The 57,671-nt window shown below is 49.3% G+C and carries 54 protein-coding genes and 1 tRNA gene (1 of these 55 running past the window's edge); 28 read left to right on the top strand and 27 right to left on the bottom strand.

What is annotated here, in order from left to right; translation table 11 throughout:
- The 5 genes from D9738_RS21915 to trmL all read left to right on the top strand — a co-directional run.
- Positions 1-840 carry the 3' portion of a YadA-like family protein gene (locus D9738_RS21915; RefSeq protein WP_130261181.1) on the top strand. The gene continues 3,699 nt to the left of window position 1, outside the view, so only the last 840 of its 4,539 coding nucleotides appear in the window; its start codon lies beyond the left edge, outside the window; the stop codon is at positions 838-840.
- Between the two features lie 404 nt (positions 841-1,244).
- Positions 1,245-2,900 (top strand): L-lactate permease, encoded by a 1,656-nt coding sequence (gene lldP / locus D9738_RS21910; RefSeq protein ID WP_130261180.1) that lies wholly within the window; start codon positions 1,245-1,247, stop codon positions 2,898-2,900.
- Entirely contained in the window at positions 2,900-3,676 is a 777-nt protein-coding gene (gene lldR / locus D9738_RS21905) for a transcriptional regulator LldR (protein WP_130261179.1), read from the top strand. Before lldP ends, lldR begins: the two co-directional genes overlap by 1 nt.
- Positions 3,673-4,863 (top strand): quinone-dependent L-lactate dehydrogenase, encoded by a 1,191-nt coding sequence (gene lldD / locus D9738_RS21900; protein WP_130206682.1) that lies wholly within the window; start codon positions 3,673-3,675, stop codon positions 4,861-4,863. Before lldR ends, lldD begins: the two co-directional genes overlap by 4 nt.
- 167 nt (positions 4,864-5,030) lie before the next feature.
- Positions 5,031-5,504, top strand: coding sequence for a tRNA (uridine(34)/cytosine(34)/5-carboxymethylaminomethyluridine(34)-2'-O)-methyltransferase TrmL (trmL, locus tag D9738_RS21895; RefSeq protein WP_000932351.1), 474 nt, complete (start codon positions 5,031-5,033; stop codon positions 5,502-5,504).
- Positions 5,505-5,556: 52 nt separating this feature from the next.
- On the opposite strand, the gene cysE is transcribed toward trmL, so the two are convergent.
- The 5 genes from cysE to D9738_RS21870 form a co-directional block, all read right to left on the bottom strand.
- The gene (gene cysE, locus D9738_RS21890; protein ID WP_001277565.1) at positions 5,557-6,378 is read right to left on the bottom strand and encodes a serine O-acetyltransferase; all 822 of its coding nucleotides are present in this window, start codon (positions 6,376-6,378) and stop codon (positions 5,557-5,559) included.
- Positions 6,379-6,457: 79 nt separating this feature from the next.
- Positions 6,458-7,477, bottom strand: coding sequence for an NAD(P)H-dependent glycerol-3-phosphate dehydrogenase (gene gpsA / locus D9738_RS21885; protein WP_105289412.1), 1,020 nt, complete (start codon positions 7,475-7,477; stop codon positions 6,458-6,460).
- On the bottom strand, positions 7,477-7,944 hold the full coding sequence (secB, locus tag D9738_RS21880; protein WP_130206686.1) for a protein-export chaperone SecB: 468 nt from the start codon (positions 7,942-7,944) through the stop codon (positions 7,477-7,479). The genes gpsA and secB overlap by 1 nt, the downstream gene beginning before the upstream one ends.
- A 62-nt stretch (positions 7,945-8,006) precedes the next feature.
- On the bottom strand, positions 8,007-8,258 hold the full coding sequence (grxC, locus tag D9738_RS21875) for a glutaredoxin 3 (RefSeq protein WP_000024392.1): 252 nt from the start codon (positions 8,256-8,258) through the stop codon (positions 8,007-8,009).
- A 141-nt stretch (positions 8,259-8,399) separates the two neighbouring features.
- Entirely contained in the window at positions 8,400-8,831 is a 432-nt protein-coding gene (locus D9738_RS21870; protein WP_130261178.1) for a rhodanese-like domain-containing protein, read from the bottom strand.
- A gap of 245 nt (positions 8,832-9,076) precedes the next feature.
- On the opposite strand from D9738_RS21870, the gene gpmM reads away from it, so the two are divergent.
- From gpmM to D9738_RS21850, 3 genes are read left to right on the top strand one after another with little or no spacing between them, the layout of a single operon-like run.
- A complete protein-coding gene (gene gpmM / locus D9738_RS21860) occupies positions 9,077-10,621 on the top strand; it encodes a 2,3-bisphosphoglycerate-independent phosphoglycerate mutase (RefSeq protein ID WP_130261177.1) in 1,545 nt (514 codons plus the stop codon).
- A gap of 33 nt (positions 10,622-10,654) precedes the next feature.
- Positions 10,655-11,914 (top strand): murein hydrolase activator EnvC, encoded by a 1,260-nt coding sequence (gene envC / locus D9738_RS21855; protein WP_001626259.1) that lies wholly within the window; start codon positions 10,655-10,657, stop codon positions 11,912-11,914.
- Between the two features lie 3 nt (positions 11,915-11,917).
- A complete protein-coding gene (locus tag D9738_RS21850; RefSeq protein WP_130261176.1) occupies positions 11,918-12,877 on the top strand; it encodes a divergent polysaccharide deacetylase family protein in 960 nt (319 codons plus the stop codon).
- Here the strand turns inward: D9738_RS21850 and waaH are convergent.
- From waaH to kbl, 3 genes are all read right to left on the bottom strand, one after another.
- Complete coding sequence (waaH, locus tag D9738_RS21845; protein WP_130206691.1) at positions 12,864-13,898, bottom strand: UDP-glucuronate:LPS(HepIII) glycosyltransferase; 1,035 nt, start codon at positions 13,896-13,898, stop codon at positions 12,864-12,866. The genes D9738_RS21850 and waaH overlap by 14 nt on opposite strands.
- Before the next feature lie 413 nt (positions 13,899-14,311).
- Entirely contained in the window at positions 14,312-15,337 is a 1,026-nt protein-coding gene (tdh, locus tag D9738_RS21840) for an L-threonine 3-dehydrogenase (protein WP_130206693.1), read from the bottom strand.
- Positions 15,338-15,350: 13 nt separating this feature from the next.
- Positions 15,351-16,547 (bottom strand): glycine C-acetyltransferase, encoded by a 1,197-nt coding sequence (kbl, locus tag D9738_RS21835; protein WP_064526086.1) that lies wholly within the window; start codon positions 16,545-16,547, stop codon positions 15,351-15,353.
- A 213-nt stretch (positions 16,548-16,760) separates the two neighbouring features.
- Between kbl and rfaD the strand changes: the two genes are divergently transcribed.
- From rfaD to rfaL, 4 genes are all read left to right on the top strand, one after another.
- Entirely contained in the window at positions 16,761-17,741 is a 981-nt protein-coding gene (rfaD, locus tag D9738_RS21830; RefSeq protein ID WP_000587766.1) for an ADP-glyceromanno-heptose 6-epimerase, read from the top strand.
- A 79-nt stretch (positions 17,742-17,820) separates the two neighbouring features.
- A complete protein-coding gene (gene rfaF, locus D9738_RS21825; RefSeq protein ID WP_130206695.1) occupies positions 17,821-18,867 on the top strand; it encodes an ADP-heptose--LPS heptosyltransferase RfaF in 1,047 nt (348 codons plus the stop codon).
- 3 nt (positions 18,868-18,870) lie between these two features.
- Positions 18,871-19,827 carry a lipopolysaccharide heptosyltransferase RfaC gene (gene rfaC / locus D9738_RS21820; protein ID WP_130261175.1) on the top strand — a complete coding sequence of 319 codons (957 nt, stop codon included), beginning with the start codon at positions 18,871-18,873 and terminating at the stop codon, positions 19,825-19,827.
- Between the two features lie 38 nt (positions 19,828-19,865).
- A complete protein-coding gene (gene rfaL, locus D9738_RS21815; protein WP_130261174.1) occupies positions 19,866-21,083 on the top strand; it encodes an O-antigen ligase RfaL in 1,218 nt (405 codons plus the stop codon).
- A 52-nt stretch (positions 21,084-21,135) separates the two neighbouring features.
- On the opposite strand, the gene D9738_RS21810 is transcribed toward rfaL, so the two are convergent.
- The 10 genes from D9738_RS21810 to rfaQ form a co-directional block, all read right to left on the bottom strand.
- Positions 21,136-22,278 (bottom strand): lipopolysaccharide N-acetylglucosaminyltransferase, encoded by a 1,143-nt coding sequence (locus D9738_RS21810; protein WP_130261173.1) that lies wholly within the window; start codon positions 22,276-22,278, stop codon positions 21,136-21,138.
- Between the two features lie 87 nt (positions 22,279-22,365).
- Entirely contained in the window at positions 22,366-23,139 is a 774-nt protein-coding gene (waaZ, locus tag D9738_RS21805; RefSeq protein WP_130261172.1) for a 3-deoxy-D-manno-oct-2-ulosonate III transferase WaaZ, read from the bottom strand.
- A gap of 73 nt (positions 23,140-23,212) precedes the next feature.
- Positions 23,213-23,911, bottom strand: a complete 699-nt coding sequence (gene rfaY, locus D9738_RS21800; RefSeq protein WP_130261171.1) for a lipopolysaccharide core heptose(II) kinase RfaY — start codon at positions 23,909-23,911, stop codon at positions 23,213-23,215.
- 17 nt (positions 23,912-23,928) lie between these two features.
- Complete coding sequence (gene rfaJ, locus D9738_RS21795) at positions 23,929-24,945, bottom strand: lipopolysaccharide 1,2-glucosyltransferase RfaJ (protein WP_130261170.1); 1,017 nt, start codon at positions 24,943-24,945, stop codon at positions 23,929-23,931.
- A 39-nt stretch (positions 24,946-24,984) separates the two neighbouring features.
- A complete protein-coding gene (waaO, locus tag D9738_RS21790) occupies positions 24,985-26,004 on the bottom strand; it encodes a lipopolysaccharide 3-alpha-galactosyltransferase (RefSeq protein WP_130261169.1) in 1,020 nt (339 codons plus the stop codon).
- Complete coding sequence (gene waaB, locus D9738_RS21785) at positions 26,004-27,083, bottom strand: lipopolysaccharide 1,6-galactosyltransferase (protein ID WP_130261168.1); 1,080 nt, start codon at positions 27,081-27,083, stop codon at positions 26,004-26,006. Before waaB ends, waaO begins: the two co-directional genes overlap by 1 nt.
- A 43-nt stretch (positions 27,084-27,126) precedes the next feature.
- Positions 27,127-28,062: an LPS core biosynthesis protein RfaS gene (gene rfaS, locus D9738_RS21780; protein WP_130206715.1), complete on the bottom strand. Its 936-nt coding sequence runs from the start codon at positions 28,060-28,062 to the stop codon at positions 27,127-27,129.
- Positions 28,063-28,098: 36 nt separating this feature from the next.
- A complete protein-coding gene (gene rfaP / locus D9738_RS21775) occupies positions 28,099-28,896 on the bottom strand; it encodes a lipopolysaccharide core heptose(I) kinase RfaP (RefSeq protein ID WP_130206717.1) in 798 nt (265 codons plus the stop codon).
- On the bottom strand, positions 28,889-30,013 hold the full coding sequence (rfaG, locus tag D9738_RS21770; protein WP_130206719.1) for a lipopolysaccharide glucosyltransferase I: 1,125 nt from the start codon (positions 30,011-30,013) through the stop codon (positions 28,889-28,891). Before rfaG ends, rfaP begins: the two co-directional genes overlap by 8 nt.
- The gene (rfaQ, locus tag D9738_RS21765; protein WP_130261167.1) at positions 30,010-31,080 is read right to left on the bottom strand and encodes a lipopolysaccharide core heptosyltransferase RfaQ; all 1,071 of its coding nucleotides are present in this window, start codon (positions 31,078-31,080) and stop codon (positions 30,010-30,012) included. The genes rfaG and rfaQ overlap by 4 nt, the downstream gene beginning before the upstream one ends.
- Positions 31,081-31,485: 405 nt before the next feature.
- Between rfaQ and waaA the strand changes: the two genes are divergently transcribed.
- Positions 31,486-32,763 (top strand): lipid IV(A) 3-deoxy-D-manno-octulosonic acid transferase, encoded by a 1,278-nt coding sequence (gene waaA, locus D9738_RS21760; RefSeq protein WP_130261166.1) that lies wholly within the window; start codon positions 31,486-31,488, stop codon positions 32,761-32,763.
- 7 nt (positions 32,764-32,770) lie between these two features.
- Entirely contained in the window at positions 32,771-33,250 is a 480-nt protein-coding gene (gene coaD, locus D9738_RS21755; RefSeq protein WP_001171866.1) for a pantetheine-phosphate adenylyltransferase, read from the top strand.
- Positions 33,251-33,288: 38 nt separating this feature from the next.
- Here coaD and mutM read toward each other — a convergent pair whose 3' ends face one another.
- The 4 genes from mutM to radC form a co-directional block, all read right to left on the bottom strand.
- Complete coding sequence (gene mutM, locus D9738_RS21750; protein ID WP_130261165.1) at positions 33,289-34,098, bottom strand: bifunctional DNA-formamidopyrimidine glycosylase/DNA-(apurinic or apyrimidinic site) lyase; 810 nt, start codon at positions 34,096-34,098, stop codon at positions 33,289-33,291.
- Between the two features lie 97 nt (positions 34,099-34,195).
- Positions 34,196-34,363, bottom strand: coding sequence for a 50S ribosomal protein L33 (rpmG, locus tag D9738_RS21745; RefSeq protein ID WP_001051798.1), 168 nt, complete (start codon positions 34,361-34,363; stop codon positions 34,196-34,198).
- A gap of 20 nt (positions 34,364-34,383) precedes the next feature.
- Complete coding sequence (gene rpmB / locus D9738_RS21740; protein WP_000091955.1) at positions 34,384-34,620, bottom strand: 50S ribosomal protein L28; 237 nt, start codon at positions 34,618-34,620, stop codon at positions 34,384-34,386.
- A gap of 216 nt (positions 34,621-34,836) precedes the next feature.
- Positions 34,837-35,505 carry a DNA repair protein RadC gene (radC, locus tag D9738_RS21735; RefSeq protein ID WP_130261164.1) on the bottom strand — a complete coding sequence of 223 codons (669 nt, stop codon included), beginning with the start codon at positions 35,503-35,505 and terminating at the stop codon, positions 34,837-34,839.
- A 171-nt stretch (positions 35,506-35,676) separates the two neighbouring features.
- Between radC and coaBC the strand changes: the two genes are divergently transcribed.
- The 3 genes from coaBC to slmA all read left to right on the top strand — a co-directional run bounded on the left by coaBC (position 35,677) and on the right by slmA (position 38,036).
- Positions 35,677-36,897, top strand: coding sequence for a bifunctional phosphopantothenoylcysteine decarboxylase/phosphopantothenate--cysteine ligase CoaBC (gene coaBC, locus D9738_RS21730; protein WP_130215156.1), 1,221 nt, complete (start codon positions 35,677-35,679; stop codon positions 36,895-36,897).
- Positions 36,875-37,333, top strand: coding sequence for a dUTP diphosphatase (gene dut / locus D9738_RS21725; RefSeq protein WP_000976070.1), 459 nt, complete (start codon positions 36,875-36,877; stop codon positions 37,331-37,333). The genes coaBC and dut overlap by 23 nt, the downstream gene beginning before the upstream one ends.
- Positions 37,334-37,439: 106 nt before the next feature.
- A complete protein-coding gene (gene slmA / locus D9738_RS21720; protein WP_130206731.1) occupies positions 37,440-38,036 on the top strand; it encodes a nucleoid occlusion factor SlmA in 597 nt (198 codons plus the stop codon).
- A 45-nt stretch (positions 38,037-38,081) separates the two neighbouring features.
- Here slmA and D9738_RS21715 read toward each other — a convergent pair whose 3' ends face one another.
- The 3 genes from D9738_RS21715 to rph form a co-directional block, all read right to left on the bottom strand.
- A complete protein-coding gene (locus D9738_RS21715; protein WP_240780608.1) occupies positions 38,082-39,083 on the bottom strand; it encodes a reverse transcriptase family protein in 1,002 nt (333 codons plus the stop codon).
- A gap of 243 nt (positions 39,084-39,326) precedes the next feature.
- The gene (pyrE, locus tag D9738_RS21710) at positions 39,327-39,968 is read right to left on the bottom strand and encodes an orotate phosphoribosyltransferase (RefSeq protein WP_000806177.1); all 642 of its coding nucleotides are present in this window, start codon (positions 39,966-39,968) and stop codon (positions 39,327-39,329) included.
- Positions 39,969-40,033: 65 nt separating this feature from the next.
- Entirely contained in the window at positions 40,034-40,750 is a 717-nt protein-coding gene (gene rph, locus D9738_RS21705; protein ID WP_130206735.1) for a ribonuclease PH, read from the bottom strand.
- A 126-nt stretch (positions 40,751-40,876) separates the two neighbouring features.
- Between rph and D9738_RS21700 the strand changes: the two genes are divergently transcribed.
- Together D9738_RS21700 and D9738_RS21695 are read left to right on the top strand one after the other, a co-directional pair.
- Positions 40,877-41,740 carry a YicC/YloC family endoribonuclease gene (locus D9738_RS21700; RefSeq protein WP_000621326.1) on the top strand — a complete coding sequence of 288 codons (864 nt, stop codon included), beginning with the start codon at positions 40,877-40,879 and terminating at the stop codon, positions 41,738-41,740.
- A gap of 251 nt (positions 41,741-41,991) precedes the next feature.
- Positions 41,992-42,609, top strand: a complete 618-nt coding sequence (locus D9738_RS21695; RefSeq protein WP_064526048.1) for a trimeric intracellular cation channel family protein — start codon at positions 41,992-41,994, stop codon at positions 42,607-42,609.
- Here the strand turns inward: D9738_RS21695 and ligB are convergent.
- A complete protein-coding gene (gene ligB / locus D9738_RS21690; RefSeq protein ID WP_130261163.1) occupies positions 42,606-44,291 on the bottom strand; it encodes an NAD-dependent DNA ligase LigB in 1,686 nt (561 codons plus the stop codon). The genes D9738_RS21695 and ligB overlap by 4 nt on opposite strands.
- A gap of 258 nt (positions 44,292-44,549) precedes the next feature.
- On the opposite strand from ligB, the gene gmk reads away from it, so the two are divergent.
- Genes gmk through recG form a run of 5 tightly spaced genes read left to right on the top strand, consistent with a single transcriptional unit; the run spans position 44,550 to position 50,413 of the window.
- On the top strand, positions 44,550-45,173 hold the full coding sequence (gene gmk, locus D9738_RS21685) for a guanylate kinase (RefSeq protein WP_010344504.1): 624 nt from the start codon (positions 44,550-44,552) through the stop codon (positions 45,171-45,173).
- A 54-nt stretch (positions 45,174-45,227) separates the two neighbouring features.
- Positions 45,228-45,503, top strand: coding sequence for a DNA-directed RNA polymerase subunit omega (gene rpoZ, locus D9738_RS21680; RefSeq protein ID WP_000135058.1), 276 nt, complete (start codon positions 45,228-45,230; stop codon positions 45,501-45,503).
- A gap of 18 nt (positions 45,504-45,521) precedes the next feature.
- The gene (gene spoT, locus D9738_RS21675) at positions 45,522-47,630 is read left to right on the top strand and encodes a bifunctional GTP diphosphokinase/guanosine-3',5'-bis pyrophosphate 3'-pyrophosphohydrolase (RefSeq protein ID WP_130206741.1); all 2,109 of its coding nucleotides are present in this window, start codon (positions 45,522-45,524) and stop codon (positions 47,628-47,630) included.
- Between the two features lie 6 nt (positions 47,631-47,636).
- The gene (trmH, locus tag D9738_RS21670; RefSeq protein WP_130261162.1) at positions 47,637-48,326 is read left to right on the top strand and encodes a tRNA (guanosine(18)-2'-O)-methyltransferase TrmH; all 690 of its coding nucleotides are present in this window, start codon (positions 47,637-47,639) and stop codon (positions 48,324-48,326) included.
- Positions 48,327-48,331: 5 nt separating this feature from the next.
- The gene (gene recG, locus D9738_RS21665) at positions 48,332-50,413 is read left to right on the top strand and encodes an ATP-dependent DNA helicase RecG (protein WP_130261161.1); all 2,082 of its coding nucleotides are present in this window, start codon (positions 48,332-48,334) and stop codon (positions 50,411-50,413) included.
- A gap of 188 nt (positions 50,414-50,601) precedes the next feature.
- Here the strand turns inward: recG and gltS are convergent, their stop codons facing one another.
- Positions 50,602-51,807: a sodium/glutamate symporter gene (gene gltS, locus D9738_RS21660; protein ID WP_130206745.1), complete on the bottom strand. Its 1,206-nt coding sequence runs from the start codon at positions 51,805-51,807 to the stop codon at positions 50,602-50,604.
- Positions 51,808-52,086: 279 nt separating this feature from the next.
- Between gltS and xanP the strand changes: the two genes are divergently transcribed.
- The 4 genes from xanP (at position 52,087) to D9738_RS21640 (ending at position 57,490) form a co-directional block, all read left to right on the top strand.
- Complete coding sequence (gene xanP, locus D9738_RS21655) at positions 52,087-53,478, top strand: xanthine/proton symporter XanP (protein ID WP_130261160.1); 1,392 nt, start codon at positions 52,087-52,089, stop codon at positions 53,476-53,478.
- A gap of 121 nt (positions 53,479-53,599) precedes the next feature.
- A complete protein-coding gene (locus D9738_RS21650) occupies positions 53,600-55,309 on the top strand; it encodes an AsmA family protein (RefSeq protein WP_130261159.1) in 1,710 nt (569 codons plus the stop codon).
- 331 nt (positions 55,310-55,640) lie between these two features.
- Positions 55,641-55,735: transfer RNA gene (locus tag D9738_RS21645), tRNA-Sec, on the top strand.
- Positions 55,736-56,308: 573 nt separating this feature from the next.
- Positions 56,309-57,490: an integrase arm-type DNA-binding domain-containing protein gene (locus D9738_RS21640; RefSeq protein WP_130261158.1), complete on the top strand. Its 1,182-nt coding sequence runs from the start codon at positions 56,309-56,311 to the stop codon at positions 57,488-57,490.
- The last annotated feature ends 181 nt before the right edge of the window (positions 57,491-57,671 follow it).

The raw sequence follows: 57,671 nt of genomic DNA, 5'->3' as shown, positions 1-57,671 counted from the left end.
CAGTTGAAAGTAACAGACGCGCAGGTTTCCCAGAATACCCAGAGCATTACTAACCTGAACAATCAGGTCACTAATCTGGATACTCGCGTTACTAATATCGAAAACGGTATTGGCGACATCGTGACCACCGGTAGCACCAAGTACTTCAAGACCAATACCGATGGCGTCGATGCTAACGCGCAGGGTAAAGATAGCGTCGCAATTGGCTCTGGTTCCATTGCTGCCGCTGACAACAGCGTCGCACTGGGTACGGGTTCCGTGGCAAACGAGGAAAATACGATTTCCGTAGGTTCTTCCACTAATCAACGCCGTATTACTAACGTTGCCGCAGGTAAAAACGCGACTGACGCGGTTAACGTTGCGCAGTTGAAGTCTTCTGAAGCAGGCGGTGTGCGTTACGACACCAAAGCTGATGGTTCTATCGACTACAGCAACATCACCCTCGGTGGTGGCAACGGCGGTACGACTCGCATCAGCAACGTTTCCGCTGGCGTGAACAACAACGACGCGGTGAACTACGCGCAGTTGAAGCAAAGCGTGCAGGAAACGAAGCAATACACCGATCAGCGCATGGTTGAGATGGATAACAAACTGTCCAAAACTGAAAGCAAGCTGAGTGGTGGTATCGCTTCTGCAATGGCGATGACCGGCCTGCCGCAGGCTTACACTCCGGGTGCCAGCATGGCCTCTATTGGTGGCGGTACTTACAACGGTGAATCAGCTGTTGCTTTAGGTGTGTCGATGGTGAGCGCCAATGGTCGTTGGGTCTACAAATTACAAGGTAGTACCAATAGCCAGGGTGAATACTCCGCCGCACTCGGTGCCGGTATTCAGTGGTAATCATCCATTAACGAATGGGTAAACGCCAAATTGCCTGATGCGTTACGCGCATCAGGCCTACAGGGTGATTCTGCACATTCCTGTAGGCCGAATATTCCGGCAAGATAAGGCGCACCGGGTCAACAATCTAAGGGCAATTCTCTGATGAGGATTGCCCTTTTCTTTACCAGACATCTCCCTTCGCCAAAAAATTGGCCCTACCAATTCTTCGCTTATCTGACCTCTGGTTCACATTTTCCCAATTAAAACTCACATTAACGTTGCCAATAAATAACATTTAGTTAACCATTCATTGTCATTATCCCTACACAACAAAATTGGCAGTACCACTTTTACACAACGTGTGACACGGAGATGAGCAACAGACTCATTACACGATGTGCGTGGACTCCAGGAGACCTGCAATGAATCTCTGGCAACAAAACTATGATCCCGCCGGGAATATCTGGCTTTCCAGCCTGATAGCATCGCTTCCCATCCTGTTTTTCTTCTTTGCGCTGATTAAGCTCAAACTGAAAGGATACGTCGCCGCCACCTGGACGGTTGCCATCGCCCTGGCCGTGGCTTTGCTGTTCTATAAAATGCCGGTCGCCAACGCGCTGGCCTCGGTGGCTTATGGCTTCTTCTACGGTTTGTGGCCCATCGCGTGGATCATTATTGCGGCGGTGTTCGTCTATAAGATCTCGGTGAAAACCGGACAGTTTGACATTATCCGCTCGTCGATTCTTTCGATAACCCCAGACCAGCGTCTGCAAATGCTGATCGTCGGTTTCTGTTTCGGCGCATTTCTCGAAGGGGCTGCAGGCTTCGGCGCACCGGTGGCGATCACCGCCGCATTGCTGGTCGGCCTGGGCTTTAAACCTCTGTACGCCGCCGGACTGTGCCTGATTGTTAACACCGCGCCAGTGGCATTTGGTGCGATGGGTATTCCAATTCTGGTTGCCGGACAGGTAACGGGCATCGACAGCTTTGAGATCGGCCAGATGGTGGGTCGTCAGCTACCGTTTATGACCATTATCGTCCTGTTCTGGATCATGGCGATTATGGACGGCTGGCGCGGTATTAAAGAGACGTGGCCTGCGGTCGTGGTTGCAGGTGGTTCGTTTGCCATCGCACAGTATCTCAGCTCCAACTTCATTGGGCCGGAACTGCCGGACATTATCTCTTCGCTGGTATCGCTGCTCTGCCTGACACTGTTCCTCAAACGCTGGCAGCCAGTACGCGTTTTCCGCTTCGGCGATCTGGGTGCATCGCAGGTTGATATGACGCTGGCTCACACAGGTTACACGGCGGGTCAGGTGCTGCGTGCCTGGACACCGTTCCTGTTCCTGACCGCCACCGTAACACTTTGGAGTATCCCGCCATTTAAAGCTCTGTTCGCTTCGGGCGGCGCGCTGTATGAATGGGTGATCAACATTCCGGTACCGTATCTCGACAAACTGGTTGCACGTATGCCGCCGGTGGTCAGCGAGGCTACAGCCTACGCCGCCGTGTTTAAGTTTGACTGGTTCTCCGCCACTGGCACCGCCATTCTGTTTGCTGCGCTGCTCTCGGTTGTCTGGCTGAAGATGAAACCGTCTGACGCTCTCAGCACCTTCGGCAGCACGCTGAAAGAACTGGCGCTGCCCATCTACTCCATCGGTATGGTGCTGGCGTTCGCCTTTATCTCGAACTATTCCGGGCTGTCGTCAACACTGGCGCTGGCACTAGCGCACACCGGTCATGCATTCACCTTCTTCTCGCCGTTCCTCGGCTGGCTGGGGGTATTCCTGACCGGGTCGGATACGTCATCTAACGCTCTGTTTGCCGCTCTGCAAGCCACGGCCGCACAACAAATTGGCGTCTCTGACCTGTTGCTGGTTGCCGCCAATACCACCGGCGGTGTTACCGGGAAGATGATCTCCCCGCAATCCATCGCTATCGCCTGTGCGGCGGTAGGCCTGGTTGGCAAAGAGTCAGACCTGTTCCGCTTTACCGTCAAACACAGCCTGATATTCACCTGCATGGTCGGCGTGATCACCACGCTTCAGGCTTACGTCTTAACGTGGATGATTCCTTAATGATTGCTACACCCAGACGCCTGTCAGACGAGGTTGCCTCCCGTGTGCGGGCGCTGATTGATGAAAAACAGCTGGAGGCGGGCATGAAGTTGCCCGCTGAACGCCAACTGGCGATGCAACTCGGCGTGTCGCGTAATTCACTGCGCGAAGCGCTGGCAAAACTGGTGAGCGAAGGCGTACTTCTTAGTCGTCGCGGTGGTGGCACATTTGTGCGCTGGCGTCATGACGCGTGGTCGGAGCAAAACATCGTCCAGCCGCTGAAAACGCTGATGGCCGATGATCCGGATTACAGTTTCGATATTCTGGAAGCCCGCTACGCCATTGAAGCCAGCACCGCATGGCATGCAGCGATGCGCGCCACGCCTGGTGACAAAGAGAAAATTCAGCTTTGCTTTGAGGCAACGCTCAGCGAAGACCCGGACCTCGCCTCACAAGCGGACGTTCGTTTCCATCTGGCGATTGCCGAAGCCTCGCATAACATCGTGCTGCTACAAACCATGCGTGGTTTCTTTGATGTTCTGCAATCCTCGGTGATGCAAAGCCGTCAACGGATGTATCTCGTGCCGCCCGTTTTTTCACAACTGACCGAGCAGCATCAGGCAGTCATTGATGCCATTTTTGCCGGTGATGCCGACGGGGCGCGTAAAGCGATGATGGCGCATCTCAGTTTTGTCCACAGCACCATGAAAAGATTCGATGAAGATCAGGCGCGCCGTGCACGTATTACCCGCCTGCCCGGTGAGCATAATGAGCATTCGAGGGAGAAAAACGCATGATTATTTCTGCAGCCAGCGATTATCGCGCCGCAGCACAACGCATTCTGCCGCCGTTCCTGTTCCACTATATGGATGGCGGCGCATATTCTGAATATACCCTGCGTCGTAACATGGAAGATTTATCAGAAGTGGCGCTGCGCCAGCGCATTCTGAAAAACATGTCCGACTTAAGCCTGGAAACGACGCTGTTTAATGAGAAATTGTCGATGCCAGTAGCGCTGGCTCCTGTGGGCTTGTGCGGCATGTATGCGCGACGCGGCGAAGTTCAGGCCGCAAAAGCGGCGGATGCGCATGGCATTCCGTTTACTCTCTCAACGGTTTCCGTTTGCCCGATTGAGGAAGTCGCACCCGCCATCAAGCGCCCAATGTGGTTCCAGCTTTACGTACTGCGCGATCGCGGTTTTATGCGTAACGCACTGGAACGAGCAAAAGCCGCGGGGTGTTCGACGCTGGTTTTCACCGTGGATATGCCAACGCCGGGCGCACGCTACCGTGATGCGCATTCGGGTATGAGCGGCCCGAACGCCGCAATGCGCCGCTACTTGCAGGCGGTGACTCACCCACAATGGGCGTGGGATGTGGGCCTGAACGGTCGTCCACATGATTTAGGTAATATCTCGGCTTATCTCGGCAAACCGACCGGACTGGAAGATTACATCGGCTGGCTGGGGAATAACTTCGATCCGTCCATCTCCTGGAAAGACCTTGAGTGGATCCGCGATTTCTGGGATGGCCCGATGGTGATCAAAGGGATCCTCGACCCAGAAGATGCCCGTGATGCGGTACGTTTTGGCGCTGACGGGATTGTGGTTTCTAACCACGGCGGTCGTCAGTTAGATGGCGTGCTCTCTTCTGCCCGCGCACTGCCTGCCATTGCAGATGCAGTGAAAGGTGATATCGCCATTCTGGCAGATAGCGGCATTCGTAACGGGCTTGATGTCGTGCGTATGATTGCGCTCGGTGCCGATACCGTACTGCTGGGTCGTGCTTTCCTGTATGCGCTGGCAACAGCGGGCCAGGCGGGCGTGGCTAACCTGCTGAATCTGATTGAGAAAGAGATGAAAGTGGCGATGACGCTGACGGGCGCGAAATCGATCAGTGAAATTACGCAAGATTCGTTGGTGCAGGGGCTGGGTAAAGAGTTGCCTGCGGCGCTGGCCCCGATGGCGAAAGGGAATGCGGCATAGTCGTTTGAGCCCCCTAACCCTCTCCCTCAGGGAGCGGGGACCGAACGGCGTTGTTTGTGATTCCTCAGACTGAATTGCCTCTCTCGGATGCACAGTCCGGGGTGAGGGGAAAAGGCCGCACGGCTCACCAATTTTCTGCTATCCTGCCCCCGCACTAAGGGGGCAGTATGCTAAACATCGTACTTTACGAACCAGAAATTCCGCCAAATACTGGCAACATCATCCGTCTTTGCGCTAACACCGGCTTTCGTCTGCATATCATCGAACCAATGGGATTTGCCTGGGACGATAAGCGCCTACGCCGCGCAGGGCTGGACTACCACGAATTTACCGCCGTTACGCGTCATCATGACTACAGCGCGTTCCTCGAAGCAGAAAATCCCCAGCGCCTGTTTGCTCTCACTACAAAAGGTACGCCCGCACATAGCGCCGTAAGCTATCAGGATGGCGACTATCTGATGTTCGGCCCGGAAACACGCGGCCTGCCAGCGAGCATTCTTGATGCCCTGCCCGCTGAACAAAAAATTCGTATTCCAATGGTGCCGGACAGCCGCAGCATGAACCTGTCCAATGCCGTGTCGGTAGTGGTGTATGAAGCCTGGCGGCAGCTGGGGTATCCGGGAGCGGTGTTGAGAGATTAGTTACTGTATGCCGGATAGATGATTACATCGCATCCGGCACAATCACAGGACGTCAGATCCCATCCCCATACTCAAACGTATGGTTAATACCGTTGAAATGCTGATCCATATCCATTGATGGCTTATCGCTGTCTGGTTTACCGACAATGCGTGCCGGAACGCCAGCGGCAGTGGTATGCGGCGGCACCGGTTGCAGCACCACGGAACCTGCGCCAATCTTCGCGCCGCGCCCAACTTCAATATTGCCGAGAATTTTCGCGCCCGCGCCAATCATCACGCCTTCACGAATTTTCGGGTGACGGTCACCGCTGGTTTTCCCAGTACCGCCAAGGGTGACGGATTGCAGAATCGACACGTCGTTTTCAATCACCGCCGTTTCACCAACGACGATGCCCGTCGCGTGGTCGAGCATAATGCCACGGCCAATTTTTGCTGCCGGGTGAATATCAACCTGGAACGTCACAGAAACCTGGTTTTGCAGAAAAATAGCCAGTGCACGACGGCCCTGATTCCACAGCCAGTGACCGATGCGATAGGCCTGCAAGGCATGAAAACCTTTCAGGTATAACAATGGGGTTGAGTATTTATCGACTGCCGGGTCGCGGGTACGCACAGCCTGAATATCGCAGGCCGCAGAAGCGATCATTTCCGGGTCGGCGGCGTAGGCTTCTTCAACCACTTCGCGGATAGCAATGGCAGGCATGATTGGCGATGACAGCTTGTTCGCCAGCATGTAGCTCAGGGCACTGCCAAGGTTTTCGTGCTTGAGTAGCGTCGCGTGGTAAAAACTGGCCAGCATTGGCTCACAGTCCGCCAGCGTTCTGGCTTCAGCTTTAATATTGTTCCAGACAATTTCCAGTTCTTCACACGACATTGCTTACTCCACACGATGAGATAATGACCGGCCCGTTCTGCGCGGGCCGGGTCATAGCGGTAACAAAGGTTCCCTGGGTTTAGTGGCTGCTGCGCTCGTCCTTGCGTGCACGACCTAGTAAAGTCAATGCTGCCTCGCGCGCGTTTTTTCCGCAATATAATACTTGATAAATTTCCTCGGTTATTGGCATTTCAACGCCGAAGCGATGCGCCAACTCGCGGACTTCTTTCGTATTGCGGTAGCCTTCCACCACCTGACCAATCTTCTCCTGCGCGCTTTGTACATCCATGCCCTGACCGAGCATCATGCCAAAACGGCGGTTACGCGACTGGTTGTCGGTACAGGTAAGCACCAGATCGCCCAGCCCCGCCATGCCCATAAAGGTGGCAGGATCGGCACCCAGCGCCGCACCAAGACGCGACATTTCAGCCAGTCCACGGGTGATCAGCGCCGTACGCGCATTTGCGCCAAAACCGATACCGTCGGACATCCCCGCGCCAATGGCAATGACGTTTTTCACCGCGCCGCCAAGCTGCACGCCAATGAAATCCGGGTTGCTGTAAACGCGGAAACTTTTGCCACAGTGCAGCAACTGCTGGAGATCATCGGCGAAGGTCTGGTCGGTAGAGGCCAGCGAAATAGCCGTCGGTAAACCTGCCGCCAGTTCTTTCGCAAATGTTGGACCAGAGATAACCGCTAGCGGAATTTGATCGCCTAACGCCTCACGCGCCACGTCCTGTAACAGACGCCCGGTTTCCGCTTCCAGACCTTTAGTCGCCCACACCAGCCGCGCATCAGGACGCATCAGCGGTTTAATCTGGCGTAGCACTTCACCAAAGACATGGCTGGGTACGACGACGAGAATATTGCGGCTGGCTGCCAGCGCGGTGGCGAGATCGCTTTCAAGATGGAGCGTATCGGGAAAAGGCACATCGGGGAGAAACGCAGCGTTACAGCGGTCGCGTTCTAGCGTTGCGATATGTTGAGGGTCATGGCCCCAGAGGACAACCTCGTGGCCATTTCTTGCCAGGGTGATGGCAAGAGCGGTGCCGTACGAGCCGGCACCGATCACAGTCATTGAAGCATTACGTTGGTTCATCAGGCATCCTGATGTTCTTCAGTACCTTCGCCAGCCTGCTGCTGCAAATAGTTCATGAACAGCGCATCGAAGTTAACCGGCGCAAGGTTCAGTTGCGGGAATGTACCGCGGGATACCATGCTGGTGATGCATTCACGAGCATACGGGAACAGAATGTTCGGGCAGTATGCGCCCAGGCAATGTGCCAGCTGGGTGCCTTCAATACCCGCGATGGAGAAAATACCACCCTGCTGAACTTCACACAGGAACGCAGTTTCTTCGCCCAGAGATGCCGTTACGGTAACACGCAGTACCACTTCGTAAACGTCATCTGCCAGTTGAGAAGATGCCGTATCCAGATCAAGTTTAACTTCTGGCTGCCAATCTTTCTGGAAAACGTGCGGCGCGTTCGGCGCTTCGAAAGAAATATCCTTGGTATAAATACGTTGGATCTGGAAAGTCATTTCGGTGTTGTTTTGTTCTGACATGTGTAGAAAACCCTTAAGTGTTGTCCTTAAATACTGCGCAATGTAATGCCAACGTTCACACGTTATTTCAGCAGGGGATCCAGTCCACCACGTGCATCCAATGCATACAAGTCATCACAGCCGCCAATGTGCTGTGCGTCAATAAAAATCTGGGGAACCGTGGTGCGACCGCTGCGTTTGATCATCTCTTCACGCTTGGCGGCGTTGCCATCGATCGGCAGCTCCTGAAAACTCACGCCCTTGCTGCTCAGCAGTGCTTTTGCACGATGGCAATACGGGCAGGTTTCTTTGGTATAGATTTCAACATTGGCCATAACTTAGCTCCTGTTTTTTTACCCTGAAATTTCATGTTGCAGGGCGGCAGCAAAATGGAGTGTCCCCAGAAGCTTATAACAATAAGTCGCTGGGGGCATAATTGCAGCTAACGGCCTGCATCATGAAAGACGACAGGTAAATTATTTGCCGCGCACCAGAGGCAAGTTTTCGCCAGCCCAGCCAGCGACGCCTTCTTTCAGCACGAATACTTGCGCAAAACCAGCTTTCGTCAGCGCGCTTGCAGGCTCCTGGCACTGCATGCCAGAACCGTCTACCACGATAACCGGTTTGTCTTTGTGCTTCTCAAGCTCACCAACATTGTTGGCTTTGATTTCGCTCGGCAACAGATTGATAGAACCTGCGATATGGCCTTTACGGAAGTCATCACGCTGACGTAAATCCACAACCACAGCGTCTTCTTTGTTGATCAGACGCGTAGCTTCACCACGAGTAATCACCTTCACTTTCGAGGTCAGGCTCTTAAACGTAGTGACAAGAACCGCCACCAGTAACGCGATCCAGGCGATACTCAGTATGGGATGACGGCCAACAAATTGCATAATTTCTTGCATGGGGGGTAACAACTCCCGACGTAGTGATTAAAAAAACCAGGAAAGGAGTATACCTGCGCAGTGCGGCAAATACAGCCAGCGCGTTAACTGGAATGCAATTTTGCGGGGCGCTACGAAAAAAAAATCGCAAATCTGGCATCGGCTTGCCGCGAGCGGTCGTATATTTTGATCTTCAGAGGCTATTTTATCGATTCAGCTGTAGTAAAATTACGCAAATTTTGACTCTTGAGTATGAGGTTGTCGCAATGTTGGTTTCTAAAAAACCTATGGTACTGGTGATTCTGGATGGCTATGGCTATCGCGAAGAACAGCAGGATAACGCCATTTTTAGTGCTAAAACCCCGGTAATGGATGCACTGTGGGCCAATCGTCCGCATACCCTGATCGACGCTTCCGGTCTGGAAGTCGGTCTGCCTGACCGTCAGATGGGTAACTCCGAAGTAGGCCACGTTAACCTGGGTGCCGGCCGCATCGTGTATCAGGACCTGACTCGTCTGGACGTTGAAATCAAAGATCGCGCTTTCTTCGCTAACCCGGTACTGACTGGTGCGGTAGATAAAGCGAAAAACGCAGGCAAAGCAGTACACATTATGGGTCTGCTCTCCGCAGGCGGCGTACACAGCCACGAAGATCACATCATGGCGATGGTAGAACTGGCAGCTGAACGCGGTGCAGAAAAAATCTACCTGCACGCATTCCTTGACGGTCGCGACACTCCGCCGCGCAGTGCTGAATCTTCGCTGAAAAAATTCGAAGAGAAATTTGCCGCACTGGGCAAAGGTCGCGTAGCGTCCATCATTGGCCGTTACTACGCGATGGACCGCGACAACCGTTGGGATCGCGTTGAAAAAGCTTATAACCTGCTGACTCTGGCGCAGGGTGAATTCCAGGCCGATACCGCCGTTGCTGGTTTGCAGGCTGCTTATGCTCGCGACGAAAACGACGAGTTCGTGAAAGCGACCGTTATTCGTGCAGAAGGCCAGTCAGATGCAGCAATGGAAGACGGCGACGCGCTGATTTTCATGAACTTCCGTGCTGACCGTGCGCGTGAAATTACTCGTGCGTTCGTGAACGCTGATTTCGACGGCTTCGCGCGTAAGAAAGTGGTTAACGTCGATTTCGTGATGCTGACCGAATACGCTGCCGACATCAAAACCGCAGTGGCTTACCCACCGGCGTCTCTGGTTAACACCTTCGGCGAGTGGATGGCGAAAAACGACAAAACTCAGCTGCGTATTTCCGAAACTGAAAAATATGCTCACGTCACTTTCTTCTTTAACGGTGGTGTAGAAGAGTCGTTCAAAGGCGAAGACCGCATTCTGATCAACTCGCCGAAAGTCGCTACCTACGACCTGCAGCCGGAAATGAGCTCCGCAGAGCTGACCGAAAAACTGGTTGCGGCAATCAAGAGCGGCAAATACGACACCATTATCTGTAACTATCCGAACGGCGACATGGTAGGTCACACCGGAGTGATGGAAGCGGCGGTTAAAGCGGTAGAAGCGCTGGATCACTGTGTTGAAGAAGTGACAAAAGCCGTTGAGTCCGTGGGTGGACAACTGCTGATCACCGCTGACCACGGTAACGCTGAACAGATGCGCGATCCGGCAACGGGTCAGGCACACACAGCACACACCAACCTGCCAGTTCCGCTGATTTACGTTGGTGATAAGAACGTGAAAGCGGTTGAAGGCGGTAAGCTTTCTGACATCGCACCGACCATGTTGTCGCTGATGGGGATGGAAATCCCGCAAGAGATGACTGGTAAGCCGCTGTTCATCGTGGAATAATCCCTCCCCATGAGGGGAAAGGCGATTAATACCATGACACGGGCCACGAAACCGCGCAGGTTTGCAGTCAGGCCCATCATTTACGCCAGCGTTCTTAGCGCTGGCGTATTGTTGTGCACGTTTTCCGCCCACGCGGATGACCGCGACCAACTCAAGTCTATTCAGGCCGATATCGCCGCGAAAGAGCGCGCGGTACGCCAACAGCAGCAACAACGCTCAAGCCTGCTTGCTCAGCTGAAAAAGCAGGAAGAGGCGATCTCCGAAGCCACCCGCAAGCTGCGCGAAACGCAAAACACGCTCAATCAACTGAATAAACAGATTGATGAGATGAACGCGTCGATTGCCAAACTGGAGCAGCAAAAAGCCGCCCAGGAACGCAGCCTCGCCGCGCAACTGGATGCAGCGTTCCGTCAGGGTGAACATACCGGTATTCAGCTGATTCTCAGCGGTGAAGAAAGCCAGCGCGGTCAACGATTGCAGGCTTACTTCGGCTATCTCAACCAGGCGCGACAAGAAACCATCGCCCAGTTGAAGCAAACGCGTGAAGAAGTCGCCATGCAGCGTGCTGAACTGGAAGAGAAACAAAGCGAGCAACAAACGCTGTTATATGAGCAGCGCGCCCAACAGGCGAAACTGACTCAGGCGCTGAACGAGCGTAAAAAGACGCTGGCGGGGCTGGAATCTTCCATCCAGCAAGGTCAGCAGCAGCTAAGTGAACTGCGTGCCAACGAATCCCGTCTGCGTAACAGCATTGCCCGTGCAGAAGCGGCAGCGAAAGCGCGTGCTGAACGTGAAGCGCGCGAAGCCCAGGCGGTTCGCGACCGTCAGAAAGAAGCGACGCGTAAAGGCACCACCTACAAACCGACCGAAAGCGAAAAATCGCTAATGTCCCGTACTGGTGGTCTGGGCGCACCGCGCGGTCAGGCATTCTGGCCGGTTCGCGGGCCAACGCTGCATCGCTATGGCGAACAGCTACAAGGCGAACTGCGCTGGAAAGGGATGGTTATCGGTGCCTCTGAAGGTACTGAAGTTAAAGCGATTGCCGACGGTCGGGTGATTCTGGCTGACTGGCTGCAAGGCTACGGTCTGGTGGTGGTGGTTGAGCACGGTAAAGGCGACATGAGTCTTTACGGCTATAATCAGAGCGCACTGGTGAGCGTTGGTTCGCAGGTTCGCGCGGGCCAGCCAATTGCACTGGTGGGCAGCAGTGGTGGTCAGGGTCGGCCTTCACTCTATTTCGAAATTCGCCGCCAGGGTCAGGCGGTCAATCCACAGCCGTGGTTGGGAAGATAAGTTTTGTTTCCATTTCGTCGTAACGTTCTTGCATTTGCCGCTCTGTTAGCGCTTTCCTCCCCCGTACTTGCTGGCAAACTAGCCATTGTCATTGATGATTTTGGTTATCGCCCGCACAACGAAAACCAGGTGCTGGCGATGCCCTCCGCTATCTCCGTCGCCGTGTTACCCGACTCACCGCACGCCAGAGAGATGGCGACCAAAGCGCATAACAGCGGTCACGAAGTGTTGATCCATCTGCCAATGGCACCATTAAGTAAACAGCCGCTGGAGAAAAACACGCTGCGCCCGGAGATGAGCAGCGACGAAATTGAGCGCATTATTCGTAGTGCGGTCAATAACGTGCCCTATGCCGTGGGGATCAACAACCACATGGGCAGCAAAATGACCTCTAACCTGTTTGGTATGCAGAAAGTGATGCAGGCGCTGGCGCGTTACAATCTTTACTTCCTCGACAGCGTAACCATCGGTAATACCCAGGCGATGCGCGCCGCACAAGGCACTGGCGTGAAGGTTATTAAACGGAAGGTGTTCCTCGACGATTCGCAAAATGAAGCGGATATTCGTGTACAGTTTAATCGTGCAATTGACCTGGCGCGTCGCAACGGTTCGACCATCGCCATTGGTCATCCACATCCCTCAACGGTACGCGTATTGCAACAAATGGTTTATAACCTGCCGCCAGACATTACGCTGGTGAAAGCCAGCAGCTTGCTGAATGAACCGCAGATCGATACGTCTACGCCACCGAAAAATACGGTGCCCAACGCGCCGCGTAATCCGTTCCATGGCGTGAAGCTGTGTAAACCGAAAAAACCGCTGGAACCCGTTTATGCGAATCGCTTCTTTGAAGTATTAAGCGAAAGCATCAGCCAGAGCACGCTGATCGTTTACTTCCAGCATCAGTGGCAAGGCTGGGGCAAACAGCCCGAAGCGGCGAAGTTTAACGCTAGCGCAAATTAAAGGCGCTACGCGTAATGCGATGGTGCGATCGTGTTTTGTCGCGCCATTGCCATAAGCGGAAAGACCACAGTAATGCCTGATAACCCACCTTTACGCTGCGGACATTAGTAATCAGGCGCTTATACATGCCGGAAGTAAATATCTCAGCAATCATCCGTTGGCGGATAAGAATATCTGGCTCTTTGCGCACCGCATGGCAAACACGCAATGCTTCGTAAGTTATTTGCTGATGAAATTCCGGATAAATTGTAATTTTGTCGGCATAATTTCGATTTAATTTCTCCAGCAGTCGTGTAATCTTAATATAGTGCCGTTGATAATTAAGGTTTTTATTCCCTTGTCTATTCAACCGACTCACTGACGTATTATGCAGATAATATTTATATAACGATTGCTCGGTATATCGCGCACGCAGCGCGTTAAACATAAATTCTGTTGTCCAGACAATATCCTGATGATGTAATCCGGCAATAAATTTAATGTTATTTTTTACAATAACATCGCGGCGATAAACGCCCATCCAGACAACGTGAGTCCAGCGGCGAGAAGAAAGTCCCATCCGCAGCCAGTCCGGGCCGGTTAATACGCCGGTTGAGCGTATGCGATCGGTGGGAATGGATTGCCAGGTTTCCCCCGTTTCACGAAAACACCAGTCAGCGTTGCACTGCGCCACGTCGAGATCGTCCTCTAACGCCATGGTCATCAGCGTTTCGTACATAGTGGGATAGACTTCATCATCAGCATCGACAAAAGCAACATATTTGCCCGTCGCTGCCTCGATCCCGCGATTACGCGCCACCGATGCGCCAGCATTCGCCTGATGCAGCAAGCGAACATGCGGATGTTTTTCTGCGTAATGCTTTGCTATTTCAACAGAATTATCCGTTGAACCATCGTTAATAATAATAATTTCCAGAGCAGTCCAGGTTTGCGCGATTAAAGATTCCATACAAGTGCGGAAATCATCGCCCGCATTATATAACGGGATAATAACACTTAGTTTATTAGTGCTGTTCATCATAAATTACCGACGACCTCTGAAGTTACCCTGACGTTTTACAGGCTTTGTATTAAGAAACTATTAAGCCTGTGAAATATTATTTTTACGGGTGAGAAAGTAACTTCAGGCTAGAGAGATAATGAGAGCAGCAATATAAGATAACAGCGCAATTACGATATCTTTATTACACTGACAGGATTTTACATATTTAACGGATTATCCTCAGGGAAAAGGGCTGGAATTTTGGATTTTCAGATTGTAGACAAAGTGCGCTTTGTTTATGCCGGATGCGGCGTAAACGCCTTATCCGGCATACCAAATTGCGTAAATTTAATATGTTGCAGGAACCGCGTAGGCCTGATAAGCCGTAGCGCATCAGGCAATTTTGTGTTTTCCATCAGCTTCAAGGGCTGGAATACCAGCCCTTGATCGTGTTAATCCCAGCTCAGAATAACTTTCCCAGACTGGCCCGAACGCATGGCATCAAAGCCTTTCTGGAAATCGTCGATGGAGAAACGATGGGTAATGATTGGCGAGAGATCCAGACCAGACTGAATCAGCGCCGCCATCTTGTACCAGGTTTCAAACATCTCACGACCGTAAATACCTTTAATGAACAGTCCTTTAAAGATCACTTTTGTCCAGTCGATAGACATATCAGACGGCGGGATACCCAGCATCGCAATACGGCCACCGTGATTCATGGTGTCCAGCATCGTGCGAAACGCTGACGGCGCACCGGACATCTCCAGACCAACATCAAAGCCTTCAGTCATGCCCAGTTCTGCCATTACGTCGTTGAGATTCTCTTTCGCGACGTTAACCGCACGAGTGATGCCCATTTTGCGCGCCAGCCCCAGACGGTATTCGTTAACATCAGTGATCACCACGTTGCGTGCACCAACGTGTTTCGCTACCGCCGCGGCCATAATACCAATTGGGCCTGCACCAGAAACCAGAACATCTTCGCCGACCAGATCAAATGATAGCGCCGTATGCACCGCATTTCCGAACGGGTCAAAAATTGCGGCTAAGTCATCGGAGATATTGTCGGGGATTTTGAAGGCGTTGAATGCCGGGATCACCAGATATTCGGCGAAGCAGCCCGGGCGATTAACACCAACGCCTATCGTGTTGCGGCACAAATGGGTACGACCACCACGACAGTTGCGGCAATGACCACAGGTGATATGGCCTTCGCCAGAAACGCGATCGCCGATCTTGAAGCCTTTCACTTCCTGACCGATGCCAACCACCTCACCAACATATTCATGGCCTACAACCATCGGTACTGGGATGGTTTTTTGCGACCACTCATCCCAGTTATAGATGTGAACGTCAGTCCCGCAGATGGCTGTTTTACGGATTTTAATCAGCAGATCGTTATGTCCGAGTTCCGGTTCAGGAACGTCGGTCATCCAGATGCCCTCTTCCGCTTTCAGTTTGGATAACGCTTTCATCTCACATCCTCACTCAGGCGATTACGCCCAGTTGTTTACCAATACGCGTGAACGCTTCTACCGCACGCGTAATTTGCTCAGGGGTATGCGCCGCAGACATCTGGGTACGAATACGCGCCTGACCTTTCGGAACGACCGGATAGAAGAAACCGGTGACGTAAATGCCCTCTTTTTGCAGTTCACGGGCAAATTTTTGCGCCACTACAGCATCGCCAAGCATGACCGGAATAATGGCGTGATCAGCACCCGCCAGGGTAAAGCCCGCCGCCGACATCTGCTCACGGAACTGACGCGCGTTCGCCCACAGACGGTCACGAAGCTCACTGCCCGCTTCGACCATCTCCAGCACTTTAATGGAAGCAGCCACAATGGCAGGTGCCAGTGAGTTGGAGAACAGGTAAGGACGAGAACGCTGACGCAGCCACTCAACCACTTCTTTACGCGCTGCGGTGTAACCACCAGAAGCCCCGCCCAGTGCTTTACCCAGCGTGCCGGTGATGATATCGACACGGCCCATCACATCGCAGTATTCATGGGAGCCACGTCCGTTTTCACCGACAAAACCGACCGCATGAGAGTCATCAACCATCACCAAAGCGTCGTATTTATCCGCGAGATCGCAAACCCCTTTCAGGTTGGCAATTACGCCATCCATAGAGAACACACCATCGGTGGCGATTAACACATGGCGCGCCCCGGATTCACGCGCTTCTTTCAGGCACGCTTCCAGCTCTTGCATATTGTTGTTGGCATAGCGATAGCGTTTCGCTTTGCACAGCCGCACGCCGTCGATGATCGAGGCATGGTTCAGAGCATCGGAGATAATGGCGTCTTCCGCGCCCAGCAGCGTTTCAAACAGACCGCCGTTGGCATCAAAACAGGAAGAGTAGAGAATCGCATCTTCCATGCCGAGAAATGCTGCCAGTTTCTGCTCAAGCTCTTTATGGCTATCCTGGGTGCCGCAGATAAATCGCACCGAAGCCATGCCGAAACCGTGAGAATCCATTCCCGCTTTTGCCGCCGCAATCAGCTCCGGATGATTCGCCAGTCCGAGATAGTTATTGGCGCAAAAGTTTATGACGTGACTTCCATCAGCCACAGTGATGTCTGCTTGCTGCGCAGACGTAATAATGCGTTCTTCTTTAAACAACCCTTCCGCCCTTGCGGTTTCCAGATCGTTAGTTAACTGCTGATAAAATTCTCCACGCATTGCGGTTCTCCAGACAGGGCAATTTCCAGCACATATTACCCAAACTTATAGTTCGCGACGAGATGACGCGTTAACACTTCTGTAAAATTTAGAATAAATAACGTCCATCCCCCTCACTTTCGGCGAATGGCTGAAGCCAACGCCGTGTAGTGATATGATAGAAGCATTCGTGTCTGAGATTGTCTCTGACTCCATAATTCGAAGGTTACAGTTATGATCATCGTTACCGGCGGCGCGGGCTTTATCGGCAGCAACATCGTTAAGGCCCTGAATGATAAAGGCATCACCGATATTCTGGTGGTGGACAACCTGAAAGACGGCACCAAGTTTGTGAACCTGGTGGACCTGAACATCGCGGACTATATGGATAAGGAAGACTTCCTGATCCAGATTATGGCGGGCGAAGAGTTCGGCGATGTCGAAGCGATTTTCCACGAAGGCGCGTGCTCTTCCACTACCGAGTGGGACGGCAAGTATATGATGGATAACAACTATCAATACTCCAAAGAGCTGCTGCACTACTGTCTGGAGCGCGAAATCCCGTTCCTGTACGCCTCTTCCGCAGCCACTTACGGCGGTCGCACCTCCGACTTTATTGAATCCCGCGAATACGAAAAACCACTGAATGTCTACGGTTATTCGAAGTTCCTGTTTGATGAATATGTTCGTCAAATCCTGCCAGAAGCGAACTCGCAGATTGTTGGTTTCCGCTATTTCAACGTTTATGGACCGCGTGAAGGCCATAAAGGCAGCATGGCGAGCGTCGCTTTCCATCTCAACACCCAGCTTAACAACGGTGAATCACCGAAACTGTTCGAAGGTAGCGAGAACTTTAAACGCGACTTCGTCTACGTGGGCGACGTGGCTGATGTGAATCTGTGGTTCCTGGAAAATGGCGTTTCCGGCATCTTCAACCTCGGTACTGGTCGTGCGGAATCCTTCCAGGCAGTAGCAGATGCAACACTTGCTTATCACAAGAAAGGTCAGATCGAATACATTCCGTTCCCGGATAAACTGAAAGGCCGCTACCAGGCATTTACTCAGGCGGATCTGACTAATCTGCGCGCTGCGGGTTACGACAAACCGTTCAAAACTGTTGCTGAAGGTGTAACGGAATACATGGCCTGGCTGAATCGCGACATCAACGTAAATTCACAAAATCATTCGAGCGGTATCAAGGCGGCAACGAAGTGAATCTCCGGGAGCTTACAAAAGTAAGTGACCGGAGTGAACGCAGGCAGCCGCCGCAGAGACAGCTTGAAGGATGAAGTGAATGAAAATATTGGTGATCGGCCCGTCGTGGGTTGGCGACATGATGATGTCGCAAAGTCTCTATCGCACGCTCCAGGCGCGCTATCCCCAGGCGATAATCGACGTGATGGCACCGGCATGGTGCCGTCCATTATTATCGCGGATGCCGGAAGTTAACGAAGCTATCCCGATGCCTCTCGGTCACGGGGCGCTGGAAATCGGTGAACGCCGCAAACTGGGTCATAGTCTGCGTGAAAAGCGCTACGACCGCGCCTATGTCTTACCCAACTCCTTCAAATCTGCATTAGTGCCTTTCTTCGCGGGTATTCCTCATCGCACCGGCTGGCGCGGCGAGATGCGCTACGGTTTACTCAACGATGTACGTGTGCTCGATAAAGAAGCCTGGCCGCTAATGGTGGAACGCTATGTGGCGCTGGCCTATGACAAAGGCGTAATGCGTACCGCACAAGATCTACCAAAACCGTTGTTATGGCCGCAATTGCAGGTGAGCGAAGGTGAAAAATCGTATGCCTGTAACCAATTTTCGCTCTCATCAGAACGTCCGATGATTGGCTTTTGCCCGGGTGCGGAGTTTGGCCCGGCGAAACGCTGGCCACACTACCACTATGCAGAGCTGGCAAAGCAGCTGATTGATGAAGGTTATCAGGTGGTTCTGTTTGGCTCTGCGAAAGATCATGAGGCGGGCAATGAGATTCTTGCCGCTTTGAATACCGAGCAGCAGGCATGGTGTCGGAACCTGGCGGGGGAAACACAGCTTGAGCAGGCAGTCATTTTGATTGCCGCCTGTAAAGCCATTGTCACTAACGATTCTGGCCTGATGCACGTTGCTGCGGCGCTCAATCGTCCACTGGTTGCTCTGTATGGGCCGAGCAGTCCGGACTTTACGCCGCCGCTTTCCCATAAAGCGCGCGTGATCCGCCTGATTACCGGCTATCACAAAGTGCGTAAAGGTGACGCTGCAGAGGGTTACCACCAGAGCTTGATCGACATTACTCCCCAGCACGTGTTGGAAGAACTCAACGCGCTATTGTTACAAGAGGAAGCCTGACGGATGCGGGTTCTGATCGTTAAAACATCGTCGATGGGCGATGTTCTCCATACGCTGCCCGCACTCACCGATGCCCAGCAGGCAATCCCGGGGATTAAGTTTGATTGGGTGGTAGAAGAGGGATTCGCGCAAATTCCGTCCTGGCACGCCGCCGTTGAGCGGGTTATTCCGGTGGCGATACGACGCTGGCGCAAAGCCTGGTTCTCGGCCCCCATAAAAGCGGAACGGAAAGCGTTTCGTGAAGCCCTTCAGGCAGAAAACTATGACGCAGTTATCGATGCCCAAGGGCTGGTAAAAAGCGCAGCGCTGGTGACACGTTTAGCACATGGCGTTAAGCATGGAATGGACTGGCAAACCGCTCGCGAGCCTTTAGCCAGCCTGTTTTACAATCGCAAACATCATATTGCGAAACAGCAGCATGCCGTAGAACGTACCCGTGAACTGTTCGCAAAAAGCCTTGGGTATAGCAAACCGCAGGCCCAGGGCGATTATGCTATTGCGCAGCATTTCCTGACAAATCCTCTACCGGATGCTGGGGAGTATGCTGTATTCCTTCATGCGACCACCCGCGATGATAAACACTGGCCGGAAGAGCACTGGCGAGAATTAATTGGTTTACTGGCAGGTTCAGGGATTCGAATTAAACTACCGTGGGGAGCGCCACATGAAGAAGAGCGGGCAAAAAGGTTGGCGGAAGGCTTTGATTATGTCGACGTACTGCCGAAGATGACTCTGGAAGGCGTTGCCCGTGTGCTGGCTGGAGCTAAATTTGTTGTGTCAGTCGATACAGGATTAAGCCATTTAACTGCGGCACTCGATAAACCCAATATCACAGTTTATGGGCCTACAGACCCGGGATTAATTGGCGGTTATGGGAAGAATCAGGTAGTTTGCATGGCACCGGGGAAAGATCTTGCTCATCTGGCTGCAGAAGCAGTATTAAAAAAAATCAATTCTTGATTAACACGTTCTATATTATTTAAGATGGTGGAGAAGCAATGTTAACAGCCTCGCTGGCGCTGCGTAATAAAGAGAATTGGAAACCATACTGGAATAGAGTGTTGGTATTCCTCTTTATTGCAACCTTTTTCCTTGATGGTATTACCCGTTATAAACATATCATATCTGTACTAATGATTATTACGGTAATTTATCAAGTTTTCCGTGCTCCAGGGACATTTAAAGAGCTCTACAAAAATAATCTTTTTTATAGTGTCCTGGCTCTGTCACTCATTCTTTTATATGCCACTTTCATATCACCAGATCTGAATATAAGTTTTAAAGAATTCAGTAACACAGTGCTAAAAGGATTTTTGGCATATAGTTTACTTATACCCGTATTATTAAAAGATGAAGATAATGAAAGCATCGGTAAAGTTGTACTATACTCATTAGTTACCGGGCTTGGGTTACGTTGTCTTGTTGAAATTATTTCTTATATTCAGGATTATAATAAAGGAATAATGCCATTTTCGACCTATGATCATCGTAGTATTTCCGACTCAATGGTGTTTCTATTTCCAGCATTATTAAACCTTTGGCTTATCAAGAAAACCTCTTATAAAATAATATTCATAATTTTTAGCGCAGTTTTCTTGTTTCTGCTATTAGGAACGCTCTCTCGTGGTGCATGGCTGGCAGTATTCATAGTGACTCTACTATGGTTAATCTTAAATCGTCAGTGGAAATTATTGATGCTGACCTCTATCGTTATTTCTGTTGCAGCAACTTGCGTATTTACCTTTAAAGGTGATCATACCGATGAAGATAGGCTTATTTATAAACTTCAACAGACCGACAGTTCTTATCGCTATACCAATGGTACACAAGGTACAGCATGGACATTAATTATGGAGAACCCGCTTAAGGGATATGGCTATGGCGATGATATTTACCATGCAATATACAATAAGCGTGTCGTAGATTTTCCATCATGGACGTTCAGGCAATCCATTGGACCACACAACATTATTTTATCAATTTGGTTTGCAGCAGGTTTAGCTGGGCTACTCGCTTTACTTTATCTGTATGGCTCTATTATCAAAGAAACAGCTAACGCAACATTTAAAAAAGTAGTGGTCACTCCTTATAATGGTCAATTACTGCTATTTTTAACTCTTGTTGGTTTTTATATTATCCGAGGTAATTTCGAGGAAGTTGCTCTCAAACCAATTGGCTTGATTGTTGGTTTGCTGTTAGCTATGCGGAATAAATAAAAAAAAGCCTGCCTGAAATTTAGTTCAGGCAGGCTCTTCAAATCAAATAATTTTAACCAAACCAGTTTTGCATTTGTGTCTCAAAACACTGAGTTACATGTTCCCAGCTATATTTTGAAAAAACGAATTTCTGGGCATTTTCGGCAATTTGTGCTTTATTACTGTCTGCTAAGACCCGTTTGATATCAAAGAGAATGCTTTCAGGAGTCATAGGTTCTGCAAGGTGATATCCTGTTATTCCTTCCAGAACAAACTCGCTTATCCCACCTTTTTGACTCGCAAGTACAGGTTTACCAGCCGCCATCGCTTCAACAGCTACCATGCAGAAAGCTTCTTCTACCTGAGAAGGAACAACAACTAAATCTGCTAAGCGGTAATATTTATGCATCTGCTCTGGTGGCTGCCCACCCGCCATAATACATTGCGCGCCAATAGCTTTCGCTTCATCCAAAACCTTTTTCTGATATTCAGCTTTTTCACCTTTTTTACTGGCAAAAGGATCACCAACGATAACCAATTTAAGGTTATCTCGATTCTTACGCAGCTTATTGAAAGCATCCATAAGCATCAGACAGCCTTTATCTGGCGATATCCTTCCTGCAAATAGTAACACCGTATCATTCGCATCGATGTTAAGCCTCTTCCTTAAATCTTCAGTATTATCATGTACATACGATTCAGAGCAAAAACCATTAGGCACAATAGCAATATCTGCATCAGGCATTTTTCCCGAATAGAAATCGAACAGAAACTGGCTAGGAACAATTACTTTTACATTTTTGTCTAACTGCCCTGGTTCAAAAGCATTGTGAAGGTGCATGACTAGCTGCGCTTGAGGACTTCTGCCACGAATCTGTTTATACAGCTTCATACTATTGTGGATAACAATAACTGAGTCTTTCGGATCAGCGTTTATAGGTTGAGTATTTAAAATGCGCTGAGAATATGGCACAGGATCAAGTCGAGTCCACTTTTGGAAAAGTCGTTTATAGACTCGACTAAAACCAATGTAGTGAATATCACAATTATCATTTACTTTTGTGTAGATCGGGTAACCGTCGTTTCGAATACATGCGATAGTTGCTGGAATCGAAAGCCTTTTGGCGACCTGATAAATCCATGTTTCAACCGCTGCAGCTCCTTTTGGCGGTATAGAAAATATTGGTGTGACAGTAAATATTATCTTTTTAATCATTATTAGCCAACTCCAATATTTTGATAATACGAGATAAAGACATAGAAAATACTAGATTATTTTTTAGCAACCCCAAGATTATAAAATTTATGACAGTTCCATATATGGAATGATATCATATTGAATTGCTGTATCATCCGACAAATTATAAATATTAATATCATCTACATTATCACGCATAAAACGGAAAAATGGCAAGATTTTAAATAAATCCTTACTTAATTCCGAGGGCATGGGATTCTTATTTTCATCATAGAAACGCGAACAGCTACCAGTTAAATCCAGACCGGAACAAATAATCCGTGCATACTTTAGTGAATATGCTATTTGAATTGCAGCAAAAGCAATAGTATGGCATGAGCAATAACCAAGACTAATGTCCTTGCAAAATCCAACCAGACGACCTTTTTTAGACAACGGTACAGAGATCAGCAGTTCTTTGTGAATCTGGCTCAAAATATTAAATTTAACCTTCTTTATCAAACCGCCTTTTTCTCGGCGGTAAAAGGACCGTAATACGAGGCAGTTCTGGAGGATATAAAGTTTATCTTCTTTGGAAGCGTGTTCATAAACGTCAACGTTTACTATGGTATAACGACTTCTCTGGCTAAATTTATAAAAATCATCACGACGCTGATGTAAAAAGCGAACATCTGTAAGTACATATATGAAAGGAACGATATTATGACTTAACAAATATTGCGCAGAACCATTGACAGCAATAATATCCTTTGTTCGTAATGCTGACAAAGGTGTTTTTTGCGATGTAGGGCCAGAAAGAAAAATAATAACATCATCAGATGTTTTATTTTTAATCAGGTTTTCAACATCTTTTTTGTCAATGTATCTAATATTCTTCATGATAAACCTGTGAAATAAATAACTCCGCTTAAAACTGTCCTGGTGAAGACATGTAATTGTGGATATTTTTATTTTAGCGCGCTGGTTTCCCTTTCAAACGCCGCATAAAATTGCGCATTTTTTTACGATATACTAAAAGATAATAGCCTAGATCTTTAATCTCATTTTTAATACCGTAATGACGCTCTAAGTCAATACGATCTTTCGCTTTACGCTGCGCTGAAGCACGTTTTCCGGAGAGATCAATAATTCGAACCTCACCATTTTTTATAATGAAGTTACCACGATGGGGGTCGCCAGAAACCATGCCATGTTTATGTAAGGAATTAATTGATTGCTGAATTTTATTTTTTAGCACATTATCAATATCAGGCATATCACACAACTCTATGCCATCAATATACTCGATGATCATGATATAAGTATGGACAAATCGTAAGGTTTTGCGTTCAGCCAATAAATAAAAGTCATTGAGTGTATTTAACCCTTCATTTCGTACTTTTTGGGTTTGCTCAAAAAGGCGTTCGTAATAATCACCTTTTAACAGAGACTTAAAGAAACGTTCGTTACGCTTAACTTTCGGAGAAAAAACCTTAAGAATCAATTTACCGTAATCGGTATCAATAAGCATAACTTTTGTATCATCAATAGAACGAAAAACCTTTATGATATTTATATTATAAGACAAGAAGTCATTTAATACATTGAGATACTTTGAATTGTTTTCATCGGTAAAAACAACCAAGTCTTTGATCTTGCTCTTCTGAATCATAATAACCCAGTTAAATGTTATTTACGGTAATATTTTCGGCAAAGATAACAGACTCCTGCTATAATTCCTGAGATATAATTATGCTGCACTAAAAGATGTTTATATCTTTTTTTAAATTCAATAATTGATTTTGCATCTCGTGGAGAGTCATCTTTCCATGGTGAATTTTCTAAAGCTATTTTATAGTATTTTACCGATGGATAAATTGCCCATTTGTGCCACGGTTTAGTTGCACCGGTATAATGAATAAGCAGAGTATTTTCTGTAATCAGATTTTTATAGTTTTGATGTGTTTTGTCTTTTAATTCACTTTTAATTGTATAAATTGTATTGTACTCACGAGGCAAAAATATTGTCATCCCTTTCAGTAAGATATTCATAACATCCTGATCAGGGTATTTATAAACATTATCTTTACTCATAAGAATAGACAACGCTTTTTCTGTTAGCTTTGCGTCAGCCCATTTTTTTAAGTCTAAATAAACGACGCCGGAATTAAAGTACTGCCCAAGTAATTCAGGATCAGACAACCTGGATACCGCCTTTTCCTGCATTGGATCAACATCTTTAACAACAGCAGCCACCGCTCCGTTTAAATCCAGATGCAATAGTTGGCTAATATCGCCTTTACAAACAACATCTGCATCAAGATAAAGCAAACGATCAAGCGTTAAACCCAATAATTGAAATGCAAATAAACGGAAGTACATTGCTCTTGACCAGACCTGTGTACAAGGCAAGCACTGGAGCTTATCAGTGTTAATTCTATATAGCGTGATTCTTAATTGGTATTGCTCTGCAAGCTTTGCGACTTTTTGAAAAAAAACATCATTATAAACGTCAGCAATAATATAAAAATCAAGATTAATATGTCGATTGTTTAGGACAATTGATGTGATGGAAACACCTACACCATCAAGATAATTAGCATCGACACCATAGGCAACATTTAAACATTCAGAAGTATTTATATTAACTAGCCGATAATCCCAGGCTTTAACTTTATCTATCTCTATGGTAGGAAATGAGTCCACAATGCTACCCTTATATCATTACTTTATAGTTTCCCAGTTTTAATGCTTTATCTTTTCAATAAAATAAAAAAGATAATTGCTAAATCCTTTTAGATATCTATGCTTTTTAAGCATATGTTTTGCGCTATATCTTAATTGATTGCTATTGTTCGGTTTCAGCAACGCCGTGCTCTTCCATGGCGAAGCATTTTTTGCCTCCATAAAGGCTTGTGATACAGGATAATCCCAGGCCCAATCATGCCAAGGCTTGGTTGGACCGATATAGTGGATAAAAATAGTATCGTTGGTTACTGGGTTTGTAAAACTTTCTTTGAGTTGATAGTTTAAGCTAAACTGGGTGTTATATTTTATATCAGCAAAAATAAGTCTGTCTGCCAGCAACATATTTAATACATCCTGATCAGGATGTGTTATTTTTTTGACTATTTCTGGATCATTTAGCATTGCTATGGCTCGTGCAGAAACCTGCTGAGCCGCCCATTGGTCAGTATTAATCAATAAAAAACCGGAGTTAAAGTAACCTTTAGCAATTCCCGCAACACCTAACGAATGGGCGCGTTTTTCCCACCAGTCAGCTTGCCCTTCTGTAACAACCATTGCGACTTTATTGTCAGGAAATGAGAAATTAATTAGTGGCTCAATAGTCCCCTGACAAATGATATCTGCATCCAGATAAAGGACTTTAGACGTCTTATTAATAAAGTAATCTGCAATAACAAAGCGAAAATATATTGCATGAGTCCAGTTCTTAGTGCTAGGCAATGAGCGGAGTCGATCAGCATTAATCAGATATATTTTAATTCTGGTTTTATACTGCAGCGCCAGGGCATCAAAATACTTACGATCATCATCACCAAAATAGTCAGTAAAAATATGGAAACACAATCGACTTCCTTCATTATACTTTAATATTGAAGCAATCGAAATTCCGCAACCAAATAGAAAATTTTTGTCAGTTCCATAAGCGATGTCCAGACAAAGATTTTCTGTTTCTACTTTATGATTATAATCAATAACTGAATTAAGAAACTCAGTTTCCTGGAAAAACACCTGCTGCATTATTTCCTCCGGGAAATAGCAGAAATAATTATCTTATGTAATCTATCGTAATACTTCGATTGGTAAAATTTATCGATCGACGCAGGAATTTTTTCATGTTCGATATAAATTTCACCTGCTATATATTTATTGAGAAGAGTTACAAAACCAGCAATATCTCCCGGTTGATACAGATGACCATTAACATCAGGTTGAATAATGTCGGCAGGCCCGGAGACACAATCGGCGCTGATGCAAGGAATTCCCCATGACAAGGCTTCAAGTAGGGTCATTGGGAAACCTTCAAAAGATGATGTGAGCAATAACGCACTCACTTTTTTAATATCTTGCTGGACCAATACCCAGGGATGTTGTTGCCAACCATACCAGACAATTCGATCATCAATATTTAATTCTCTACCATAAGCCTGACATTTTTCGAAATCGGAACCATCACCCAATACATGGAGTTTCCAGTTACCTTGCGCTTGTGATAAGCCATCAAGGAGGTCTTTAACTCGCTTCTGGCCCTCGAATTTCATACGCCCAACATAAATGAACGTTGTCGTTTCGCCTTCCTCAGGCGCAGGAATGACTGTGTCTTTAGCTTCGACTGGATTAAAAATAACATTTATCGTCGATTCTGCTACACCCCAATTAATCATTTGCTGTTTAATGCCAGAGCTGATTGCTAAATGATAGTCGGCACAGGTGATATATTCAGCATGTTTTTTGTGATCTAAAGAAAAATGCGGCCATGAAAATACTGGCACATTAATTCCTGATTTTTTACGTGCTTTGGCGGCAAACAGGCAGGAGATCACATCAATACAAATAACGATATCTGGTTGGTACTCCTGAAGCCATTTACTTAGAGCATAAATATGTTTCGCCCGACGCAAAAAACCTAAACGAATATTGGAAAATGAACATGAGTATTTAATACCTTCCAGCCATCCCTTATCCATTTTATCATTACGACAAAAGAAAAACATTTCACTATGGATATGTTGTTTCCTGAAGGTAGTAATAACATCACGAATGACTGTTTCCATGCCGCCAAATCCAGAAACAGCTTCGCCGATAAATGCTATTTTCATTGAAACTCTCATTAATTGAGTAAAGCTCACTGTTTTAATGATTTTATTTTTCTATAAAATCAGAAACAATTGTTGACATCATTTTATCAGGACTGAATTTATATAAGCTATCATAATCCATTGGTTTAACAGATGAGTTAATAAAATACTCTAACTTATCCCAATCATCATGACCTATTATAAAAAAGCGAGACTCACTATAGATTTCTGAACCAAGTATATTTATATTATTAGTAATTAATTTTTTATTGAAAAATAGTGCCTCAAGTATACGAAGAGTCCAGCCAGATTGGTTTTCTTTAGTTATATCAACAATTATATTAGCATTTAATGTTCTTCTAATATTCTCTTCATACGGTATTTGTTCTTCAATCAAATACTTTGAAGTCGGAGATGATGTTTTATCTTTGACAACATTAAAATCTAACTTACATCCTAGTGTTGTTAATCTATCGGCTAATTCATTAATTATTTGAAGACGTCCTTTATCACGACCAAGAAAAAAACATATTGGCTGACTGTTATTTTTGTCAGATAAACTATAATTTCTAATTTCATCCATTCCTATAGGAAAAAATTGTTCTATTGCCTTGGTCTTTTCATTCCCTATAAATCTATGTTCAAAATCATAGATAATATCAAAATAATTAGTGTTATCAAAAATAAAATCTTCGCTGACAGTATTTCTTAGAAGCAAAACTTTATGACAGTTAATGTTTTTTAATATTTGTTTATTGATACCTTTATTAATAACACTGTCATTAAAGATAATTATGTCATCTTTTCTGATATCATTGAGGTAATGCTTGATGAATAATCGCCCCAGCCATGCATTATCCATCCCTAATTTCGAAATTTTCTTATTAACCCAGTTGTATTTTTTTGGTGTTGTTATATTTTTTATCTTGTACTTTTTTTTCAGGTACTGGATCATTCTTAATTCATAATCTGCAATCCAGTTTATAAAATAAATAGTCATAATGAAGTTAGTTCCAGTACATACTGATAAATATTTTTATAATCCTTTGCGTTGTGTTCGCTCTTTAATATGCTCGGCCTTAACACTTGCCATGTTCAATAAATTCCGTTCAAGAGATAATATCTTTCGTAAAGGCATCCCAAAATAAACCTTCATAAATCGCCAGATATCTCTCTGCGTCAGCCCAATATTCATTGATGAGAAATACAAACCAATCAGGTCTTTATCGCGCCAACGACGCGGTACTTTTGCACGTATCTGTGCCCGATGCAGATCGATAACCGAAATTTTTAATTCATCTTCCCGGCCAGTAAATGGCAAATGAAGTAAAAAGTGGCAAATGTAGCAGTCACGGTGATTTATCCCTGCGGCGTGCATTTTACGCACCATGGTTGCCACTCGTGTAATCAGCATACGCTTTACACGTATATCAGGCGGGTTGACTGCCCAATCAGCACAATAATCTTCAAGGCTAATCGTGGGAGTGAGATCTTCGGTAATAATAAATGATGTACGGGTTAATGGGTTTAAACCTTTCTCACCAAACCCAATGCCCTTCATTGTATCAACGCCAACATCACTCAGGCGATGAATAGCGTGCCACTCTCTGTCTGCGCCCAAAACGGGCATCCGTAATGAGAGTAGATTTTTTACAATCTCTTTTAATGTCGTCCCCTTGTGCCATTTAAGAAAATAGCTTTTCCCGGACAGCTCAAAGCGTAATGTGCGACGCGTCTCGAGTTCACGAAAGACCTCGCCGTTCAGTTCTTTGACTTCTGCAAAAACATCTTTACCACGCCAAAGTGTGGCAAGCGGCTCTTTTAATTCAACCATCTAAACCACCTGTAATGATATCTGCGGCTTTCTCTGGCAGGCTATACAAATCCTGAGTATCGGCATAATGGCGAGCATTCTCCGCCCAGGCCATTCGTAATGGAGACTGAGTTAACGCTTTACGTAAAACCTCATTTAATTGTTCCTGGGAGAAAGGTTCAGCAATGACCGTTCCACAATTGGCATCTGCAATATAATGCGCATACCCACATACTGCAGTTGTTAAAACAGGTAATCCAGCAGTGATCGCTTCAAGAAGAACGATACCCGCGGCTTCCTGATAAGCGGGATGCAGTAATAAATCAGCGGCTGCCATTAATTCTGACACATCATTGCGACCGGAGAAGAAATGCACATTGCTCCGCACGCCGAGTTTTTCTGCCAACGCTTCAAATTTCCGCGGTTTATCCTGACCAACAACAAATAAAAGCGTATTGTGACGTAATGATTCCGGTAACGATGCCAAAGCTTCAATTGAGCGATCAACACCTTTACGACCAAAATCTGATCCAACCTGCAGTAATAAGTTTTGTTGCTCTTTTATGCCATTTTTCTGGCGATAAATTTCACGACTGTTTGGGATTTGCTCGCTGTATTTTCTGTCCGGATAAATACCGGGAGGAAGAATTTGAAAACGTTCAGATTCAGTTTGATAATGCTTCTGGAAATCGGCGATTTGCTTATCGGTCAGCATCATAAGTTTCGTCGATTTACCCTGCTCGAAAGTCGCTCGCTCAAATGCGGCATAATGGCGATATCGTGATGTTAAACGATATAAAAAACCTTTTTCTTGCGCAACTTTCTCGGCGTAACAAACATCAGCGGCAAAATAAACATCCAGACCTGGCATCTTATTAAACCCAACAACGCGATCAGCGGGATGCTCTTTGAGATGATTTTGTACCCAGGCATAATATTCTGCATTGCGTCCATGGTTGGTATGGGACTTAACTGGCACCTGAATAAGCTCAAATGCTTTTGGGCAATCACCTTCCCATGACTGCGTATAGACTCGAACATGGTGGCCCCGTGCGGCAACTGTTGATGCAATGCGCATAAAGTCACGTTGAAGCCCACCAAATGGAAAATATTTATATAAACAAAACGCCACGATCATAATTGTGTATTCCTGTCAGCTGATGGGGCATCTTCTGGCAACAGCTTTTCCGTAGCGGCGATCACATCTTCCGCTGGAATAACAGAAAGATATTTTTTGTTGCGGTCAAGTTCATGCCGGGTCGGCATTTTCTGATAATTCCCCGCCAAGAATTGAATAATATTCTCGGTCCATGGGCGCCAGAATACATGATCAGTGGCTCCAAAGAGGCTAATAACTGGCGTCTTCACCGCCGCCGCAATATGCCCCGGCGCAGAATCCACACCAATAAAAAGCACTGCATGATCAATTAACGCGCCTAGTTCAGGAAAACGTGTTTTACCTGCAAGGCCAGTAATGGGTTTTGTTTCGCAACCTCGTGCAATCTCATCTACACAAGCGAGATCATCTGCCGAAGGCCCACAGGTCAGGACAACCTGATACCCTCGCTGTTGCAGCGCATCGATAACCTTAGAAAATTTATCGTTATCCCAGCACTTAAATATCTGACGCGCTGTCGGCTGGATGACAACATAATGATCTTTTACGCCCAGGGCATCTAATTCCTGGCGCATCTTCTTCCAGCAATCTTCGGCGTAACTCATTGTTGTGTCAGTGTAGAAATCGGTAATACCTAATGGCTCAAGGACCGATAAATTACGCTCAACAATATGTGTGCCGTGTATTGGCGCTAAGTGTGTGAAGCTTTTTTTCCAAATGCCATGCTGCCGATGACCATAAAGTTGCGATATTTTCATCCGTGCGGGTAAAAAACGTACCAGCAGCGCCACCATCCACTGATCCGTAAGATTAATGACCAAGTCATAATTATTCGCACGCAGAGTTTTTATCAACGAAAGCACATTTTTAATTTTATCGAATGTTCCCGCACCTTTATTGCTTATCCCGTAGAGCGCATTAATTTCCGGGTTTTCAGACAAAATAGGGATGGTATCCTGATAAAGCAGCATATCGATTTTTGCATCGGGATAATTCTGCTTGAGCGTACTGATGACAGGAGTAGTTAATAACATATCTCCATGATATCGCATCTTTATGACCAGAATTTTTCGAAATGGCTTTTCCACTAGCGACTCTTTTGTGTGATTGTCTGATTTAGTTAAGCAGAAAAAAAGCACGCTACCGCCCCAGGCTCAACAGCTACCTGAATACTGATAACGCACTTACTTGACGTGCTAGTGTATCATTTCTTTCGCAGCAATCCGACCCGAATGATTTTTATACACAAAATATGTTTTAATCATATAAATCAAATAGATAAAAAATAGCATGTCGATAATGTCGGTACGGCCAATGTAGAGTTGAAAATGGGGCCGAGTTTCAATGATTCGCATAAAAATACAAAAAAAATGAAGATGTAGCGGCAGATCAGACCAAACTGAAGCTATTTAAGTCAAAAACGGGAAAAGTAATGGTAAAGCCACCGTTAAATACATAGAATCCCCAGCACATCCATAAGTCAGCTATTTATTATGCTCGAATTGCTTTACACCGCCCTTCTCTACCTTATTCAGCCGCTAATCTGGATACGGCTCTGGGTGCGCGGACGTAAGGCTCCGGCCTATCGAAAACGCTGGGGTGAACGTTACGGTTTTTACCGCCATCCGCTAACACCAGGCGGCATTATGCTGCACTCCGTCTCCGTCGGTGAAACCCTGGCGGCAATCCCGTTGGTGCGCGCGCTGCGTCATCGCTATCCTGATTTACCAATCACAGTCACGACTATGACGCCGACTGGTTCGGAGCGCGTACAATCGGCTTTTGGAAAAGATGTTCAGCACGTCTATCTGCCTTACGATCTGCCCGATGCGCTCAGCCGTTTCCTGAATAAAGTCGACCCAAAACTGGTGTTGATTATGGAAACCGAACTATGGCCTAACCTGATTGCGGCGCTACATAAACGTAAAATTCCACTGGTTATCGCTAATGCGCGACTCTCTGCACGCTCTGCCGCAGGTTACGCCAAACTGGGTAAATTTGTTCGTCGCTTGCTCCGCCGTATTACGCTGATTGCTGCGCAAAATGAAGAAGATGCTGCGCGCTTTGTGACACTGGGTGCAAAAAATAATCAGGTGACCGTTACCGGTAGCCTGAAATTCGATATTTCAGTGACGCCTCAGTTGGCCGCTAAAGCAGTAACACTGCGCCGCCAGTGGGCGCCGCATCGTCCGGTATGGATTGCCACCAGCACTCATGATGGCGAAGAGAGCGTAGTGATTGCCGCCCATCAGGCGCTGTTACAACAGTTCCCGAATTTATTGCTCATCCTGGTACCCCGTCATCCGGAACGCTTCCCGGATGCGATTAACCTTGTCCGCCAGGCTGGACTAAGCTATATCACACGCTCCTCAGGGGAAGTCCCCTCCACCAGCACGCAGGTTGTGGTTGGCGATACGATGGGCGAACTGATGTTGCTGTACGGTATTGCCGATCTCGCGTTTGTTGGCGGTTCACTGGTTGAACGCGGTGGGCATAATCCGCTGGAGGCCGCCGCACACGCTATCCCGGTGTTGATGGGGCCGCATACCTTTAACTTTAAAGACATTTGCGCGCGGCTGGAGCAGGCAAGCGGGCTGATTACCGTCACCGATGCCACTACGCTTGCAAAAGAGGTTTCCTCTTTACTCACCGACGCCGATTACCGTAGTTTCTATGGCCGTCATGCCGTTGAAGTGCTGTATCAAAACCAGGGCGCGCTACAGCGTCTGCTTCAACTGCTGGAACCTTACCTGCCACCGAAAACGCATTGAGGTTGTTATGCAAAAACGGGCGATTTATCCGGGTACTTTCGATCCCATTACCAATGGTCATATCGATATCGTGACGCGCGCCACGCAGATGTTCGATCACGTTATTCTGGCGATTGCCGCCAGCCCCAGTAAAAAACCGATGTTTACTCTGGAAGAGCGTGTGGCGCTGGCACAACAGGCAACTGCGCATCTGGGAAATGTTGAAGTGGTCGGATTTAGCGATTTGATGGCAAACTTCGCCCGTAATCAACACGCTACGGTGCTGATTCGTGGCCTGCGTGCGGTGGCAGATTTTGAATATGAAATGCAGCTGGCGCATATGAATCGCCACTTAATGCCAGAACTGGAAAGTGTGTTTCTGATGCCGTCGAAAGAGTGGTCCTTTATCTCTTCATCGTTGGTGAAAGAGGTGGCGCGCCATCAGGGCGATGTCACCCATTTCCTGCCGGAGAATGTCCATCAGGCGCTGATGGCGAAGTTAGCGTAGCGTTTATGCCGGATGGTATGCCATCCGGCAAGCATCAATTATTTCTGGCAGTGCTTGCAATAAAACGTTGCCCGCTGCGCATGTTTAGACGCCACAATCGGCGTACCGCACACCCGACACGGCTCACCTTTTCGCCCGTAAACCTGCAATTCCTGCGCGAAATAGCCCGGTTTACCATCACTTTGCAGAAAATCTTTCAGCGTTGTACCACCCTGCTCAATCGAGCGCAGCAACACCGCTTTGATCACCCGAGCTAACAATTCACACTCTGCCAGCGACAGTGATGACGCCAGCCGATCCGGATGGATCCCCGCCGCAAACAGAGATTCGCTGGCATAGATATTCCCTACGCCTACCACCAGTTTGTTATCCATCAGCCAGGGCTTAATCGCCGTCTTTTTCTTCGCGCACTTCTGATGCAGGTACTCACCGTTGAAATCGTCGCTAAGCGGCTCCGGTCCAAGATGGACCAGCACGTTGTGCCCTTCCAGCTCTTTGGTCCACAGCCAGGCACCAAAGCGGCGCGGATCGGTGTAGCGCAGCACTTTACCGTTGCTCATCACCAAATCAACATGATCATGCTTTTCAGGGGGAAGGTCTTCCGTAAGTATGCGCAAACTGCCAGACATGCCCAGGTGAATGATAATCCAGCCCTCAGGCAGCTCCAGCAGCAGATATTTAGCACGCCGCTGAACACTTAGCACTGGTTGGTCGCTTAAACGGTAGATTTCTTCCGAAACCGGCCAGCGCAAGCGTCCGTTGCGCACCACCGCATGAAGAATGGTTGCACCAACGAGATGCGGTTCTATGCCGCGACGGCTGGTTTCAACTTCGGGTAATTCAGGCATAGCATCTCCAGGAATGAACAGATGCAGTCAATATGGGGGCAGGCAGATAACAAAAAACCCCGCCGTAGCGAGGTTTTTCGTTACATCAAAGCGAAAATTATTTGATTTTCGCTTCTTTGTAGATCACGTGCTGGCGAACAACTGGATCGAATTTTTTCAGTTCCAGTTTTTCCGGCTTAGTACGTTTGTTCTTCGTAGTGGTATAGAAGTGACCAGTACCAGCAGAAGAAACCAGCTTGATTTTCTCACGAATACCTTTAGCCATGATTTATTTCCTCTAAGTACTTAGTACTTTTCGCCACGGGCACGCAGTTCAGCCAGAACTGTATCGATGCCTTTTTTATCGATTACACGCATACCTTTAGCAGATACGCGCAGGGTGACAAAACGCTTCTCGCTCTCAACCCAGAAACGGTGAGAGTGCAGGTTCGGCAGGAAACGGCGTTTAGTCGCGTTCAGTGCGTGGGAACGGTTGTTACCGGTCACCGGACGCTTGCCAGTAACTTGGCAGACTCGGGACATGTCTATTCTCCAAAAATCAAATTAGCTCGAGCTTCGTATGGGGTATTGGCGCCTCGTCAGGCTTTACAGCCCGGTCATCGCAGTTCTATGTGAACTCTCGATTGCCAGGCCCAAATGCCAAACCCGAGATTCTCAAAGGTGGCGTAGTATACGCTGACTCGGCGATGTGCTCAAGTCCCGAACAGACAAAGATCCCGAAGGATCGCGCATAGCGGATTAAATCCAGCCGCGTTCGGCAAAAGAAACATATTCTCCACGCCCAATCACGATATGGTCGAGCACGCGTAAATCCATGAACTGACAACTTTTTATTATCCGTTCGGTAATGAGTTTATCCGCTTTACTGGGTTCAGCACAACCAGAAGGGTGATTATGGGCAAGGATCAGCGCCGAGGCGTTTATTTTTATCGCTTCACGAATAATTTCTCGTGGATGGACTTCCACATGATTTAACGTGCCGGAAAAGAGTCGGCTGTGAGTAAGGACCCGGTGTTGGGAATCGAGAAAGATCACCATAAAGATCTCTCGTTCCTCTCCCGTAAGTTGGCTTTGTAAAAACTCCCTCGTCATCTCCGGGCTGAGCAACGGGCTTTCTTCGCGCATCCGCACGTTGTAGTAACGCCGCGCCAGTTCCGCAACTCCCTTTAACTGGGCGAATTTCGCCACACCAATTCCATGAACGCTACTAAATTGTTCATATTCAGAGGATAACAAGCCGTAAAGCGACCCAAAATTCTCCAGCATCTCTTTCGCCAGGGTTAACACATCCTTACCGCGCGTACCCGTACGCAGAAATAACGCCAGCAGTTCAACATCCGTTAACGCGCCAATGCCCAACTTCAGCATTTTTTCGCGTGGCATCAACAATTCTACATTGCTTTTCACCTTCACCTCCTTTGTGGAGGGCGGATCCTGTCATAGTCGTTTGGTTAAATCGACGGCCAGTTTTCAATCCTGGAAAGCGCCTCGCAAAGTGATTCTCAGGTGAAAGCACGACAACAAAAGTATTGTGATAAAATCGCCAACTTCTGGTGTCTCCCTACAGGAAAAATCATCATGAGCCTGGCCGGTAAAAAAATCGTTCTCGGCGTCAGCGGCGGTATTGCTGCCTATAAAACCCCTGAGCTGGTGCGTCGTTTGCGCGATCGCGGAGCAGACGTCCGCGTAGCCATGACCGAAGCGGCAAAAGCCTTTATCACCCCACTTAGCTTGCAGGCGGTTTCTGGGTATCCCGTTTCCGATAGTCTGCTGGATCCAGCAGCCGAGGCGGCTATGGGTCATATTGAGCTGGGTAAATGGGCTGATTTAGTGATTCTCGCCCCAGCCACCGCTGATTTGATTGCCCGCGTAGCTGCCGGGATGGCGAATGATCTGGTGTCAACGATTTGCCTGGCCACGCCTGCGCCTGTTGCCGTACTGCCAGCCATGAACCAGCAGATGTATCGTGCTGCGGCTACCCAACATAATTTAGAGGTACTTGCCTCACGTGGTTTACTGATCTGGGGGCCAGATAGCGGCAGTCAGGCCTGTGGTGATATCGGCCCTGGGCGAATGCTCGATCCATTAACCATTGTGGATATGGCTGTCGCACATTTTTCGCCCGTCAACGACCTGAAACATCTGAATATTATGATTACCGCCGGCCCGACGCGTGAACCGCTCGATCCCGTGCGTTATATCTCTAATCACAGCTCCGGCAAGATGGGCTTTGCTATCGCCGCAGCCGCTGCCCGTCGCGGAGCGAACGTTACACTGGTTTCCGGACCGGTTTCGCTACCGACACCGCCGTTTGTTAAACGTGTTGATGTGATGACCGCACTGGAGATGGAAGCCGCTGTGAAGGCCTCTGTACAGCAGCAAAATATTTTTATCGGTTGCGCCGCCGTGGCTGATTATCGCGCAGCCGCTGTCGCCAGTGAAAAAATCAAAAAGCAGGCGACTCAGGGGGATGAATTAACAATAAAAATGGTCAAAAACCCTGATATCGTCGCTGGAGTTGCCGCACTAAAAGACCAAAGGCCTTATGTTGTTGGATTTGCGGCCGAAACAAATAATGTGGAAGAATACGCCCGGCAAAAACGTATTCGTAAAAACCTTGATCTGATCTGCGCGAACGATGTTTCCCGGCCAACTCAAGGATTTAACAGCGACAGCAATGCATTACACCTTTTCTGGCAAGACGGAGATAAAGTCTTACCGCTTGAGCGCAAAGAGCTCCTTGGCCAATTATTACTCGACGAGATCGTGACCCGTTATGATGAAAAAAATCGACGTTAAGATTCTGGACCCGCGCGTTGGGAAGGAATTTCCGCTCCCGACTTATGCCACTTCTGGTTCTGCCGGACTTGACCTGCGCGCCTGTCTCGACGACGCCGTAGAACTGGCGCCGGGCGACACCACCCTGGTACCTACCGGGTTGGCGATTCATATTGCCGACCCTTCACTGGCGGCGATGATGCTGCCGCGCTCCGGATTGGGACATAAGCACGGTATCGTGCTCGGCAACCTGGTAGGATTGATCGATTCTGACTATCAGGGCCAGTTGATGATTTCCGTGTGGAACCGTGGCCAGGACAGCTTCACCATTCAACCAGGCGAACGTATCGCGCAGATGATTTTTGTTCCGGTGGTACAGGCCGAATTTAATCTGGTGGAAGATTTTGACGCCACCGACCGCGGTGAAGGCGGCTTTGGTCACTCTGGTCGTCAGTAACACATACGCATCCGAATAACGTCATAACATTGCCGCAAACATTTCGTTTGCGGTCATAGCGTGGGTGCCGCCTGGCAAGTGCTTATTTTCAGGGGTATTTTGTAACATGGCAGAAAAACAAACTGCGAAAAGGAACCGTCGCGAAGAAATACTTCAGTCTCTGGCGCTGATGCTGGAATCCAGCGATGGAAGCCAACGTATCACGACAGCGAAACTGGCCGCCTCCGTCGGCGTTTCCGAAGCGGCTCTGTATCGCCACTTCCCCAGTAAAACCCGCATGTTCGATAGCCTGATTGAGTTTATCGAAGATAGCCTGATTACTCGCATCAATCTGATTCTGAAAGATGAGAAGGACACCACAACGCGCCTACGTCTGATTGTGTTGTTGCTCCTCGGTTTTGGTGAGCGTAATCCTGGCCTGACCCGCATCCTTACCGGGCATGCGCTGATGTTTGAACAAGACCGCCTGCAAGGGCGCATCAACCAACTGTTCGAGCGTATTGAAGCGCAGTTGCGTCAGGTATTGCGTGAAAAGAGAATGCGTGAGGGTGAAGGTTACACCACCGATGAAACGCTGCTGGCAAGCCAGTTGCTGGCATTTTGTGAAGGTATGCTGTCACGATTTGTCCGCAGCGAGTTTAAATACCGCCCGACGGATGATTTTGACGCCCGCTGGCCACTAATTGCTGCACAGTTGCAGTAATTCTCCCCTAAACGTTCAGGCAGAAACGTCTGCCTGACGCTTTTCTTACCATGCCACCAGCATTCGCTTTACACTTTCCCTCGCCTGTTTAAAGGCCTCATCCTCAGGGTTGATTTGCAATAACCAGTTTATTCTTCCCTGCAAAGCATACAGATACGCCGTTGCCTGTGCGTGGAGATCGCCAGAAGGATCAAGTTCACCACGATGACTAAGATGCGAAATAACGCCATATTTTTGGCACAAATGCACCTCCTGACGCAGCGCCCGGCGCGCTTCACGGGCAAGCTGTGGTTTGTGATTAACAACAATCCCGGTTACCTGCTGGCGCTTACAGGCCGCGACCAGGCAGCTTTTGCGTTGATTGAGGCTCAGGCCCAGCTCCGCTAACAATCCGCACACTTTATTTTTAACCTGACGGGCATTGAAGTGACCTGAAAAGGTCATGTCATCGCAGTAGCGGGTATAGATAATTCCTCGTGTCTGGCACCATGCCCCAATGCACTCATCAAAACGGCGCATCACAAGATTGGAAATGGCAGGCGAAGTTGGCGCCCCCTGCGGTAACGCGTCGTTATAGCAACAAAGCCAGGTCAGTATGGTTACCACATTGCGTGGCAACTGGGCCAGTCCAAACACACGCCAGACCTGTAACCAGCTAATACTATCGAAAAAGTTTTCGATATCGAGTTTCAGGATCTGCGACTGTTGGCAGTGAGGCTGCGCGTTGCTGACGATTGGGCAACCTGGCCGGTAGGCGGTAGCAAAAGGGGAAAGCGGAAATCGTGAAAGTACGTTCTTAAGAATGTTGCGCTGTACGGTTTTGAGCAAGTAATCAGGGGCTAGCAGCATCCGCTGACCACCGTGGCGCTTAGAAAGAATAATGCATCGGTAATGGCGTCCGACATGATTACTGAGCGCATACAGCCGCTGTATTTCTTTATCGGCACTCCAGCCCGGCGAGCCGAACAAATCGAGCGCCAGAAGGGTTATCCGGGTAGCATCCCACATCACGGCGGCCAAAAGAGGCGCCAACAGCGGCAATACCATCAAACCATCCCTAAGGCGCGTAACTGTACTGAGCGCGTCAGCGCGACGTACGCGAAGCGTACTTAAGTACAATGAAGCGGCTTTGGGTATATGGACATACTACTGGCGTTAAGTCGGCGACTCGCCGACCCTCCCGGACAAAAGGCCGGAAACGCTATTGCCACTGCTGGCGAAAGCAGATTAACACGATATCTTAAAGCGCATCACGCTGCGCACAGCAAAAACCCTGCGCAGCACATATTTTTAAACGCCAAACTCTTCGCGATAGGCCTTAACCGCCGCCAGATGTTCCGCCATTTCTGGCTTCTCTTCCAGGTAGGCAATCAAGTCTTTCAGGGTGATGATAGAGATCACCTTGCAGTTGTAATCACGCTCAACTTCCTGAATCGCCGAAATTTCTCCGCGACCCCGTTCCTGACGATCGAGCGAAATCAGCACGCCAGCAAGCGTCGCGCCATTGGCCTGAATAATTTCCATCGACTCGCGAATCGCCGTCCCGGCGGTGATGACATCATCCACCAGCATCACACGCCCTTGTAACGCGCTACCAACCAGATTGCCGCCTTCACCGTGATCTTTTGCTTCTTTGCGGTTAAAGCAGTACGGCAGGTCCAGGTCATGATGCTCCGCCAGCGCCACGGCGGTTGTGGTGGCAATCGGGATCCCTTTGTAAGCAGGGCCAAACAGCAGATCGAACTCAATGCCGGAATCCACCAATGCTTCAGCGTAAAAACGGCCTAACAGTGCCAGGTCGCGCCCGGTATTAAACAGCCCGGCGTTGAAGAAATAGGGGCTTTTGCGCCCGGATTTCAACGTAAACTCGCCAAACTTTAACACCTGCTTGCTAAGCGCAAATTCAATAAACTGGCGCTGATATGGTTTCATGCCTTCGCTCCTCATCTTACTTTTCTACAGACAAAAAAAAGGCGACTCATCAGTCGCCTTAAAAATCAGTTTTCCAGCGCCGCCTTCTGCGTCGCTACAATGGATTCGATTCCCCCTCGAGCCAAGGCCAACAAGGTGAGTAGCTCTTCGTGGGTGAACGGTTCACCTTCTGCCGTTCCCTGCACTTCAATGATGCGCCCGTCTTCGGTCATCACCACGTTCATGTCCGTTTCAGCCGCTGAGTCTTCAACGTATTCCAGATCGCAAATCGCTTCGCCGTTAACAATACCGACAGAAACCGCGGCAACCATCCCTTTCATTGGATTGGTTTTCAGCTTGCCATTTTCAACCAGTTTATTCAGGGCATCGGCTAGTGCAACACAAGCACCGGTGATAGAAGCAGTGCGGGTGCCGCCATCGGCCTGAAGTACGTCGCAATCCAGCGTAATAGTAAACTCACCGAGGGCTTTCAAATCTACTGCGGCGCGCAATGCACGAGCGATCAGACGCTGGATTTCCATCGTGCGGCCGCCCTGCTTACCTTTCGCCGCTTCACGGGCATTACGGGTATGAGTAGAACGCGGCAGCATACCGTATTCTGCGGTGATCCAGCCCTGGCCCTGACCTTTCAGGAAGCGCGGCACGCCTTCTTCAATAGAGGCGGTACACAACACTTTGGTATCGCCAAATTCGACCAGCACCGAGCCTTCTGCATGTTTTGTATAGTTACGAGTCAGGGTAACGGGACGCACCTGATTATTGCTACGGCCTGCTGGACGCATATTGAAATCTCCGGCTTGAAACAAATGTGGCTGCGCATTATACGGACTTCCGGCGGTTATTCCTATCCTGACAAGGCATCGATGGCTATAATCCTTCCACCTCTCCTTTTATAAACAGGAACGTCTATGATCCGCAGTATGACCGCCTACGCCCGGCGTGAAATCAAGGGTGAATGGGGGAGCGCAACCTGGGAAATGCGCTCGGTAAACCAGCGTTATCTGGAAACTTACTTTCGTCTGCCGGAGCAGTTCCGTAGCCTTGAACCTGTCGTTCGCGAGCGTATTCGTTCTCGCCTGACGCGCGGTAAAGTGGAATGTACCCTGCGCTATGAGCCAGATGTCAGCGCGCAAGGTGAGCTGATCCTCAACGAAAAACTGGCTAAACAGCTGGTAACTGCTGCGAACTGGGTAAAAATGCAGAGCGACGAAGGGGAAATCAACCCGGTTGATATTCTGCGCTGGCCAGGCGTGATGGCAGCTCAGGAGCAGGATCTCGACGCCATTGCTGCTGAAATTCTTGCGGCGTTGGATGGCACCCTGGACGACTTTATCATCGCGCGTGAAACCGAAGGTCAGGCGCTGAAAGCATTGATCGAGCAGCGTCTGGAAGGCGTCACCGCCGAAGTGGTCAAAGTCCGCGCCCATATGCCGGAAATCCTGCAATGGCAGCGTGAGCGTCTGGTAGCGAAGCTGGAAGACGCCCAGGTGCAACTGGAAAACAACCGTCTGGAGCAGGAGTTGGTTCTGCTGGCACAACGAATTGACGTTGCCGAAGAGCTGGACCGCCTCGAAGCGCATGTTAAAGAGACGTACAACATTCTGAAGAAAAAAGAAGCGGTTGGCCGTCGTCTGGACTTTATGATGCAGGAGTTCAACCGCGAGTCGAACACTCTTGCGTCGAAATCTATCAATGCCGAAGTGACAAACTCCGCCATCGAGCTGAAAGTGTTGATCGAGCAAATGCGCGAGCAGATTCAGAACATCGAGTAAGCGACATATCTCCGTAGGCCGTTGTTAATTACAGCGGCGCTACGCATATAGTTTCGTCCTCATATTTATTTACTCCATACTTTTTCTAATGCATTTTACTTATCACAAAATCAGAAAAATGCATTCCTGCTACAGAAAATAGCAATTTCACATAACTACAAATTATCAATCCATTCTCTCCTTAAAAAATCTCAATCGTGACAATGCACACAAGTCGCTACCCTGCCAGGCAGATTTTTAGGGGGAAAACCATGCTGTTACACATTTTGTATTTGGTTGGCATTACTGCCGAAGCCATGACAGGGGCGCTGGCGGCCGGACGGCGGCGCATGGATACATTTGGCGTAATTATCATTGCGACCGCCACCGCAATTGGCGGAGGGTCAGTGCGCGATATTCTGCTGGGCCACTATCCGCTTGGCTGGGTCAAACACCCGGAGTATGTGATTATCGTCGCCACCGCCGCCGTGTTCACCACTATCGTTGCTCCCGTGATGCCTTACCTGCGTAAAGTCTTTCTGGTGCTCGATGCACTCGGACTGGTGGTTTTTTCTATCATTGGCGCACAGGTCGCGCTGGATATGGGACACGGCCCGATCATTGCCGTTGTCGCGGCTGTGACGACTGGCGTGTTTGGCGGCGTTTTGCGCGATATGTTCTGTAAACGCATCCCTCTGGTATTCCAGAAAGAGCTGTACGCCGGGGTTTCCTTTGCTTCCGCCGTGCTGTATATCGCGCTGCAACACTATGTTTCCAACCATGATGTGGTGATTATTTCCACCCTGGTATTCGGCTTTTTCGCTCGCTTGCTGGCGCTGCGTCTTAAACTGGGATTACCGGTTTTTTATTACAGCCACGAAGGTCACTAAGGCACAAAACCTGTGATCTGCTGGGCAGCCAGCCAGTTGCCCAGCATCTTGATTTGCGCATTATCCTTCCATTCCATAACCTGACTTGCACGACGCAGCCCTGTCCCCGGTAGTTGCTGCCAATACTGTTCGCTTCTCTGCAAAAGTTGCGCCCAGGAGCTGAAGTCGTTGGCATTAAGCGCCGTTTGGGTTAACGGTATTCCCATTGCCATCACCCAGCGAGTAAAAGGCTGCTGACGTGCCAGGTTAAACTGATGCCATAACTGCTCACCTTTACTCTTCGCGATCCCCGGCGTGTGCTGCAATTGCTCTGGCGTTAATGAAAGCCAGGAAAAAATATGCTCAAAGCGATGCGTCTGATGTAGCGAGCGCCAGCCAGATTCACCGATGCCCTCCAGCCCCAAAACCTGTTTTGATCCCAGCCAAACTAATCGCGATATAAATTGTTCCTGACAAACATCAGAAGCAAAGTAGCAGGTCAACGCGTTAAAACGGTTTTCTGGCGGCGTCGGTTTTGTGCGTTCAGCACCGCGCCAGACCACTTCATCAATGCGTGGAATACCCTGACCGGCAAGACTCACAAGGATTTGATCGCCAGGTGCAATGTCCCACTCCTGCCAACGTCTGACGGAACCAATGTTCACCCGCTGGACTTTTTTATCATCCAGCATGACAGGCGCGAGTGACGCCACCACCGAGATTTTTCCGCTCTTACCGACAGCAAACTGTATCGCGTTTACTTCAGTAACCTGGGCCACAGGCTGATATTTCCACGCTATCAGCCAGTCCGCCTGACCCGGTAGCCAATGACGGGATTCGGCTTCCTTAGCCGCTCGCACCACCACGCCATCGGTGACGAAGGGCAATTTCGCTTTCCACCACTCATTACGTGCTCGCTCAACCTCGTCTGCGCTTTTCACCGCAAGGGTATACTTCTGCGTCAAAGTAAAGCCCGCAGTAGCAAGCTGCTGTAATCGCTCGGCCATCAACTGTGGTCCATCCGGCCACGCCCAGATAAACACGCCCAGTGAATGCAGCGTGTCGCTATTGTCCTGGCGCATCAAAATGCCAGCGACCTTTGAACGGGCATTCATTCCTCCCATTTGTTGTTGGATATGCCCCTCACGCTGGAGAAATATCTCACCCTGCAGGGTGCTGTTGGCCAAAGCTCCGCTAACAGATTGCGGTACAGAAGGAATCAAGCGTATTTTCTGCGTCCAGTCCTCACCTTTAAGCCCATTGCCACGACTGATCGCTTTAATCAGTTTTCCATCACGGTAGACCAGTGTTACCGCAACGCCATCAACTTTTGGCTGTACCCAAAGATCGCTGTGCTCATGCATCCACAGACGTAGCACATTTTTATCCGCTAACTTACGTACCCCCGTATGCGCAACCGGATGGATAACCGTGCCACTCAACGGCGGCGGCATAGCGTCACCCGTTGTCTCTTCGCCAAAACAGCGTTGCCACTGTGCAAGGCGGGCGCTTAACTGATCGTAAACCCCATCTTCCACGTCACTTTTCCCTTTTTTCCAGTAATCATCGTCCCACTGTTTTACTTGCTGTTGTAGGCGGGAGATTTCTTCATGCGCTCTGGCTGGCGACCAGGCCGGGCAGACCGCCTTCGCTGATGATTGCCAGCACAAAATACTCATTAACACTGCAATCCATACTTTCATCGTCACCTCCGCTGTAGTCAGGCGGGCAGATATACAACGAGATGAATGCAAAGCCGAGTGGCAAAAACGGAGTCTACGAGGACGCTTCCAGAGAATCGTTCTTGTTGCAGTAAATGACCGGGAATTGCGGAAACAGGTACGCAAAACGCAACAACTTTGCGCAAAAAGTGTGAGCAAGGGCTACGTCACATGGCCGCGCCGTGTATAATAAGCCCGTATGTAGGCTTTATTTCGCTTAATCACATACGAAAGATACTCATGGCTCAAGGCACTCTTTATATTGTTTCTGCCCCCAGTGGCGCGGGTAAATCCAGCCTGATTCAGGCTTTATTAAAAACCCAACCGTTATACGACACTCAGGTTTCTGTTTCACACACCACGCGCGCACCGCGTCCGGGTGAAGTACATGGCGAACACTACTTCTTTGTTAATCATGATGAATTTAAAGAGATGATTAGCAGAGATGCATTCCTTGAGCACGCGGAAGTGTTCGGTAATTACTATGGCACTTCACGCGAGGCCATTGAGCAAGTACTGGCGAGCGGCGTGGATGTTTTTCTGGATATTGACTGGCAGGGCGCACAGCAAATTCGCCAGAAAATGCCGCATGCGCGGAGTATCTTTATTCTACCGCCGTCAAAAATTGAGTTAGACCGTCGTTTACGGGGTCGAGGTCAGGACAGCGAAGAGGTCATTGCAAAGCGAATGGCGCAAGCAGTTGCAGAAATGAGCCATTACGCCGAATATGATTATTTAATAGTGAATGATGATTTCGACACCGCTCTGGGTGATCTAAAGACTATCATTCGCGCCGAACGCTTGCGCATGAGCCGCCAAAAGCAGCGTCATGACGCTTTAATCAGCAAATTGTTGGCAGACTGAACCTTCTTTCAGTATCATGCCCAGTCATTTCTTCACCTGTGGAGCTTTTTAAGTATGGCACGCGTAACTGTTCAGGACGCTGTAGAGAAAATTGGTAACCGTTTTGACCTGGTACTGGTCGCCGCGCGTCGCGCTCGTCAGATGCAGGTAGGCGGAAAGGATCCGCTGGTACCGGAAGAAAACGATAAAACCACAGTAATCGCGTTGCGCGAAATCGAAGAAGGTCTGATCAACAACCAGATCCTCGACGTGCGCGAACGCCAGGAACAGCAAGAGCAGGAAGCCGCTGAATTACAAGCCGTTACCGCTATTGCTGAAGGTCGTCGTTAATCACAAAGCGGGTCGCCCTTGTATCTGTTTGAAAGCCTGAATCAACTGATTCAAAACTACCTGCCGGAAGACCAAATCAAACGTCTGCGGCAGGCGTATCTCGTTGCACGTGATGCTCACGAGGGGCAAACACGTTCAAGCGGTGAACCCTATATCACGCACCCGGTCGCGGTTGCCTGCATTCTGGCCGAGATGAAACTCGACTATGAAACGCTAATGGCAGCGCTGCTGCATGACGTGATTGAAGATACTCCCGCCACCTACCAGGACATGGAACAGCTTTTTGGTAAAAGCGTCGCCGAACTGGTAGAGGGAGTATCAAAGCTTGATAAGCTCAAGTTCCGCGATAAGAAAGAGGCGCAGGCCGAAAACTTTCGCAAGATGATTATGGCGATGGTGCAGGATATCCGCGTCATTCTCATCAAACTCGCAGACCGTACCCACAACATGCGCACGCTGGGCTCACTTCGCCCGGACAAACGTCGCCGCATCGCCCGTGAAACTCTCGAAATCTACAGCCCGCTGGCGCACCGTTTAGGTATCCACCACATTAAAACCGAACTCGAAGAGCTGGGTTTTGAGGCGCTGTATCCCAACCGTTATCGCGTAATCAAAGAAGTGGTGAAAGCCGCGCGCGGCAACCGTAAAGAGATGATCCAAAAAATCCTCTCGGAAATCGAAGGGCGTTTGCAGGAAGCGGGAATACCGTGCCGCGTCAGTGGTCGCGAAAAGCATCTTTATTCGATCTACTGCAAAATGGTGCTCAAAGAGCAGCGTTTTCACTCGATCATGGACATCTACGCCTTCCGCGTGATCGTCAATGATTCCGACACCTGTTATCGCGTGCTCGGCCAGATGCACAGCCTGTACAAGCCGCGTCCGGGTCGCGTGAAAGACTATATCGCCATTCCCAAAGCGAACGGCTATCAGTCTTTGCACACCTCGATGATTGGCCCGCACGGCGTGCCGGTTGAAGTCCAGATCCGCACCGAAGATATGGATCAGATGGCGGAAATGGGTGTTGCCGCGCACTGGGCTTATAAAGAGCACGGCGAAACCAGCACGACTGCACAAATCCGCGCCCAGCGCTGGATGCAAAGCCTGCTGGAGCTGCAACAGAGCGCCGGTAGCTCGTTTGAATTTATCGAGAGCGTTAAATCCGATCTCTTCCCGGATGAGATTTACGTTTTCACACCGGAAGGGCGCATTGTCGAACTGCCTGCCGGTGCAACGCCCGTCGACTTCGCTTATGCGGTGCATACCGATATCGGTCATGCCTGCGTGGGCGCGCGCGTCGACCGTCAGCCTTACCCGCTGTCGCAGCCGCTCTCCAGCGGCCAGACCGTTGAAATCATTACCGCACCGGGCGCTCGCCCGAATGCCGCGTGGCTGAACTTTGTCGTCAGCTCGAAAGCGCGCGCCAAAATTCGTCAGTTGCTGAAAAACCTCAAGCGTGATGATTCTGTAAGCCTGGGTCGTCGTCTGCTCAACCATGCGTTGGGTGGTAGCCGTAAGCTCAATGAAATCCCGCAGGAAAATATTCAGCGTGAACTGGACCGCATGAAGCTGGCTACGCTTGACGATCTGCTGGCGGAAATTGGTCTTGGCAACGCGATGAGCGTGGTGGTCGCGAAGAATCTGCAACATGGGGACGCTTCCATTCCACCGGCGACCCAAAGTCACGGACATCTGCCAATTAAAGGTGCCGATGGTGTGCTGATCACCTTTGCGAAATGCTGCCGCCCAATTCCTGGCGACCCGATTATCGCTCACGTCAGCCCCGGTAAAGGTCTGGTGATCCACCATGAATCCTGTCGTAACATCCGTGGCTACCAGAAAGAGCCAGAGAAATTTATGGCTGTGGAATGGGATAAAGAGACGGCGCAAGAGTTCATCACCGAAATCAAGGTGGAGATGTTCAATCATCAGGGCGCATTAGCTAACCTGACGGCAGCGATCAATACGACCAACTCCAATATTCAAAGTTTGAATACAGAAGAAAAGGATGGTCGCGTCTACAGCGCCTTTATTCGTCTGACCGCCCGTGACCGTGTGCATCTGGCGAATATCATGCGCAAAATCCGCGTGATGCCAGACGTGATTAAAGTCACCCGAAACCGAAATTAATGTTTTATGAACCCAACACGTTATGCACGTATCTGCGAAATGCTCGCCTGGCGGCAGCCTGATCTGACCGTCTGCATGGAGCAGGTCCACAAACCCCATAACGTTTCTGCGATTATTCGTACTGCAGATGCCGTTGGCGTACATGAAGTTCACGCCGTCTGGCCTGGCAGCCGGATGCGCACTATGGCTTCGGCTGCGGCTGGCAGCAACAGTTGGGTACAGGTGAAAACGCACCGTACCATTGGCGATGCCGTCGCCCATCTGAAAGGCCAGGGCATGCAGATTCTGGCAACCCATCTTTCTGATAACGCTGTCGATTTCCGCGAAATTGATTACACCCGCCCGACCTGTATTTTGATGGGTCAGGAGAAAACGGGCATCACTCAGGAAGCATTAGCCCTGGCGGATCAGGACATCATCATTCCGATGATCGGCATGGTGCAGTCGCTGAATGTTTCCGTTGCCTCAGCCCTCATTCTTTACGAAGCCCAGCGCCAGCGGCAAAACGCAGGCATGTATCTGCGTGAAAACAGTATGTTGCCGGAAGCAGAGCAACAACGTTTGTTATTTGAAGGCGGCTATCCGGTGCTGGCGAAAGTCGCGAAACGCAAAGGTCTGCCCTACCCTCATGTCAATCAGCAAGGCGAGATTGAAGCTGATGCCAACTGGTGGGCCACTATGCAGGCCGCAGGGTAAGCGCCATGAAAGGTCGCCTGTTAGATGCTGTCCCGCTCAGTTCCCTAACGGGCGTGGGCGCAGCGCAAAGTAACAAACTGGCGAAAATCAATCTGCATACCGTGCAGGACTTGTTATTACACCTTCCCCTGCGCTATGAAGATCGCACCCATCTCTACCCCATCGGTGAGCTACTGCCGGGCGTTTATGCCACGGTGGAAGGCGAAGTGCTGAACTGCAATATCTCCTTCGGCGGTCGGCGAATGATGACCTGCCAGATTAGCGACGGTTCCGGCATTCTCACCATGCGCTTTTTCAATTTCAGCGCGGCGATGAAAAATAGCCTGGCAACGGGCCGCCGCGTGCTGGCCTATGGCGAAGCAAAGCGCGGTAAATATGGCGCGGAGATGATCCACCCGGAATACCGCGTACAGGGCGATCTCAGTACGCCAGAGTTGCAGGAAACGCTCACGCCGGTTTACCCAACAACGGAAGGCGTAAAGCAGGCGACGCTGCGTAAATTAACCGACCAGGCGCTGGATCTGCTCGACACCTGCGCAATTGAAGAACTCCTGCCGCCGGAACTGTCACAAGGAATGATGACGTTACCGGAAGCGTTGCGCACTCTGCATCGCCCACCGCCAACGCTGCAACTTAGCGATCTGGAAACCGGGCAGCATCCGGCGCAACGTCGTCTGATTCTGGAAGAACTGCTGGCGCACAACCTTAGCATGCTGGCGTTACGCGCCGGAGCGCAACGTTTCCATGCCCAGCCGCTTAGCGCCAGTGACGCGCTGAAAAATAAACTCCTCGCCGCCTTACCGTTCAAGCCAACGGGCGCACAGGCACGCGTAGTGGCGGAGATTGAGCGCGATATGGCGCTCGATGTACCGATGATGCGCCTGGTACAAGGCGATGTAGGCTCCGGTAAAACGCTGGTTGCCGCCCTCGCCGCGCTGCGTGCGATTGCTCACGGTAAACAGGTGGCATTGATGGCGCCAACCGAGTTACTTGCCGAGCAGCACGCCAATAACTTCCGCAACTGGTTTGAACCGCTCGGTATCGAAGTGGGCTGGCTCGCCGGTAAGCAGAAAGGTAAAGCGCGACTGGCTCAGCAAGAAGCCATCGCCAGCGGTCAGGTGCAGATGATTGTTGGCACTCATGCCATTTTCCAGGAACAGGTGCAGTTTAACGGCCTGGCGCTGGTGATAATCGACGAACAGCATCGCTTTGGCGTGCATCAGCGTCTGGCATTGTGGGAGAAAGGCCAGCAGCAAGGCTTCCATCCACATCAGTTGATCATGACCGCCACGCCGATCCCCCGCACGCTGGCAATGACCGCGTATGCCGATCTCGACACCTCGGTCATTGATGAACTGCCGCCAGGACGTACCCCAGTGACGACAGTGGCAATTCCTGATACGCGCCGTAACGATATTATCGACCGCGTGCGCCACGCCTGCATAACGGAAGGCCGTCAGGCGTACTGGGTTTGTACGTTGATTGAAGAATCGGAATTACTGGAAGCGCAGGCGGCGGAAGCCACGTGGGAAGAGTTGAAACTGGCGCTACCAGAGTTGAATGTCGGTCTGGTGCACGGGCGGATGAAACCAGCCGAGAAACAGGCGGTGATGGCATCGTTTAAACAAGGTGAGCTACACCTGCTGGTTGCCACCACTGTTATTGAAGTCGGCGTTGATGTGCCTAACGCCAGTCTGATGATTATCGAAAACCCGGAGCGTCTGGGTCTGGCGCAGTTACACCAGCTTCGCGGGCGTGTAGGTCGTGGCGCGGTGGCTTCTCACTGTGTCCTGCTCTACAAAACACCGCTCTCCAAAACGGCGCAAATCCGCCTGCAAGTGCTGCGTGACAGTAACGACGGTTTTGTGATTGCGCAGAAAGATTTGGAGATACGCGGACCGGGTGAACTGTTAGGCACACGTCAGACGGGTAATGCCGAATTTAAAGTGGCAGATTTACTGCGCGACCAGGCGATGATCCCGGAAGTTCAGCGCCTGGCGCGACATATTCACGAACGTTACCCACAGCAGGCAAAAGCCCTGATAGAACGCTGGATGCCAGAGACTGAACGTTACTCGAATGCGTAAAAGGCGGCGGTGAGAAGACCGCCGTTTCAGGTTGATCTACCTTCCTGCCGGATGCGGCGTGAACGCCTTATCCGTCCTACAAAAACCTACAAATTCAATAATTTGCGAATCAATATGCAGGCTTGATAAGCGAAGCGTATCAGGCATTTGTCTTTGTTGCGGCGGCACTTCTACCGCCGCTTCATCGGTTAACCCGCAAAAATCGGCAACATTAAATACAGCTTAATCACCAGGGCGTTAACGATATCGATAAAGAACGCACCGACCATCGGCACCACCAGGAAGGCCATATGTGAAGGGCCAAAGCGTTCAGTAATCGCCTGCATGTTGGCGATTGCCGTTGGTGTCGCGCCAAGACCAAAGCCACAGTGACCCGCAGCCAGCACCGCCGCATCGTAGTTTTTGCCCATCATGCGCCAGGTGACGAAGATGGCATACAACGCCATGAAGATGGTCTGTACCACCAGAATCGCCAGCATCGGCAGCGCCAGCGAAGCCAGTTCCCACAGCTTCAGGCCCATCAGAGCCATCGCCAGGAACAACGACAGGCTAACGTTACCCAGCACCGATACCGCACGTTCAAAGACGCGATAAAAGCCCATCATTGACAGACCGTTGCTCAGAATCACGCCTACAAACAGCACACAAACAAAGGTTGGTAATTCAAAAGCAGTGCCAGCCAAAAGTTGCGCAACAATTTTCCCCACCGTCAGACAGATAGCAATCAGCGCGATAGTTTCAATCAGCACCAGCGAGGTGATCATGCGCCCTACATCTGGCTTTTCGAACGCCGTCGGGACTTCCTGGTCATCCGGAATACCGTCCGGCGTGGTGGAGTGTTTCACCAGATAACGCGCCACTGGGCCACCAATCAGACCGCCCAACACCAGACCGAACGTCGCACAGGCCATCGCTACTTCCGTCGCGTTGGTGAAGCCATAACGTTCAATAAACAATTTACTCCACGCCGCGCCAGTCCCATGACCGCCAGAAAGCGTAATAGACCCTGCTAACAGCCCCATCAGCGGATCAAGACCTAACAGACTGGCCATACCAATACCGATGGCGTTTTGCATCACCAACAGACCAACAACCACAATCAGGAAAATCCCCACCACACGGCCACCGGCACGTAAGCTGGCAATGTTGGCGTTCAAGCCGATGGTGGCAAAGAAAGCCAGCATCAACGGATCGCGCAGGGACATATCAAAGTTGACTTCCCAGCCCATACTTTTTTTCAGCACCAACAGCGCCAGCGCCACCAGCAGCCCTCCAGCAACCGGTTCAGGTATGGTGTATTTCTTCAAAAAGGAGACGGAATGGACCAACTTTCGCCCGAGCAGCAACGTTAGCGTTGCGGCAACAAGCGTTGCTAAAGTATCGAGATGAAACATAGTTACTCCTTTGTGTCCGCACCACTCTTTCATACTCGTCATACATCATCGCGCATTTGCAGTAAGGCGAAATATGACGAGTATCGAGTCATGCTTTCCTGGTTCGAATTCTCAGCTGAAAATAGAAAAATGGCATGGATTTTAAGCAGAAAACAACCAAAAGTTATATAAAAAAGTGCATTTATCGCATTTAAATATTTAGAAGAATGGATGGCAAACGTTTGCTTTTGCCTTTCGGTCAGCTAAAATGCCCGTTTTGCTACCACGGGATTGTTTTCGATGTCTGTTTCCACCCTCGAGTCAGAAAATGCGCAACCGGTTGCGCAGACTCAAAACAGCGAACTGATTTACCGTCTTGAAGATCGTCCGCCGCTTCCTCAAACCTTGTTTGCCGCCTGTCAGCACCTGCTGGCGATGTTTGTCGCGGTTATCACCCCTGCGCTTCTCATCTGCCAGGCGCTAGGTTTACCGGCACAGGACACACAACACATTATTAGTATGTCGCTGTTTGCCTCCGGTGTGGCATCGATTATTCAGATTAAAGCCTGGGGGCCGGTAGGTTCCGGGTTGTTGTCGATTCAGGGGACCAGTTTCAACTTCGTTGCCCCGCTGATTATGGGCGGCACGGCGCTGAAGACCGGTGGTGCTGATGTTCCCACCATGATGGCGGCACTGTTTGGTACCCTGATGTTGGCAAGTTGCACGGAGATGGTGATCTCCCGTGTTCTGCATCTGGCGCGCCGCATTATTACGCCGCTGGTTTCTGGCGTCGTGGTGATGATTATCGGCCTGTCGCTAATTCAGGTTGGATTAACGTCCATTGGTGGCGGCTATGCGGCGATGAGCGATAACACCTTTGGCGCACCGAAAAACCTGCTGCTGGCGGGCGTGGTCTTAGCCTTAATCATCCTGCTTAACCGCCAACGTAACCCTTACTTACGCGTGGCCTCGCTGGTGATTGCGATGGCGGCCGGATATGCGCTGGCGTGGTTTATGGGTATGTTGCCAGAAAGCAACGAACCGATGACGCAAGAACTGATTATGGTACCAACGCCGCTCTATTACGGTCTTGGTATTGAATGGAGCCTACTGCTGCCGCTGATGCTGGTCTTTATGATCACATCGCTGGAAACCATTGGCGATATCACCGCGACCTCTGACGTTTCCGAACAGCCGGTTTCCGGCCCGCTGTACATGAAACGTCTGAAAGGCGGCGTGCTGGCAAACGGCCTGAACTCGTTTGTCTCGGCAGTATTTAACACCTTCCCGAACTCCTGCTTCGGACAGAACAACGGTGTAATTCAGTTAACGGGTGTTGCCAGCCGTTATGTCGGTTTTGTGGTGGCGCTGATGTTGATCGTGCTGGGCCTGTTCCCGGCAGTGAGTGGTTTCGTGCAACACATCCCAGAGCCAGTTCTGGGCGGCGCTACGCTTGTGATGTTTGGCACCATCGCCGCATCCGGTGTACGCATCGTTTCCCGCGAGCCATTGAACCGTCGGGCAATTCTGATTATTGCACTGTCGCTGGCCGTCGGTCTGGGCGTTTCTCAGCAGCCGCTGATTTTGCAATTTGCCCCTGACTGGCTGAAAAACCTGCTCTCTTCAGGTATTGCCGCTGGCGGTATTACTGCCATTGTGCTGAACCTGATTTTCCCGCCGGAAAAACCGTAATTCACTTAGCGGCGGTAAGTTTCTTTACCGCCGCAGCGACTCTCTTTCACCATTCCCGCCTTGAGGAATGCGCGTAAATCGTGCATAACTCCCTTATGTGTATTTCGCGGGATGGAAGACTATGAAATTTATTGGGAAGCTGCTTCTCTACATTTTCGTCGCGCTACTCGTAGTGATAACTGGCCTCTATTTTCTTCTGCAAACCCGTTGGGGTGCGGAGCATATCAGCGCATGGATTTCCGAAAATAGCGACTACCATTTGGTCTTCGGGGCAATGGATCACCGCTTTTCCGCGCCGTCTCATATCATACTGGAGAACGTCACGTTTGGTCGTGATGGACAGCCCGCGACCCTGGTGGCAAAAAGTGTTGATATCGCCTTGAGTAGTCGGCAACTGACCGAACCGCGCCATGTCGATACCATTCTGCTGGAAAACGGGACGCTGAATCTCACCGACCAGACCGCCCCGCTACCGTTCAAAGCCGATCGCCTGCAACTGCGCGATATGGCATTTAATAGCCCAAATAGCGAGTGGAAATTAAGTGCTCAGCGGGTAAATGGCGGCGTTATTCCGTGGTCGCCAGAAGCCGGTAAAGTGTTGGGAACGAAAGCGCAGATTCAATTCAGTGCTGGCTCCCTGTCGCTCAATGATGTTCCTGCCACCAATGTGTTGGTTGAAGGCAGTATTGATAACGATCGCGTTACGCTGACCAATCTGGGTGCCGATATCGCGCGCGGTACATTAACCGGAAACGCGCAGCGTAACGCCGACGGTAGCTGGCAGGTGGAAAACCTGCGCATGGCGGATATCCGTCTGCAAAGCGAAAAATCGCTGACTGATTTCTTTGCGCCATTGCGCTCTGTGCCTTCGTTACAGATTGGTCGCCTGGAAGTGATAGATGCTCGCCTGCAAGGCCCGGACTGGGCGGTGACCGATCTCGATCTCAGCTTACGCAACATGACCTTCAGTAAAGATGACTGGCAGACACAGGAAGGAAAGCTGTCGATGAATGCCAGCGAGTTTATTTATGGTTCGCTGCATTTGTTTGACCCGATTATGAACGCAGAATTTTCCCCGCAGGGCGTGGCGCTGCGCCAGTTTACCAGCCGTTGGGAAGGTGGCATGGTGAGAACGTCAGGAAACTGGCAACGCGACGGGAAAACGCTGATCCTCGATGATGCGGCAATTGTCGGGCTGGAATATACCCTGCCAAAAAACTGGCAACAGTTATGGATGGAAACAACACCCGGCTGGTTAAACAGTCTGCAACTGAAGAGATTTAGCGCCAGCCGCAACCTGATCATTGATATCGACCCGGCCTTCCCGTGGCAACTCACCGCGCTCGATGGCTATGGCGCGAATCTGACACTGGTTGCCAATCACCAATGGGGCGTCTGGAGTGGCACAGCGAATCTGAATGCCGCCGCCGCGACGTTCAATCGTGTTGATGTTCGCCGTCCGTCGCTGGCACTGGCCGCCAACAGCAGCACGGTGAATATCAGCGAACTTAGCGCGTTTACCGAGAAAGGCATTCTGGAAGCCACTGCCAGTGTTTCACAAACGCCGCAGCGCCAGACTCATATCAGCCTGAACGGACGCGGTGTGCCGGTGAATATCCTGCAACAGTGGGGATGGCCAGAGCTACCGATTACTGGCGACGGCAATATTCAGCTTACCGCCAGCGGCGATATTCAGGCCGATGCACCACTAAAACCCACGGTTAACGGGCAACTCCATGCCGTGAACGCTGAAAAACAGCAAGTGACCCAAACCATGAATGCTGGCGTCGTTTCCAGTGGCGAAGTTACGTCAACGGAGCCAGTGCAGTAAAAATCAATCTCACCGGGTACGACACAGCCGTACCCGGCATTTTTTCAATAAATAACAAACAGTAGAGTATCCAATTACCATGTTCGTTCCCGCTCATTGCACGGCGTAAACCATCCTTAAGAATACGGATATTGCTATTTTTTGTTATCAACTTACGTTTCTTTTTTCTGGGAGCGCGGTTGTGCCAAAGCGTAACTTATGGATTTGCCGAGAGTTTCTGTGAAGAGGATCATGGCAAGGCGAAACGAAGCGGAAAAAAGTGTGATGGGGGATGTGATAAGGCGAGGAAGTAGCTATAATGCGCCCCGCCTCCATGTAGCAATCGAGGCGCGGAAGATCGTCGTCTCCGGTGAGGCGGCTGGACTTCAAATCCAGTTGGGGCCGCCAGCGGTCCCGGGCAGGTTCGACTCCTGTGATCTTCCGCCAAAATACTTCTTCTGAACTCTCCCGACGTCAACCCCCCCCTTCTAATCCCTTATATATCAGGCTTTCTTTGTATCCTGAGGTCAACAGGAGTCAACATACTTCAATATACCTTTGGGGGCATAATTGGGGGAACTAAATATTGAAAGGAAAGTTCATGCCACCAAAACAATAAAAAAACTTTATAATCAAATAATAACATCATCTGATACCCATAGTAGACCTTGCAAATTTTCTATCGGCAGAAAGTTTTCTGCTCATAAATTCAACAGACTCAGAATGCTTGTCGAATAGACGGAAAAGGGTAAAAACATCTCGTTCCGCGACATACATCGAATGTGATGTTTAATCAAGGCCATCAAATTAAGAGAGGATGCACAAAAAAATCAAGAATGGTTACGATCGGGCGCATATAACACTCTAGAAAGAGAGCAATGTTACTAAGGACAGCCCCCTCTCAACTGAGTCTATCAGAACATAATGACTTAACTGTCAAAATGACCAAGTTGCCTCTTTCCCTTACATACAAACAAACTCTGGTTACCAAAACATTCTTGCATTAAGGAGGAAACAAAGATGCCGTTAACTGATGCAAAAGTACGCGCATTAAAACCCAGAGAAAAAGCATATCGCATAAGCGACGCAGGCGGATTATACGTTGAAGTTGCTCCCAATGGCTCACGCTACTGGCGCATGAAATATCGCATTGCGGGAAAAGAAAAACGCCTCGCTTTTGGCGTCTACCCCGATGTTTCTCTTGCTGACGCCCGTGAAAAACGTGATGCGGCTAAGAAGATTCTGGCGGCAGGTGGAGATCCCGGAGAAGCAAAAAAAGCCGAGAAACTTGCACAGAAACTGAATGCAGAAAACACCTTTGAAGTCATTGCTCGCGAGTGGCATCAGTCTAAAGCAGATCGCTGGTCCCTACGCTACCGTGCAGAAATCATTGACACCTTTGAAAAAGACATCTTCCCCTATATTGGCAAACGTCCCATCGCTGATATTAAACCAATGGAGCTACTGGAAACTTTACGTAAAATGGAGAAACGCGGAGCGTTGGAGAAAATGCGTAAAGTTCGTCAACGCTGTGGAGAAGTATTCCGTTTTGCAATCATTACTGGCAGAGCGAGTTACAATCCCGCCCCCGATCTTGCCGGTGCGTTAGCTACACCAAAGAAAGTGCATTTCCCATTCCTTACTGCTACTGAACTTCCTTACTTCCTTAACGATCTGGCAGGTTATACCGGCAGTATCATCACAAAAACAGCGACTCAGATCATCATGTTAACTGGCGTACGCACGCAAGAATTGCGCTTTGCCCGCTGGGAGGATATCAATTTTGAAACAAAGTTGTGGGAAATTCCAGCAGAGGTGATGAAGATGAAACGTCCTCATATTGTGCCGCTTTCAGAACAAGTCATTACTCTATTTAAGCTGCTTGAGCCAATATCAAAACATCATTCGTTGGTGTTTATCGGCCGGAACGATCCTCGCAAGCCTATAAGCAAGGAAAGTATTAATCAGGTTATTGAGTTACTGGGATATAAAGGTAGGCTAACCGGACATGGCTTCCGCCACACCATGAGCACCATTTTACACGAACAGGGTTTTAATTCAGCGTGGATCGAAACACAGTTAGCCCATGTAGATAAAAATGCTATCAGGGGAACTTATAACCATGCTCAGTATCTCGATGGCCGCCGTGAAATGATGCAATGGTACGCTGACTACATATATTCACTTTCTGAGCAGACCTGATGAATGAAAGTTCAGTGATACAAAAATAATGAATAACCATCCTGCACTGACAGCAGGATGGCTTTATTTATATTTCTTTTTTTATTTGCTCACACTGCCTGAACCCACATCGGGGGAGCAAGGATGCGGACTCCACATCTTGTACCACTCTACAAACAGGCTGTAGTGGATCGGTAATTCA

The sequence above is a fragment of the Escherichia sp. E10V5 genome, from assembly GCF_004212315.1.
In the GTDB taxonomy this organism is placed as follows: domain Bacteria; phylum Pseudomonadota; class Gammaproteobacteria; order Enterobacterales; family Enterobacteriaceae; genus Escherichia.
Note: the sequence above shows the minus strand (reverse complement) of the source record. Positions and strands in the feature narration are given on the sequence as shown.

Bases quoted from the DNA above. Each gene is read 5' to 3' on its own strand.
- trmL (WP_000932351.1), top strand. From the start codon at position 5,031: ATGCTAAACATCGTACTTTACGAACCAGAAATTCCGCCAAATACTGGC.
- waaA (WP_130261166.1), top strand. From the start codon at position 31,486: ATGCTCGAATTGCTTTACACCGCCCTTCTCTACCTTATTCAGCCGCTA.
- lldD (WP_130206682.1), top strand. From the start codon at position 3,673: ATGATTATTTCTGCAGCCAGCGATTATCGCGCCGCAGCACAACGCATT.
- gmk (WP_010344504.1), top strand. From the start codon at position 44,550: ATGGCTCAAGGCACTCTTTATATTGTTTCTGCCCCCAGTGGCGCGGGT.
- waaH (WP_130206691.1), bottom strand. From the start codon at position 13,898: ATGATGAACAGCACTAATAAACTAAGTGTTATTATCCCGTTATATAAT.
- ligB (WP_130261163.1), bottom strand. From the start codon at position 44,291: ATGAAAGTATGGATTGCAGTGTTAATGAGTATTTTGTGCTGGCAATCA.
- rfaS (WP_130206715.1), bottom strand. From the start codon at position 28,062: ATGACTATTTATTTTATAAACTGGATTGCAGATTATGAATTAAGAATG.
- cysE (WP_001277565.1), bottom strand. From the start codon at position 6,378: ATGTCGTGTGAAGAACTGGAAATTGTCTGGAACAATATTAAAGCTGAA.
- slmA (WP_130206731.1), top strand. From the start codon at position 37,440: ATGGCAGAAAAACAAACTGCGAAAAGGAACCGTCGCGAAGAAATACTT.
- waaZ (WP_130261172.1), bottom strand. From the start codon at position 23,139: ATGAAGAATATTAGATACATTGACAAAAAAGATGTTGAAAACCTGATT.
- envC (WP_001626259.1), top strand. From the start codon at position 10,655: ATGACACGGGCCACGAAACCGCGCAGGTTTGCAGTCAGGCCCATCATT.
- D9738_RS21650 (WP_130261159.1), top strand. From the start codon at position 53,600: ATGAAATTTATTGGGAAGCTGCTTCTCTACATTTTCGTCGCGCTACTC.
- gpmM (WP_130261177.1), top strand. From the start codon at position 9,077: ATGTTGGTTTCTAAAAAACCTATGGTACTGGTGATTCTGGATGGCTAT.
- D9738_RS21715 (WP_240780608.1), bottom strand. From the start codon at position 39,083: ATGGTATTGCCGCTGTTGGCGCCTCTTTTGGCCGCCGTGATGTGGGAT.
- coaBC (WP_130215156.1), top strand. From the start codon at position 35,677: ATGAGCCTGGCCGGTAAAAAAATCGTTCTCGGCGTCAGCGGCGGTATT.
- rfaP (WP_130206717.1), bottom strand. From the start codon at position 28,896: ATGGTTGAATTAAAAGAGCCGCTTGCCACACTTTGGCGTGGTAAAGAT.
- secB (WP_130206686.1), bottom strand. From the start codon at position 7,944: ATGTCAGAACAAAACAACACCGAAATGACTTTCCAGATCCAACGTATT.
- kbl (WP_064526086.1), bottom strand. From the start codon at position 16,547: ATGCGTGGAGAATTTTATCAGCAGTTAACTAACGATCTGGAAACCGCA.
- rpmG (WP_001051798.1), bottom strand. From the start codon at position 34,363: ATGGCTAAAGGTATTCGTGAGAAAATCAAGCTGGTTTCTTCTGCTGGT.
- pyrE (WP_000806177.1), bottom strand. From the start codon at position 39,968: ATGAAACCATATCAGCGCCAGTTTATTGAATTTGCGCTTAGCAAGCAG.
- D9738_RS21810 (WP_130261173.1), bottom strand. From the start codon at position 22,278: ATGATTAAAAAGATAATATTTACTGTCACACCAATATTTTCTATACCG.
- lldP (WP_130261180.1), top strand. From the start codon at position 1,245: ATGAATCTCTGGCAACAAAACTATGATCCCGCCGGGAATATCTGGCTT.
- rph (WP_130206735.1), bottom strand. From the start codon at position 40,750: ATGCGTCCAGCAGGCCGTAGCAATAATCAGGTGCGTCCCGTTACCCTG.
- waaO (WP_130261169.1), bottom strand. From the start codon at position 26,004: ATGCAGCAGGTGTTTTTCCAGGAAACTGAGTTTCTTAATTCAGTTATT.
- rfaD (WP_000587766.1), top strand. From the start codon at position 16,761: ATGATCATCGTTACCGGCGGCGCGGGCTTTATCGGCAGCAACATCGTT.
- grxC (WP_000024392.1), bottom strand. From the start codon at position 8,258: ATGGCCAATGTTGAAATCTATACCAAAGAAACCTGCCCGTATTGCCAT.
- waaB (WP_130261168.1), bottom strand. From the start codon at position 27,083: ATGAAAATAGCATTTATCGGCGAAGCTGTTTCTGGATTTGGCGGCATG.
- rfaY (WP_130261171.1), bottom strand. From the start codon at position 23,911: ATGATTCAGAAGAGCAAGATCAAAGACTTGGTTGTTTTTACCGATGAA.
- D9738_RS21700 (WP_000621326.1), top strand. From the start codon at position 40,877: ATGATCCGCAGTATGACCGCCTACGCCCGGCGTGAAATCAAGGGTGAA.
- D9738_RS21695 (WP_064526048.1), top strand. From the start codon at position 41,992: ATGCTGTTACACATTTTGTATTTGGTTGGCATTACTGCCGAAGCCATG.
- lldR (WP_130261179.1), top strand. From the start codon at position 2,900: ATGATTGCTACACCCAGACGCCTGTCAGACGAGGTTGCCTCCCGTGTG.
- rpmB (WP_000091955.1), bottom strand. From the start codon at position 34,620: ATGTCCCGAGTCTGCCAAGTTACTGGCAAGCGTCCGGTGACCGGTAAC.
- D9738_RS21640 (WP_130261158.1), top strand. From the start codon at position 56,309: ATGCCGTTAACTGATGCAAAAGTACGCGCATTAAAACCCAGAGAAAAA.
- trmH (WP_130261162.1), top strand. From the start codon at position 47,637: ATGAACCCAACACGTTATGCACGTATCTGCGAAATGCTCGCCTGGCGG.
- gpsA (WP_105289412.1), bottom strand. From the start codon at position 7,477: ATGAACCAACGTAATGCTTCAATGACTGTGATCGGTGCCGGCTCGTAC.
- D9738_RS21870 (WP_130261178.1), bottom strand. From the start codon at position 8,831: ATGCAAGAAATTATGCAATTTGTTGGCCGTCATCCCATACTGAGTATC.
- rfaG (WP_130206719.1), bottom strand. From the start codon at position 30,013: ATGATCGTGGCGTTTTGTTTATATAAATATTTTCCATTTGGTGGGCTT.
- rfaC (WP_130261175.1), top strand. From the start codon at position 18,871: ATGCGGGTTCTGATCGTTAAAACATCGTCGATGGGCGATGTTCTCCAT.
- gltS (WP_130206745.1), bottom strand. From the start codon at position 51,807: ATGTTTCATCTCGATACTTTAGCAACGCTTGTTGCCGCAACGCTAACG.
- mutM (WP_130261165.1), bottom strand. From the start codon at position 34,098: ATGCCTGAATTACCCGAAGTTGAAACCAGCCGTCGCGGCATAGAACCG.
- dut (WP_000976070.1), top strand. From the start codon at position 36,875: ATGATGAAAAAAATCGACGTTAAGATTCTGGACCCGCGCGTTGGGAAG.
- rfaL (WP_130261174.1), top strand. From the start codon at position 19,866: ATGTTAACAGCCTCGCTGGCGCTGCGTAATAAAGAGAATTGGAAACCA.
- recG (WP_130261161.1), top strand. From the start codon at position 48,332: ATGAAAGGTCGCCTGTTAGATGCTGTCCCGCTCAGTTCCCTAACGGGC.
- coaD (WP_001171866.1), top strand. From the start codon at position 32,771: ATGCAAAAACGGGCGATTTATCCGGGTACTTTCGATCCCATTACCAAT.
- tdh (WP_130206693.1), bottom strand. From the start codon at position 15,337: ATGAAAGCGTTATCCAAACTGAAAGCGGAAGAGGGCATCTGGATGACC.
- xanP (WP_130261160.1), top strand. From the start codon at position 52,087: ATGTCTGTTTCCACCCTCGAGTCAGAAAATGCGCAACCGGTTGCGCAG.
- rpoZ (WP_000135058.1), top strand. From the start codon at position 45,228: ATGGCACGCGTAACTGTTCAGGACGCTGTAGAGAAAATTGGTAACCGT.
- rfaF (WP_130206695.1), top strand. From the start codon at position 17,821: ATGAAAATATTGGTGATCGGCCCGTCGTGGGTTGGCGACATGATGATG.